The 55935-nt window shown below is 60.5% G+C and carries 56 protein-coding genes (2 of these 56 running past the window's edge); 30 read left to right on the top strand and 26 right to left on the bottom strand.

Annotation, left to right across the window (positions count from 1 at the left end; all coding sequences use genetic code 11):
• The 5 genes from tssI to ACB031_RS12705 all read left to right on the top strand — a co-directional run.
• Window positions 1–1043 carry part of the coding region annotated (tssI, locus tag ACB031_RS12725; protein ID WP_371139670.1) for a type VI secretion system tip protein TssI/VgrG on the top strand (this coding region is incomplete at its 5' end). 1220 nt of the annotated region lie to the left of the window's left edge, so 1043 of the 2263 annotated nt are shown.
• Window positions 1040–1840, top strand: a complete 801-nt coding sequence (locus ACB031_RS12720; protein WP_371139669.1) for a DUF4123 domain-containing protein — start codon at window positions 1040–1042, stop codon at window positions 1838–1840. The genes tssI and ACB031_RS12720, both read left to right, overlap by 4 nt.
• Window positions 1840–3792, top strand: coding sequence for a DUF2235 domain-containing protein (locus tag ACB031_RS12715; protein WP_268038144.1), 1953 nt, complete (start codon window positions 1840–1842; stop codon window positions 3790–3792). Before ACB031_RS12720 ends, ACB031_RS12715 begins: the two co-directional genes overlap by 1 nt.
• Window positions 3792–4490: a DUF2931 family protein gene (locus ACB031_RS12710; RefSeq protein WP_043171090.1), complete on the top strand. Its 699-nt coding sequence runs from the start codon at window positions 3792–3794 to the stop codon at window positions 4488–4490. Before ACB031_RS12715 ends, ACB031_RS12710 begins: the two co-directional genes overlap by 1 nt.
• A gap of 187 nt (window positions 4491–4677) precedes the next feature.
• On the top strand, window positions 4678–5379 hold the full coding sequence (locus ACB031_RS12705; protein ID WP_371139668.1) for a DUF2931 family protein: 702 nt from the start codon (window positions 4678–4680) through the stop codon (window positions 5377–5379).
• Window positions 5380–5507: 128 nt separating this feature from the next.
• On the opposite strand, the gene ACB031_RS12700 is transcribed toward ACB031_RS12705, so the two are convergent.
• Complete coding sequence (locus ACB031_RS12700) at window positions 5508–6392, bottom strand: LysR family transcriptional regulator (RefSeq protein WP_371139667.1); 885 nt, start codon at window positions 6390–6392, stop codon at window positions 5508–5510.
• 109 nt (window positions 6393–6501) lie between these two features.
• Here ACB031_RS12700 and budA point away from each other — a divergent pair, with 109 nt between their 5' ends.
• Window positions 6502–7281, top strand: coding sequence for an acetolactate decarboxylase (budA, locus tag ACB031_RS12695; protein WP_010634814.1), 780 nt, complete (start codon window positions 6502–6504; stop codon window positions 7279–7281).
• A gap of 27 nt (window positions 7282–7308) precedes the next feature.
• The gene (gene alsS, locus ACB031_RS12690) at window positions 7309–8979 is read left to right on the top strand and encodes an acetolactate synthase AlsS (protein ID WP_017764087.1); all 1671 of its coding nucleotides are present in this window, start codon (window positions 7309–7311) and stop codon (window positions 8977–8979) included.
• 100 nt (window positions 8980–9079) lie between these two features.
• Here the strand turns inward: alsS and ACB031_RS12685 are convergent, their stop codons facing one another.
• Window positions 9080–9655 carry a DJ-1 family glyoxalase III gene (locus tag ACB031_RS12685; RefSeq protein WP_371139666.1) on the bottom strand — a complete coding sequence of 192 codons (576 nt, stop codon included), beginning with the start codon at window positions 9653–9655 and terminating at the stop codon, window positions 9080–9082.
• Between the two features lie 32 nt (window positions 9656–9687).
• Window positions 9688–10635 (bottom strand): ketopantoate reductase family protein, encoded by a 948-nt coding sequence (locus tag ACB031_RS12680; RefSeq protein WP_371139665.1) that lies wholly within the window; start codon window positions 10633–10635, stop codon window positions 9688–9690.
• Window positions 10636–10992: 357 nt separating this feature from the next.
• Here ACB031_RS12680 and ACB031_RS12675 point away from each other — a divergent pair, with 357 nt between their 5' ends.
• A complete protein-coding gene (locus ACB031_RS12675; RefSeq protein WP_005303589.1) occupies window positions 10993–11475 on the top strand; it encodes a YajQ family cyclic di-GMP-binding protein in 483 nt (160 codons plus the stop codon).
• 102 nt (window positions 11476–11577) lie between these two features.
• On the opposite strand, the gene ACB031_RS12670 is transcribed toward ACB031_RS12675, so the two are convergent.
• From ACB031_RS12670 to ACB031_RS12645, 6 genes are all read right to left on the bottom strand, one after another.
• On the bottom strand, window positions 11578–12420 hold the full coding sequence (locus ACB031_RS12670; protein WP_005303585.1) for an outer membrane protein OmpK: 843 nt from the start codon (window positions 12418–12420) through the stop codon (window positions 11578–11580).
• A 156-nt stretch (window positions 12421–12576) separates the two neighbouring features.
• A complete protein-coding gene (locus tag ACB031_RS12665; protein WP_065018144.1) occupies window positions 12577–13956 on the bottom strand; it encodes an MFS transporter in 1380 nt (459 codons plus the stop codon).
• Window positions 13957–14043: 87 nt separating this feature from the next.
• Entirely contained in the window at window positions 14044–14373 is a 330-nt protein-coding gene (locus ACB031_RS12660; RefSeq protein ID WP_017764090.1) for a hypothetical protein, read from the bottom strand.
• Window positions 14374–14489: 116 nt separating this feature from the next.
• Window positions 14490–15041, bottom strand: coding sequence for a peptidylprolyl isomerase (locus ACB031_RS12655; RefSeq protein WP_005303575.1), 552 nt, complete (start codon window positions 15039–15041; stop codon window positions 14490–14492).
• 15 nt (window positions 15042–15056) lie between these two features.
• A complete protein-coding gene (locus tag ACB031_RS12650; protein ID WP_010634807.1) occupies window positions 15057–15629 on the bottom strand; it encodes a YajG family lipoprotein in 573 nt (190 codons plus the stop codon).
• A gap of 29 nt (window positions 15630–15658) precedes the next feature.
• Entirely contained in the window at window positions 15659–16801 is a 1143-nt protein-coding gene (locus tag ACB031_RS12645; RefSeq protein WP_371139664.1) for a methyltransferase, read from the bottom strand.
• 192 nt (window positions 16802–16993) lie between these two features.
• Between ACB031_RS12645 and ACB031_RS12640 the strand changes: the two genes are divergently transcribed.
• From ACB031_RS12640 to nqrM, 9 genes are all read left to right on the top strand, one after another.
• Complete coding sequence (locus ACB031_RS12640; RefSeq protein WP_005303561.1) at window positions 16994–17302, top strand: BolA family transcriptional regulator; 309 nt, start codon at window positions 16994–16996, stop codon at window positions 17300–17302.
• A 441-nt stretch (window positions 17303–17743) separates the two neighbouring features.
• Window positions 17744–19087 (top strand): Na(+)-translocating NADH-quinone reductase subunit A, encoded by a 1344-nt coding sequence (locus ACB031_RS12635; RefSeq protein WP_005303554.1) that lies wholly within the window; start codon window positions 17744–17746, stop codon window positions 19085–19087.
• A gap of 3 nt (window positions 19088–19090) precedes the next feature.
• Window positions 19091–20320: an NADH:ubiquinone reductase (Na(+)-transporting) subunit B gene (locus tag ACB031_RS12630; protein ID WP_005303550.1), complete on the top strand. Its 1230-nt coding sequence runs from the start codon at window positions 19091–19093 to the stop codon at window positions 20318–20320.
• On the top strand, window positions 20310–21098 hold the full coding sequence (locus ACB031_RS12625; protein WP_005303548.1) for a Na(+)-translocating NADH-quinone reductase subunit C: 789 nt from the start codon (window positions 20310–20312) through the stop codon (window positions 21096–21098). The genes ACB031_RS12630 and ACB031_RS12625 overlap by 11 nt, the downstream gene beginning before the upstream one ends.
• Complete coding sequence (locus ACB031_RS12620) at window positions 21091–21723, top strand: NADH:ubiquinone reductase (Na(+)-transporting) subunit D (RefSeq protein WP_005303545.1); 633 nt, start codon at window positions 21091–21093, stop codon at window positions 21721–21723. Before ACB031_RS12625 ends, ACB031_RS12620 begins: the two co-directional genes overlap by 8 nt.
• A gap of 3 nt (window positions 21724–21726) precedes the next feature.
• Window positions 21727–22323 (top strand): NADH:ubiquinone reductase (Na(+)-transporting) subunit E, encoded by a 597-nt coding sequence (nqrE, locus tag ACB031_RS12615; protein ID WP_017764094.1) that lies wholly within the window; start codon window positions 21727–21729, stop codon window positions 22321–22323.
• Window positions 22324–22340: 17 nt separating this feature from the next.
• Window positions 22341–23564 (top strand): NADH:ubiquinone reductase (Na(+)-transporting) subunit F, encoded by a 1224-nt coding sequence (nqrF, locus tag ACB031_RS12610; RefSeq protein ID WP_005303535.1) that lies wholly within the window; start codon window positions 22341–22343, stop codon window positions 23562–23564.
• 3 nt (window positions 23565–23567) lie between these two features.
• Window positions 23568–24608, top strand: a complete 1041-nt coding sequence (locus ACB031_RS12605; protein WP_005303533.1) for an FAD:protein FMN transferase ApbE — start codon at window positions 23568–23570, stop codon at window positions 24606–24608.
• 11 nt (window positions 24609–24619) lie between these two features.
• The gene (gene nqrM / locus ACB031_RS12600; protein WP_005303529.1) at window positions 24620–24844 is read left to right on the top strand and encodes a (Na+)-NQR maturation NqrM; all 225 of its coding nucleotides are present in this window, start codon (window positions 24620–24622) and stop codon (window positions 24842–24844) included.
• Between the two features lie 78 nt (window positions 24845–24922).
• Here nqrM and ACB031_RS12595 read toward each other — a convergent pair whose 3' ends face one another.
• A complete protein-coding gene (locus ACB031_RS12595; RefSeq protein ID WP_017779834.1) occupies window positions 24923–25144 on the bottom strand; it encodes a hypothetical protein in 222 nt (73 codons plus the stop codon).
• A 131-nt stretch (window positions 25145–25275) separates the two neighbouring features.
• Here ACB031_RS12595 and dinB point away from each other — a divergent pair, with 131 nt between their 5' ends.
• The 6 genes from dinB (at window position 25276) to rlmM (ending at window position 31877) form a co-directional block, all read left to right on the top strand.
• Window positions 25276–26328 (top strand): DNA polymerase IV, encoded by a 1053-nt coding sequence (dinB, locus tag ACB031_RS12590; RefSeq protein WP_371139663.1) that lies wholly within the window; start codon window positions 25276–25278, stop codon window positions 26326–26328.
• A gap of 68 nt (window positions 26329–26396) precedes the next feature.
• Window positions 26397–28538 carry a methyl-accepting chemotaxis protein gene (locus ACB031_RS12585; protein ID WP_126882376.1) on the top strand — a complete coding sequence of 714 codons (2142 nt, stop codon included), beginning with the start codon at window positions 26397–26399 and terminating at the stop codon, window positions 28536–28538.
• A gap of 283 nt (window positions 28539–28821) precedes the next feature.
• Window positions 28822–29742, top strand: coding sequence for a transcriptional regulator GcvA (locus ACB031_RS12580; RefSeq protein WP_005303519.1), 921 nt, complete (start codon window positions 28822–28824; stop codon window positions 29740–29742).
• Window positions 29735–30373 (top strand): alpha/beta fold hydrolase, encoded by a 639-nt coding sequence (locus ACB031_RS12575; RefSeq protein WP_043171104.1) that lies wholly within the window; start codon window positions 29735–29737, stop codon window positions 30371–30373. The genes ACB031_RS12580 and ACB031_RS12575 overlap by 8 nt, the downstream gene beginning before the upstream one ends.
• A gap of 30 nt (window positions 30374–30403) precedes the next feature.
• On the top strand, window positions 30404–30790 hold the full coding sequence (locus ACB031_RS12570) for a DUF423 domain-containing protein (protein ID WP_043171107.1): 387 nt from the start codon (window positions 30404–30406) through the stop codon (window positions 30788–30790).
• A complete protein-coding gene (rlmM, locus tag ACB031_RS12565) occupies window positions 30783–31877 on the top strand; it encodes a 23S rRNA (cytidine(2498)-2'-O)-methyltransferase RlmM (protein WP_005303513.1) in 1095 nt (364 codons plus the stop codon). The genes ACB031_RS12570 and rlmM overlap by 8 nt, the downstream gene beginning before the upstream one ends.
• Before the next feature lie 71 nt (window positions 31878–31948).
• On the opposite strand, the gene ACB031_RS12560 is transcribed toward rlmM, so the two are convergent.
• The 7 genes from ACB031_RS12560 to queF all read right to left on the bottom strand — a co-directional run bounded on the left by ACB031_RS12560 (window position 31949) and on the right by queF (window position 41058).
• Window positions 31949–32389, bottom strand: a complete 441-nt coding sequence (locus ACB031_RS12560; protein ID WP_017764099.1) for a hypothetical protein — start codon at window positions 32387–32389, stop codon at window positions 31949–31951.
• Window positions 32390–32510: 121 nt separating this feature from the next.
• Complete coding sequence (locus ACB031_RS12555) at window positions 32511–33518, bottom strand: isocitrate dehydrogenase (protein WP_005303508.1); 1008 nt, start codon at window positions 33516–33518, stop codon at window positions 32511–32513.
• Between the two features lie 146 nt (window positions 33519–33664).
• Window positions 33665–34468: a flap endonuclease Xni gene (gene xni, locus ACB031_RS12550; RefSeq protein ID WP_371139662.1), complete on the bottom strand. Its 804-nt coding sequence runs from the start codon at window positions 34466–34468 to the stop codon at window positions 33665–33667.
• Window positions 34469–34597: 129 nt separating this feature from the next.
• The gene (gene ppnN / locus ACB031_RS12545; RefSeq protein ID WP_005303505.1) at window positions 34598–35953 is read right to left on the bottom strand and encodes a nucleotide 5'-monophosphate nucleosidase PpnN; all 1356 of its coding nucleotides are present in this window, start codon (window positions 35951–35953) and stop codon (window positions 34598–34600) included.
• A 150-nt stretch (window positions 35954–36103) separates the two neighbouring features.
• Complete coding sequence (locus tag ACB031_RS12540) at window positions 36104–37711, bottom strand: diguanylate cyclase (RefSeq protein WP_017779839.1); 1608 nt, start codon at window positions 37709–37711, stop codon at window positions 36104–36106.
• A 90-nt stretch (window positions 37712–37801) separates the two neighbouring features.
• Window positions 37802–40072 carry a hypothetical protein gene (locus tag ACB031_RS12535; RefSeq protein WP_371139661.1) on the bottom strand — a complete coding sequence of 757 codons (2271 nt, stop codon included), beginning with the start codon at window positions 40070–40072 and terminating at the stop codon, window positions 37802–37804.
• A 137-nt stretch (window positions 40073–40209) separates the two neighbouring features.
• Window positions 40210–41058 carry an NADPH-dependent 7-cyano-7-deazaguanine reductase QueF gene (gene queF / locus ACB031_RS12530; RefSeq protein WP_026139024.1) on the bottom strand — a complete coding sequence of 283 codons (849 nt, stop codon included), beginning with the start codon at window positions 41056–41058 and terminating at the stop codon, window positions 40210–40212.
• A gap of 158 nt (window positions 41059–41216) precedes the next feature.
• On the opposite strand from queF, the gene syd reads away from it, so the two are divergent.
• The gene (gene syd / locus ACB031_RS12525; RefSeq protein ID WP_371139660.1) at window positions 41217–41765 is read left to right on the top strand and encodes a SecY-interacting protein; all 549 of its coding nucleotides are present in this window, start codon (window positions 41217–41219) and stop codon (window positions 41763–41765) included.
• A gap of 69 nt (window positions 41766–41834) precedes the next feature.
• Here syd and ACB031_RS12520 read toward each other — a convergent pair whose 3' ends face one another.
• The 5 genes from ACB031_RS12520 to ACB031_RS12500 all read right to left on the bottom strand — a co-directional run bounded on the left by ACB031_RS12520 (window position 41835) and on the right by ACB031_RS12500 (window position 44699).
• Window positions 41835–42620: a Zn-ribbon-containing protein gene (locus ACB031_RS12520; RefSeq protein ID WP_371139659.1), complete on the bottom strand. Its 786-nt coding sequence runs from the start codon at window positions 42618–42620 to the stop codon at window positions 41835–41837.
• 3 nt (window positions 42621–42623) lie between these two features.
• Complete coding sequence (locus tag ACB031_RS12515; RefSeq protein ID WP_005303492.1) at window positions 42624–42920, bottom strand: DNA-binding protein; 297 nt, start codon at window positions 42918–42920, stop codon at window positions 42624–42626.
• A gap of 88 nt (window positions 42921–43008) precedes the next feature.
• Window positions 43009–43245, bottom strand: a complete 237-nt coding sequence (locus ACB031_RS12510; protein WP_005303490.1) for a DUF2789 domain-containing protein — start codon at window positions 43243–43245, stop codon at window positions 43009–43011.
• Window positions 43246–43302: 57 nt separating this feature from the next.
• Window positions 43303–43602 carry a DUF3301 domain-containing protein gene (locus ACB031_RS12505; protein ID WP_211051643.1) on the bottom strand — a complete coding sequence of 100 codons (300 nt, stop codon included), beginning with the start codon at window positions 43600–43602 and terminating at the stop codon, window positions 43303–43305.
• Window positions 43603–43670: 68 nt separating this feature from the next.
• Complete coding sequence (locus ACB031_RS12500) at window positions 43671–44699, bottom strand: DUF3549 family protein (RefSeq protein ID WP_005303486.1); 1029 nt, start codon at window positions 44697–44699, stop codon at window positions 43671–43673.
• Between the two features lie 235 nt (window positions 44700–44934).
• Between ACB031_RS12500 and ACB031_RS12495 the strand changes: the two genes are divergently transcribed.
• The 6 genes from ACB031_RS12495 (at window position 44935) to ptsG (ending at window position 51323) form a co-directional block, all read left to right on the top strand.
• On the top strand, window positions 44935–45270 hold the full coding sequence (locus tag ACB031_RS12495) for a YqcC family protein (protein ID WP_005303485.1): 336 nt from the start codon (window positions 44935–44937) through the stop codon (window positions 45268–45270).
• Entirely contained in the window at window positions 45267–46094 is an 828-nt protein-coding gene (gene truC / locus ACB031_RS12490; RefSeq protein ID WP_268038160.1) for a tRNA pseudouridine(65) synthase TruC, read from the top strand. Before ACB031_RS12495 ends, truC begins: the two co-directional genes overlap by 4 nt.
• 70 nt (window positions 46095–46164) lie before the next feature.
• Window positions 46165–46605 carry a flavodoxin gene (locus ACB031_RS12485; protein ID WP_371139658.1) on the top strand — a complete coding sequence of 147 codons (441 nt, stop codon included), beginning with the start codon at window positions 46165–46167 and terminating at the stop codon, window positions 46603–46605.
• A 528-nt stretch (window positions 46606–47133) separates the two neighbouring features.
• The gene (locus ACB031_RS12480) at window positions 47134–48408 is read left to right on the top strand and encodes a maltoporin (protein WP_371139657.1); all 1275 of its coding nucleotides are present in this window, start codon (window positions 47134–47136) and stop codon (window positions 48406–48408) included.
• A 77-nt stretch (window positions 48409–48485) separates the two neighbouring features.
• On the top strand, window positions 48486–49460 hold the full coding sequence (locus tag ACB031_RS12475; RefSeq protein ID WP_005303478.1) for a MalM family protein: 975 nt from the start codon (window positions 48486–48488) through the stop codon (window positions 49458–49460).
• A gap of 432 nt (window positions 49461–49892) precedes the next feature.
• The gene (ptsG, locus tag ACB031_RS12470) at window positions 49893–51323 is read left to right on the top strand and encodes a PTS glucose transporter subunit IIBC (RefSeq protein WP_017779847.1); all 1431 of its coding nucleotides are present in this window, start codon (window positions 49893–49895) and stop codon (window positions 51321–51323) included.
• 162 nt (window positions 51324–51485) lie between these two features.
• Here ptsG and ACB031_RS12465 read toward each other — a convergent pair whose 3' ends face one another.
• The 4 genes from ACB031_RS12465 to map all read right to left on the bottom strand — a co-directional run.
• On the bottom strand, window positions 51486–51869 hold the full coding sequence (locus tag ACB031_RS12465) for a DUF3461 family protein (RefSeq protein WP_005303475.1): 384 nt from the start codon (window positions 51867–51869) through the stop codon (window positions 51486–51488).
• Between the two features lie 128 nt (window positions 51870–51997).
• A complete protein-coding gene (gene dapD, locus ACB031_RS12460) occupies window positions 51998–52825 on the bottom strand; it encodes a 2,3,4,5-tetrahydropyridine-2,6-dicarboxylate N-succinyltransferase (protein ID WP_005303473.1) in 828 nt (275 codons plus the stop codon).
• 184 nt (window positions 52826–53009) lie between these two features.
• Window positions 53010–55646, bottom strand: a complete 2637-nt coding sequence (glnD, locus tag ACB031_RS12455; protein WP_054544298.1) for a bifunctional uridylyltransferase/uridylyl-removing protein GlnD — start codon at window positions 55644–55646, stop codon at window positions 53010–53012.
• An 85-nt stretch (window positions 55647–55731) separates the two neighbouring features.
• Window positions 55732–55935: the final stretch of a type I methionyl aminopeptidase gene (gene map, locus ACB031_RS12450; RefSeq protein ID WP_005303471.1), read on the bottom strand. The gene runs 585 nt beyond the window's last position; the window shows 204 of its 789 coding nt (coding positions 586–789); its start codon lies off the right edge, out of view; it ends in the stop codon at window positions 55732–55734.

Here is a 55935-nt window from a genome sequence, read left to right as displayed (position 1 = left end):
ACAAGGCGGGCATGAAGATCGTGATGGAAGCGGGGGCAGAGCTGACCCTCAAGGTCGGCGGCAGCTTTGTGAAGCTCGATGCCGGCGGCGTTACCCTCAGTGGCGGCTCCATCAAGATGAATTCAGGCGGCAGTCCTGGTTCTGGTTCCGGCTGGGGTGGCAAGGCTCCCGTTCTACCAGGTAATGTCGAGGTGCCAACACCACCACCAGCAACGTTACCAGCCCCGGCCATCCACAAGAGCATGGAGTCCATGGCGCCGCTGGCCAAGCCTTGTCCAGCAGCCCCGCCACCTGTGCCCCCTCCGCCTGCCGGGGGGCCACCGGCTCCACCGCCCGCTCCACCCCAGTTTGCCGGAGGCCCAATGGTGCCACCGCCGCCGCCACCTGTTGCGGTCAAAGGGGAAGGCAAAAAGCCGGCAAAGAAGTGGGCGACGGTAGAGATATCCAAAGCGGATGAAGCACTCAGATACTATTCGGCGCAGGGGTACACATTGCTCAATAACTATTTGCGTGATCGCCCCTACAAGCAGCGAGAGGCCATCGATACCCTGCTTAGTCGCAGCTATTTGAATGATGAGCCGACATCTGCGGGTGAATTTGATAAGGCAATGAAGGCCTATGTTGCCGATGTGGAGGCTGGTCTGGCCAAATTGCCGGCCTCACCTGAGTTGTCTTTCGTCTACCGGGGGCTGGCGCTGGACAAGCCGGAGCTTGCAGCCCTGAAAGAGCAGTTCACCGGGGTGGGCAATATCGTTGTTGAGCCAGGATTCATGAGTACCTCACCGGACAAGGCCTGGGTCAACGATACCTTGTTGAAGATCCGCTTGCCTGCCGGTCATGGTGGCCGTCTGCTGGGAGACGCTGCGCACTTCAAGGGCGAAGCTGAGATGCTGTTTCCGACGCAGACCAGGCTAAGGGTCGATCGAGTAGTTTCCTCCACGAGCGGTGATTTCGATACCTTGCTCAATACGATCCCAACCTCTGACAATGCATCGGATAACCGCAGCAGGATCAAGCGACTGATTGAGGTTTCCGTATTATGACGTTATTGGATTGGCTCGCTGGCGAGCAAGCGGGTGAGAGGTATGCCGTCATCGATGGAGCCCAGGCAGAGTCAGCCGTGGCGGATTTCTATATCTATGATGGAGAGAATGCCAATCCACTTTTTGCCGGTACCGCTTTCGATGAGCACTCTGCGTTGGGGCCTTGGTTGCTGCCTGCCCCTTCCACTGAGTTCATGATGGCCAATCCCGCTCTGAGCGGCTTCTACCTGATCAGCGACCAATCAGTGGAGCTGATCCGCCGCCATTGGCAGAGTCTGATAGAAGCGATACGCGAGGGAGAAGCAGTCTGGTTTCGTTTCTCTGACCCACGCATTTTCCTGCCCATGCTCAGTGCCATGACCCCTGATGAACGCGATAGTGTGCTGGGGCCCTGTTCCGGGCTCTGGATCCATGGCAAGGCCTTCTCTCGCACGCCTCATGCCCGGTTCCAACCCGCATTGCAAACCCCCTGGTTTCATATCCGGCCTCATCATCTGGTTGGACTCTACGACGAGAACCGTCATGCCTACATCTTGCGGCGGCGGTTCTGGCAGACCATGACGGCTATGATGGAGCGCCATCCTGACCCGGCCGGGACCATTTTACCCACACTCAAACTGGCCAATCAGGATGGGCTGCAAGAGGATGTGCTCGATGGTGTGGTGGCTGGCGTCTTGGCCTTGCAAGTCAATTTGCCTCTTGAAGAAATACGGGGGCCTTTGATGCTGACCGACGATGAGCTGGTTCAGGTAGCCAACTGGCTGAACAAACATCACGAATTGACAGGAGCATCCTGATGGCGGCAGATCCCCACTGTATCCCTTGCGAACGTTATGATAACTGGGTAGAGGTAGACATTCGCGATGAGCACAACCGTTCGTTCAAGGGGCTCAAGGCCACTTTGACTGACGAAACTGGCAAGTCAGAGACGGTCACCCTGCAGGATGGACCCACCCTGGTGCGAGGTTTTGCAGTTGGTCCGGTGACAGTAAAAATCGAGACGCCAGCCTGGCTCAAGGCGGCGCAGTCCCGTGAGGCCCTCAAGGAGGGTGAGACCACACAGGTACCCGCCTATACAGACAAGTTATTCGGGCACTGCGACGTCAAACGAGAGCATATCAAGGTGACCACCGGTGACCTTTGTCTCACCGAGCCAGAACAGCCACTGCCGAAAGGGCATCAGTCAGGACAAGCCCAGCCTCCCCGTTTTTTCACCAAGCACTCCTACGTGATTGAGGTGAAGGGATATCGGCTGAATATCCTGCGTATCGGAGTGTTCTTTGATGGCACGGCCAACAACACCTTCAAGCACAGGGAAGGGAAAAGTGCATTGGAGACAGCCTTGGCGCAATGCAGCCCGGAAGAGCAACAAGTATTGCTGGAACAGTGTTTTGAAGGGGCGTTACCTGATGGCTTGAATAACAGCGAGAAAAACGACGTCACCAATGTTGGCAAAGCTCATGACTTGTATCTTCCCCCAAGCAAACGCTCTCCTATCGTGAAGGTTTATGTTGAGGGGATAGGCACGACCCAAGGTGAGGATGATACCAGCTTGGGTCTTGGTGCGGATAAAGGTAATACCTCCAGCGCCTCACGTGTCGAACAGGCTTGTCGTACTCAGATTGTTGCGGAGATAAAAGAACAACTTGAAAGCATATTGCCCACTATTGAGTGCATTCATAAGGTCGAGTTCGATGTGTTTGGCTTTAGCCGGGGCGCCTCTGCCGCTCGCCAGTTTGTAAACCGTATCGATAAGAAAGGGGACCACCCACTGGTGGAGGCCATGGCTGCTGACCCCGATATTCCCTTGAAGGCGGGCTTTGACTGGGCCAGTCGCGATGATGTGCGTATTCAGTTTGTCGGGTTGTTTGATACCGTGGTCAGTTCCTATCTGTGGGGTAAACGTAATGTGACGCTGGCCCCTGACTGTGCCGAGCGGGTGGTGCATATCGTGGCGGCTGATGAGTGGCGTTATCACTTTGACTTGACCCGTATCACTGACGATGCAGCAGGCACCGCGATTGCGGACGGTTTTACCGAGGTCATTATTCCTGGCGCTCACTCCGATATTGGTGGAGGCTATTACAGCCGCTGGAGCCTGCGTGATCCTAATGCGGTATCCCCGTTAATTACAGAAAAGTGTGTGATCGCAACTTTCAATTCCGATGCGATGCCATACGTCAATCCAACCGATGCCCAATCATATCGAGATGCCCTTGCCTATGCCAAAATGCGGGCTGGACAAGGCTGGGGCAAAGGCGTTGTGTCCCTAGCTAGCCATCGTGATACAACTCAACTTGGCTATTTGAATGTGCGTCCTAGGCCACTGGGGCCGATCACGGGCAGTCAATCAGGGGGCCATAGGAACATCTGCGTCGATGTGGTGCTGCACCGGGTGGTGGAGGGGGAATATTCACGTATACCGCTGCACATGATGGTAGAAGCGGCGCGGGATGCAGGTGTGCCTTTTAAGACGTGGATATCACAAGGTGACAATGCCTACCGTTTGGATAGCGCACTTTCGTATCCCACAGTGAACTTGGCCAAACTCGATGAGCTATGGGTTGATGTGGCCAAACGGCGCGGAGAGGTGATCAACTTGGCTCGTAGTTTACCTGGCGAGCTGTACCAAAAGTTGCGGCTAAGTTATTTGCACTACAGCGCTGACACTGGACTGGTAAACACACCCAACAGGGTTGGTGACAAAGAAATCCGTAAGCTGACTGGCAATGATAAGGGAGGTTATTAATGCGCTGGATACTCTTACTGCTGCTGTTGCCATTAGTCGCAGCCTGTCAAGCAGCTCCCACAGGCCCCAAACAACTGGACTGGCGCCATATGGTAGGATCCAATGCTGATGAAATATGGGTGACGGAGGTGCTTTTTTATCGTCAGGGACAATTGGTAGATGCCTCAACCAACGGATCGTCGAGTCGCGTTGATGCAGAATCACTTCGTGCAAGGGACTATCGCTGGTTGATAACTGCCGGTCGCCGAGATATTCACCCCGCCCCCGATCGGGTAGAAGTGGAGTGGATTTCATTCCACGATAAAAAGCGCTATCGCATTAGCCTGGCCTTGCCAGCAGAGCTGGAACGCATGATTGCGCAACCTTATCGCATCAAAGTGAGGGATGAGTCGCGTGAAGTACGCCGAGATAACATTGGCTTAGGTATGGCCACCGGTGGTTATGTGGAGGCGTTTTTAACCAACGCCAAAGTGAAGCCTGACATCTTGCTGGCCAGGGGGATTGCTAACGAAATTCAAACCTCGCAAGACAAGGAAAATCCTGTCACCAAAGTATACAAAGAGTGGTTTGACGATTTTGATAAAGCATACGGTGATGCCTATCAACAGTATCCTACCCCCAGTGGTATGGACTGGGCACCTATCATGGATGCCTATCGTACCGCCCAACCCAAGACGGATACCGACCCAGTAAGGTAATACCATGGAGGTTGACAGTGCCGGCTAAGGGTACCAAGCCAACATCACCAGATATCTTCCCGCGACAGCTCACGCCAGAGGAGATTGAAGCGCTTCGCCAAGACATGCGCCGCCGATATATTGACAATATGAAGGTGCTCGAGAGCATGAGTCTCTTCCATCTAGAGCAGGAAGTACCAACAAAAAGATGAAATATATCGTTGTATTGTTGTGGTTCTGCCTGTCATTGATGACCAATGCGGCGCCACAACCTTTGCCTAAATTTGCTTGGGATTATGGTACAGGCAGCAATATAGATCTTACTAAGAACACCAAGACAGAGTTCTATCTTGGAGGGAAGCAAGTTTATGCCGACCGTTTGGCAGGTGGCGGAGCTGGAGGTCTACTTGCCGATCGAATCAAGGCGCAACGTTACTATTGGGCGGGCGGTAGTGGCCTGCCTACCGACGATGTTCCCATCCCCGATAAAGCGGTGATTGAAATGGTTTCCTTCCATGATCGCAAGCGCTACCGCATAAAGGTGGACTTGCCTGCCAATCTGGAGCAGCAGATGCGCCAGGTCTACTCTGTTGAGGGTCGTTATGACCGCCGTAGCTGGCTCTATTTTGGCCTAGCGCCAGGCGGCTATTTTGAGGTGTTACTTAAGGGAGATAGGCTAAATGTTAAGCCAGATATTCTACTTACTCGTGGTATTGCCGAAGTTGTGACCGATGATTGGTATGACCAGAAAGTACCGATAGCGCGCCAATATGGTATGGATGATTTCGACAAGAAATATGGTGGGCTATTTAAGCAATACCCAGTTCCTAATGGAATGGATTGGGCTCCCATCATGGATGCCTACCGTGCTGCCCAACCCGTCACCGATGTGAATCCTGTGGCTGAATAACGATTCTGCTTCATCTTGGCCAGCGATAAAGGTGAGTTGAATTAATCGGTTGGCCAATATTTGTTCGTGAAATAATACGGTGCCAAAACCCCCATCCGCTTGTGCCGATGGGGGTTTTTGTTTGTCTTTCAATGGTGGCCGGGGATCAGCCCAATCAGATGCTGCAGGCTTTTTTGGCGGGGATGGCGGCGGGTGGCGAGGCTGATGCGGGTGGTGAGCGGCTCGGTGGCGATGGGGTGATAGCTGACGCCGTGGGGGTGCAGCTCGCTCACAGATCGCGGGATGATGGCGACCCCGAAACCGGCCTGCACCATGCCGACGGTGGAGATCACCTGCGGGCTCTGACTGCCGAGGCGGGGGCTGAAGCCGGCCCGCTGGCAGCGCTGGGTGATGGCGTCGTGCAGCCCGGGTCCGAGCTCGCGAGGGAACAGGATGAAGGGATCCTGCGCCAGCGCCTCGATGGGGATGGCACCACTGCCGGCCAGCGGATGGTGCGGGGGCAGGGCGATCAGCATCTCCTCCTCATCGATCGGGTGGTGGGCCAGCGCCGAGCTGCTGCTGCAGGGCAGACGCAAGATGGCGGCATCCAGCTCCTCGCTCACCAGATCACGCACCAGATTGGGCATGCTGTTCTCGATGGGGTGCAGGCTGACCTCCGGCCAGGCCTGGCGAAAGTCGTGGATGAGCTGCAGCACGCTTGGGTGCAACACGGTGGAGCCGGCAAAGCCGAGGCGCAGCGAACCCAGCTGGCCGCGGGCGATGCGCCTGGCCTTTTGCATGGCCTGCTCGGTCTGCGCCAGTATCCCCTTGGCATCCTGATAGAGGCTCAGCCCCGCCTCGGTCAGCTCCACACTGCGTGTCAGCCGGTGAAACAGCGGCGTGCCCACCTCCTGTTCGAATTTGCGGATCTGCTGGCTGAGCGGCGGCTGGGCCATGCCCAGCGCCTCGGCAGCGCGGGTGAAGCTCTGTTTGTCTGCCACGGCCACCAGGTAGCGCAGGTAACGGAATTCCATATCTGGTACGTCTCGAAGCTGATGGGTTTGGATATTGGTATCAAACTGTGATCTTGGTCACTATTGAATCCTGATTTGCCAACCTAACAGGATTGGAGGTGAAATCCAAATGGAAACCAATTCATCATGTGACTGCGCCATCGAGATCAGCCAGCAGTTTGCTCGCTGGCAGGCTCGCCAGGGGGGCGGCGAGGTCTACCAGAGTTCCCTGATGAGTGCCCTGCTAGCGGGGGTTTACGAGGGGGAGACCACCATGGCCGACCTGTTGCGCCACGGTGACTTCGGCCTCGGGACCTTCAACCGGCTCGACGGCGAGCTGATTGCGTTCGAGCGCCAGATCCACCAGCTCAAGGCTGACGGCTCGGCACGTCCGGCCCGCGCGGAGCAGAAGACCCCGTTTGCGGTGATGACCCACTTTCGCCCCTGCCTGCAGCGCCGCTTCGATCATCCCCTGAGTCGCGAGGAGATCCATCAGTGGGTGGATCGGTTGGTGGGCACCGACAACGTCTTCGTCGCCTTTCGACTCGACGGCCTGTTCGAGCAGGCGCAGGTGCGCACCGTGCCCTGCCAGCATCCCCCCTACAAGCCCATGCTGGAGGCCATCGAGGCCCAGCCACTGTTCTCGTTCAGCCAGCGGCGCGGCACCCTGGTGGGCTTTCGTTGCCCGCCCTTCGTGCAGGGGATCAACGTGGCGGGCTATCACGAGCACTTCATCACCGAGGATCGTCGGGGCGGCGGCCATATCCTCGACTACGCCATGGGCCACGGTCAGCTGCAGCTGTCGGTGGTGCAACATCTCAATATCGAGCTGCCTCGCAATCCGGCCTTTCAACAGGCCGACCTCAATCCCGCCGATCTGGACCGCGCTATTCGCGCCGCCGAAGGCTGAGCCCTTCGCTTAACAAGGAGTGACATCATGGAAAATCAACACTGGGCCTGTGGGGCCGAACTGGTGGTGCGCCATCTGGAGGCGCAGGGGGTCAAGCAGGTGTTCGGCATTCCCGGGGCCAAGATAGACAGGGTATTCGATGCGCTGGAGGACTCCCCCATCGAGACCATAGTGGTGCGTCACGAAGCGAATGCCGCCTTCATGGCCGCCGCGGTCGGCCGGCTGACCGGCAAGGCCGGAGTGGCGCTGGTGACTTCGGGGCCGGGTTGCGCCAACCTCATCACGGGGCTTGCCACCGCCACCTCGGAAGGGGATGCCATGGTGGCGCTGGGCGGTGCCGTGCGGCGGGCCGACGGCCTCAAGCTGACCCACCAGAGCCTGGATACCGTCAGCCTGTGCCGGCCGGTCACCAAGTTCAGCGCCCAGGTGGGCACCGGCTCCGCCCTCTCCGAAGTGATGGCCAACGCCTTTCGCAGTGCCGAGCTGGGGCGGCCCGGAGCGGCCTTCGTCAGCCTGCCGATGGACATCATCAACGAGCCGACCGACGGCGCCATTCTGGTGCCGAGCGCCATCCCGGAGCCGGGGGCAGCCGACGAGAGCGGCATCGATCGGGCGCTGAGCCTGCTGGCGCGGGCTCGCAAGCCGGTGGTATTGCTCGGTCTGCTGGCCAGCCGGCCGGAGAACTCCCTCGCGGTGCGCGCCTTCCTCGACAAGAGCCGGTTGCCGGTGACCGGCACCTATCAGGCAGCCGGAGTGGTGGATACCCACCATTTCGATGACTTCGCCGGACGGGTGGGGCTGTTCAACAACCAGCCGGGGGACAAGCTGCTGCAGGATGCGGATCTGGTGATCTGTATCGGTTACAGCCCCATCGAATACGATCCCGTGTTGTGGAACGGCACCGGCGAGCGCCAGCTGCTGCACATCGATGCGCTGCCGGCGGAGATCGACAGCAGCTACTGCCCGGCGGTGGAGCTGGTGGGCTCCATCAGCGCCAACCTGGCGCGGCTGACCCGGATGCTGCATCAGCCGCTGGCGCGAGATCCGGCCATTACTGCCCTGCTCGGCGAGATCCGCGCCCAGCGCCATCAACTCGCCGAACATGCCGGCCGGCTGGGGGGCACCCCCATCCATCCGCTGCGCATCGTCAAGGAGCTGCAGGACATCATCGGGCAGGACATGACCCTGTGCGTGGACATGGGCAGCTTCCACATCTGGATTGCCCGCTACCTCTACAGCTTCCGGGCCCGCCAGGTGCTCATCTCCAACGGTCAGCAGACCATGGGGGTGGCGCTGCCCTGGGCCATCGGGGCTGCCATGGTGCGCCCGGGGGAGAAGATCATCTCGGTGTCTGGCGATGGCAGCTTCATGCAGTCGAGCATGGAGCTGGAGACCGCGGTGCGGCTCAAGTCCAACATAGTGCACATCATCTGGGTCGATAACGGCTACAACATGGTGGCGATGCAGGAGGAGAAAAAGTACAGCCGCAGCTCAGGGGTGAGTTTCGGCCCCATCAACTTCAAGGCCTATGCCGAGTCGTTCGGGGCGGCCGGCTTTGCCGTCACCTGTGCCGAGGATCTGCGGGCGACCCTGCGCGCCGCCATGGCGGTGAGCGGGCCGGCGGTGGTGGCCATCCCGGTGGATTACAGCGACAACCACCTGCTGATGGAGCAGCTCAGGCCCGAAATGCTCAGTTGAGGCGGAGCTGAACCGGCTGACTGCTTGCAGTTCGCCTCAAAGCAGAGCGCCCCTTGCCAATTGGCAAGGGGCGCTCTGTCATTGCGAGAGGGCTATTTATTCAGGGCATGAGCGAGGGGGGCAACACCATGGGGCCGGCCACCGCGCGGGCGGCCTCGTCACCGCGCAGCACCCGCACCAGCTCGAGGGCGAACTCGATGGCGGTGCCCGGCCCCTGGCTGGTGATGAGGTGATGAGCCTCATCGGTTACCACCCGCGCCGTACTGAGCTGCGCCGCGGGCAGGCGAGCCTGAAAACCGGGATGGCAGGTGGCACTGGCATCCCCCAGCAGAGCATGGTGTTGCAGCACCACGGTGGGGGCGGCGCAGATGGCTGCCCGCCAGCGCTGCGCTGCCGCCTGCGCCTTGAGCAGGGCAATGGCGCGCGGCGTATCGCGGATAACTTCGCTGCCGGGCAGGCCACCTGGCACCACAATGGCCTCGAACTCCTGAGCCGCCAGCTCGTCGAGGTGGCAATCCGCCACCAGTTGTACCCCGCGGGAGGCGCGGATCTGGCGCTGCCCTGCCGGGCAGCAGGAGGCGAGCACCACCTCTATAGCCCCGCGCACCAGGGTATCGACGATGGCGACCGTCTCTATCTCTTCCGACCCGGGGGCCACCAGTACCAGTACGCTCATCCTTTGCTCCTTGCGTTGGCGAGCCCTCGGGCTCACTGCTTCTCTTTGATGGCCTGATAGAGACCCTGATTGACCGGTACCGCAATGCCGTGGCAGGCGGCCCGGGCCAGCAGGAAGCCGGTGATGGCCTCAATCTCGGTCTCGCGCCCCTGCTCCATGTCCTGATACATGGAAGAGTAATTGTCGGCGGTGAGCTCCACCACCGTCATGACCCGGCGCAGCAGCTCGTCGCTGCCGGTGGGCTGGCCTTCGGCATGCATCACGTCCGCCACTTCCACGCAGATCTGCTGCAGGGCATCGGCAAAGCGCGGACCGGCCAGCTCGCCATTCTTGAGCTTGTGGAGCGCGGTGAGCGGGTTGATGGCACAGTTGACCGCCAGCTTCTGCCACTGGCGCGCCTGGATCTGCTCATCCCAGCCGGCCTGGCCGAGGGCGGCCGCCAGCTCGTCCGCCAGGGCGGCATGGGCTCTGGCCGCCTCGTTGACCGGGCCGAGCCAGGTTTCGCCCTTGCCGGTGTGGCGGAACACGAAGTGGCCGCTCTGCATGGCGCCGTGGCTGGTGACGCCGGCGATGACCGGATTATGGGGGAACAGCGCGACCACCTGCTCGGCGATCCCCATGCCGTTGTGCAGCAGCACGATGGGCACGTCGGTTGCCAGCTGGCCCACCAGCGGGGTCAGCGCCTCGATGACCTGGCCGGCCTTGGTCATCACCAGCAACCGCTGGACCTGACCCGGCTGGTCGACGAAGCCGCGCTCGATGTTGATGAGCTGGGTGTTGCCCTCCAGCGAGGTGAAGTCGATGCCGGGGTGCAGGGTGGCGCGGTGGCGCTCGCGCAGCAAGACGCGGGTGGACTGGCCGCTTTGAGTCAACAGGGAGGCAAACACACCGCCCAGGGCGCCGCAACCCAGCAGGGTCCATTGGGGGGAGGGGGTGTGTCGACTGTGTGTCAGGTTGTAATCGCGTGATCCGCTTGGCATGGAGAGACTCAATCAAGGTAGGGGCTGCATTCCAGTCAACCACCTGCCGGGGATAAGTGAAGATGTCGCCTGGCGGACACCTGGAACGGGTTCATGATCTTGCTGCGAGGTCGTGCTCAAGGCTTGTACGAGGCTTGTGCATGTGAAGCCGGAAGCCCATGTATTCATATACAAGCGGGCTCCTGCGCAGCGATTTACCTTGCGGACGACCTCTCGCGACAGATACTGAACAGGTTCTAACGGGTCTCGCCATTCCTGTGCGAAGGGGATTCTAGCAGAGCAGTCCCATCGAAATCAGCAAATTTGCCGTAATTCTGGTAGATTTGCCCCCTTATAGCGCAACATGAGGAGCCCACTATGCCGTCATTCGATATTGTCTCTGAAGTCAAAATGAACGAGGTGTTGAACGCCGTCGACAACGCCAATCGTGAACTGGCGACCCGTTTCGATTTTCGTGGTGTTGAAGCCAGCTTCGAGTTGAACAAGGAAGAGGTCAAACTGGAGGCCGATGCCGATTTCCAGCTCAAGCAGATGGTCGAGATCCTGCGCGGTGCCCTGCTCAAGCGCAACATCGAGAACAGCTCCATGGACGTGGGTGACAGCGTTCACTCCGGCAAGCGCTTCCACCTGACCGTGAAGTTCAAGCAGGGGATCGACAAGGAAGTTGCCAAGAAGCTGGTGAAGCTGATCAAGGATTCCAAGATCAAGGTGCAGGCCGCCATTCAGGGCGACGAGGTGCGGGTCACCGGCAAGAAGCGCGACGATCTGCAGGAGACCATGGCCCTGGTGCGTGGCGCCGAGCTGGGTCAGCCGATGCAGTTCCAGAATTTCCGCGACTGATGGATGGCTGGGGAGGGCACGGCTCTCCCTGTTCGCTACCATCTGGCCATAAAAAAACCGGAGCAGCTGCTCCGGTTTTTTGTATCCCTGATGCCCGTTCGATTAGAACTTGTAGGTAACGGAGAAGTAGTGGCTGAAGCCAGAGCTCTTCCACGGGGTACCGTCGTAGGCGGTGGAACCGTCTTTGGTGCCGTAGGCATCCATGAAGTACTTCAGGCCGTAACCGACGGCGTAGCGATCGGAGTGCCAGTAGATACCGTGGAAGGTAGCCAGGTTGTCGCTGGTACGGTCAGCACGGTTGTGGGTGTCCAGATCGAAGGCGTAGTCCAGGTAGCCCTGATAGGAGACGAAGCTGCCGTTGCTGAAGGTGTAGAAAGGCTTGAACCAGTTCATGGCGAACCAGTAACCGTTCCACTCACCCTCTTCTTCGGTGAAGAACTGGTTTTCGGTGGCGTGACGAGCGTACAGGTTCATGCCCACTTTGCCGAACCAAGGCACTTGTACATCAGCACCCAGACCGATCATGTTTTCCATCTGGTTGTCGCCGATGTTGTTCAGAGAGGCGATGTAAACCTCTTGCACCGGACCGAAGGAGAGATCTTTACCAGTCAGCGCATCCAGAGACATACGCGGCGCAAACTTCATGAACAGGTTCTGACCCTTGTGCTTGTCGCTGTGACGGGAGTCGAAGATATCGAAGACGTCGACGTAACCGTACAGGTCAAACAGGCCGGAGCGACCACCGAATTCCATTTCGAAGTAGGTGTCGTTGTAATCTTCAGCACCTGCAGTGAAAGGACGTTGGTCGATGGTGTGCATGACGTTGAACTGCATCCACTTGTAGTCGTTCTTGTGGATGTCACCGCTGTAGTCAGCAGCGAAAGCCGGGGTAGCGGCGGCAGCCAGCAGACCGGCACCGATCAGAGTCTTGGTAAATTTGGCCATTTTATTGGTCTCTTGTGCGTTAGTTGAGGTTTTCCGTAGCCTGCCCACAAGGAGCGGAAGGGATTCTAGCCAAATAAATTCACCGGATAAACCAGCACCAGGGAACTTTATTCGGAAGTGTGAATCTAATCACCCCCAATTTTACGCAAACGCTTGCTATTTGTCCGATTGCGGTAACAAGGCACTTCCTCGTTTGGCAACCAACACGATCAGGATCAGCACCGGAATGCCGAGCAGGCTGGTGCTGATGAAGAAGCTGCTGTAGCCGAACTGCTCGACGAAGCGGCCGGAAAAGCCCGCCAGCAGCTTGGGCAGCAGCAGCATCACCGAGCTGAACAGGGCGTACTGGGTGGCGGAGAAGGCCACGTTGGTCAGGCTCGACAAAAAGGTGACGAAGGCAGCCGTGGCGATGCCGGCGCTGAGGTTGTCCAGCGAGATGATCAGGGTCAGCAGCTCGAGGTTGTGGCCCACTTCATTGAGCAGGGCAAACAGCAGGTTGGTGCTGGCGGTGAGCAGGGCGCCGAGGAACAGAATGCGCAGGGTGCCAAAACGCATCACCAGCACGCCGCCGAGGGCGGCCCCCACCAGCGTCATGATGACCCCGTACACCTTGGTGATGGTGGCCACCTCGGTCTTGCTGAACTGCATGTCCACATAGAAGCTGTTGGACATCACCCCCATCACCACGTCCGAGATGCGATAGCAGGCGATGAGCCCGAGGATCAGCAGGGCGGAGCCGCCGTAACGGCGAAAGAAATCGGCGAACGGACACCAGATGGCCTCGTAGCTCCAAGCGCCGAGACCGGCCAGCCCCGCCGGCCAGCCGCGGGCGAGCAGCAGGCTTTTGCGGGCCGCCTGTTGTTCATTCTGGGCGGCGAGATCGATGACGGGTTCGTGGCAGAACAGGGTGGTGATGACGCCGAGGGACATCAGCCCCGCCATCAGCAGATAGGTGAGCTGCCAGCCGCGATAGTCGTAGCCGTCGTTGCTGCCGAGCCAGGCGGCCAGCGCCAGTGCGCCGGCCCCGGCCATGATCATCGCCAGCCGGTAACCAGTCATGTAGGAGGCCGCCATGGCCGCCTGCAGCCGCTCGGGGGCCGACTCGATGCGATAGGCATCGATGACGATGTCCTGGGTGGCGGAGGCGAAGGCCACCAGCAGGGCAAACAGGGCCAGCTGGGCGAGCTGGGTCTTGGGATCGCAGAAGGCCATGCCCACCAGCGAGGCGGCGATCAGCAACTGGGAGAAGAGCATCCAGCTGCGGCGCCGGCCCAGCCAGCGGGAGAGCAGTGGCAGCGGGAGCCGATCCACCAGCGGTGACCACAACCATTTGAAGCCATAGGCCAGCGCTACCCAGCTCATGTAGCCGATGTCGGTCAGGCTGACATCCGCTTCGCGCAGCCAGAACGAGAGGGTGCCGAACACCAGCAGCAGCGGCAGGCCGGAAGAGAACCCCATGGCAAACAGGATGAGAACCCGAGTCTCAAGGTAGACGGCGAGCGAGTCTCGCCAGCTCGGTGTACGGACAGTGTTCAAATACCTGACTCCTCTGGGAAAATTGCGCCATTTTGTCAGGTTCGGGTTGGATAGCCAAGGCAAGCCGGGCAGGGGAGGGCACTATATTCAGGGGCGCAGGCCGATGCAGTGGCGCGGCAGCGGCCCGTCCGTGGTCAGGAAATTGGCGCACTCCATCAGCTGCAGGCGCAGCCAGACGTCGGCGATGATTTGCTGTTCATCCCACTGATGCAGGCTGTGCAGCAGGTGCCAGAACACCCCCTCCTGCTCGGAGGCCGGGGTCTTGTCGGCGGGGACATGGGGCAGATCCTGCCAGTGGGACAACAGCTGCCAGCTCAGATCTTCCAGCTGCTGATAAGGGATCTCTCGTGCCAGAAAGTGACGAACCGTCTGGGCCAGCGGGATGGCGTGCTGGGCGATGTAGTCGTTGCAAGTCACCGGAACCTCCTTCTCCTCTCGTGGGCCTGGCCCCGCATATCGGGGCAAGGCCAGAGTATAGAAAGGGGCGCCGGCGACCCGGACCGCGGGGATGACGGATTGTGATCCGCTCCGCGTTATTTGTCCGCCAGCAGGACCACCTTCTTCAGGATGATGGGGCTGGTGGGCACGTCGTTGGCACGCAGGATGGGGCTGTAACCGGTCTGCACCTGGGCCAGCTTGTCCAGTACCTCCATGCCCTGCACCACCTGGCCGAACACGGTGTAACCGGCGCCGGCATTGGCGTTGAGGTTGTTGTTGTCGACCAGGTTGAAGTAGAACTGGCGAGTGGCGCTGTCGACCGCCTGGGTGCGGGCCATGGCGATGCTGCCGCGCTTGTTGGGCAGGCCGCCCTTGGACTCGTTGACCACGGGGTCGAAGGTGGGCAGTTGCTGGAACTGCTGGTTGTAGCCGCCCCCCTGCACCACGAAGTCCTGGATCACCCGGTGGAAGATGCTGCCGTCATAGCTGCCATCGGCCACGTAGCGCAGGAAGTTCTTCACCGTCTGCGGCGCCTGCTTGGAGGCCAGCTCCACCACTATGTTGCCGTGGTTGGTCTCCATCCTGACCTTGGGGCCGGCGAACGCCAGCGGGGCGATCAGCATGGCCAGTAACCAGAGTTTTTTCATCTATTCGCTCCTTGTTCAGCTCGGCTGACCCTTGAGATAACCGCGCAGGGCGGTGTCAGCCATGATCTGCTGCAGTACGCTGCCTAGCTGCTGGTTCAGGGTGGACTCCAGTTCGGCCATGCTCGGCTCGCCCGGGCCTTCCTTGCTGGAGGACATGTTGAACTGCTTGGTCAGCTTGCTGCCCTGGAAGTCGGCGATCACCTGCAGGCTGACGCGGGACTTGGTGACATAGGTGAAGGTCTTCTCTTCTACCGTGACCGCGGCAGTGGAGATGGCCAGAGTCAGGTTGGTGGTGCCGCTGTTGCCTACTTCCAGGCCCTGGCTGCGCAGCCCTTCGGCGAGCTTCTCCGCCAGCAGGCTGTTGAGGGGCTGGCTGCTGTTGACCAGTACCGCAGCCTTCTCTTTTTTCTTGATGGAGAAGACGTAGGCGGCTTCACGCTTGTCCACCCCTTCCAAGGTGATGCGGTTGCCCGAGTAGTACTGCTGGTTGGAGGGGATCACCTGCGGATTGAGCAGGGCGCTCTCCGGCCAGTGAGTCGCACAACCACCCAGCATCAGGGCGGCCAGCAGCAAGAGTGACTTTTTCATCATGGGTTTCCTTTCGCGTTTGATGGCGTTTAACGTTTGATGGCTTTCAAAATAACGAATTTGCTGTTCGACGCAACGACTTGTGCGTTGGCGAACAGGCGCTTGAGCTTGTTGTGATAGTCCAGATGACGGTTGCCCACTATCCAGAGTTCCCCCCCTTTGGGCAACACCCGGTGGGCGTCGCTGAACATCTGCCAGGCGATGTGGTCTGTGATGGCCTGCAACTGATGGAACGGCGGGTTGCAGAGGATCCGATCCGCCGAACCGGCAGGCACGCCGTCGAGACAGTTGTTGACCATAAAGTGGGCGCGGGGCAGGGCCGCCGGCAGATTGTGCTCGACGTTGAGCCGGGCCGAGGCGACCGCCATGCGGGACTCGTCGACGAAGGTGACCTCCACCTCGCTGTCACGCGCCAGCAGGGAGAGCCCCAGCACGCCGTTGCCGCAACCCAGATCGATCACCTTGCGGGCACTGTGGATGGGCAGATTGTCCAGCATGAAGCGGGCGCCGATATCCAGGCTGGTGCGCGAGAACACGTTGGCATGGTTGTGGATGAGCATGTCGGTGCCCTCCAGTGGCCAGACCGTGGGGAAGGGGTTGGCCAGCGCGGGACGCTCGGCGGACGCTGCGGCCGGAGTGCAGTGAATGAGGCGCGCCTTCTTCCAGGCGAGTGACGTGCGGGTCGGCCCCAGGTATTTCTCAAACAGCGCCAGGGTGGAGGTGTGGATGTCCTTGGCCTTGCCGGCGGCGATGACGCGGGTGGCAGGGGTAACGACCCCGCGCAGGGTCAGCAGTTGCTGCTCCAGCAGCGCCTGATACTTGGAGACCTTGATCACCACCAGTGCGGGGGCATCGGGCAGGGGAGCCAGCGCATCCTGCAGGCGGATGGCCGCGGGATCCAGGCCGTTCTCTGCCAGGTTGGCCAGGGTAGCCCGCTCGCTGATGTGGGAGTCGGTGACGCAGACAGGAGCATGAGGGTGCAGACAGGCGGCCAGCGCCCCGAAGCCGTCGTTCATGATGATGACGGGGCCATCCTGCTCGAGGGGCTCCTCGGCCAGGGTGTTGATCAGATACTCGTCGGCGGCATCCCAGGCCTGCAAGGGATCCTGCTGCTGACGTGGATAGCGATACAGGGTCAGGCGACAGTGGGCCGTGTCGAGAAGGGTGTGCATAGGCGAATTGTCCAGCTGAGTCATGTAACGGGCCCCGGTGGGGCGCAAAGTGGCGCTATTCTAGCGGGGGCGGAGAATTTCACCAGCCCGGCAGGGCTGCAAGCGGGATTTTCCCGCACCGCCCGATTTCGTCATCCGACCAACCCTGGCTACAATGGCCGGACATCCATTTTGGGAGTTTTGCTCGTGACCATGCAACAACAGATCGAGGCCAAGCTGGCCGCCGCCTTGTCCCCCAGCCACCTGGAAGTGATCAACGAGAGCTACATGCACAGGGTGGCGCCGGGCTCGGAGAGCCACTTCAAGGTGGTGGTGGTGAGCCAGGCGTTTGAAGGACAGCGGCTGCTGGGCCGTCATCGTCAGGTCAATGCGGTGCTGGCCGACGAGCTGGCGGGGGCCATTCACGCATTGGCGCTGCATACCTATACCGAGCAGGAGTGGCAACAACGGGAGCAGGCACCGAGCACCCCCAGCTGCGTCAGCAAAAACGGACTCTCTTAAGACTATTGACGAATTGATTACTTAATCTTCGACCAGTTAACAATTTCAAAACCTGTTTCGGCGACGTTTCGTACTCATGAGGGGAGCGTCGCCCTCCCACCGCGCCATCAAGATTTCTAATCCTTTTTCGAACATAAAAATTATTACCCATTTTGGGGTAATGGTGGCTAACTCGAGGCCGCGCCTGAGGTTTCACGAGAAAAAGCGACGCGATTAAATTGCGATGATTTTGTGATAGAGCGGGGATTTTCCCCATTTTGCATGGCAGGAAACTTGCCATAGGTGGTAAACTCAGGCGCTTTTGAATGACTCTGTATGTTGCTGATTTGTTTATTTCTTCGACATCTTGCCGCAACATCAACGGGCTCATTCAACAACTCGTCGTGATGTATTTCTCGGCGCTAACCAACCTGTCTTCCCTTAACGGTAGTGCAAGTGAGTATGATTACAATTAAAAGAGGACTGGACATCCCCGTGCTGGGTGCTCCGGAGCAAGTAATCTACGATGGCCCGGCCATCACCCGTGTTGCTACACTCGGCGAAGAGTTCGTGGGGATGCGTCCTACTATGTTTGTCAAAGTAGGTGATCGCGTCATTAAAGGTCAGGAGCTCTTCGAAGATAAGAAGAATCCCGGCGTTAAATTCACGGCCCCCGCCACCGGTGTGGTTTCAGAGATCAACCGTGGTGCCAAGCGCATTCTGCAATCCGTTGTCATCGATATCGATGGGTCCGACGAGCAGGTGACCTTCGAGCATTTTGCCTGTGCCGAGCTGCCTAAGCTCGAACGCAGCAAGGTGCAGGAGATCCTGGTCGCGTCCGGCCAATGGACTGCGTTGCGTACCCGCCCGTTCAGCAAGGTGCCGGCCGTGGGTTCCACCCCGCGTGCCATCTTTGTCACCGCCATGGACACCAACCCGCTGGCCGCCGACGCGGAGCTGATCATCAAGGAACAGTCCCAGGCGTTCCTCGACGGTCTGGCCGTGCTGACCCGCCTGACCGATGGTTCCGTATATGTCTGCAAGGGCGAAGGCAGCCTGCCGCACGCTTCCCTGGCGCAAGTCAAGGAAGAGGTGTTCGTCGGTCCGCACCCTGCCGGCCTGCCCGGTACCCACATCCACTTCCTGGACCCTGTCGGTGCCAAGAAAGTGCAGTGGCACATCAACTATCAGGACGTGATCGCCTACGGCAAGCTGTTCACCACCGGTCAGATCCATACTGACAAGGTGATCGCCCTGGCCGGCCCGAACGTCATCAAGCCGCGTCTGCTGCGTACTCGCATGGGTGCCTGCATCAGCCAGCTCACCAACAACGAGCTGCGTGCGGACGAGAATCGCGTCATTTCCGGTTCCCTGCTGAGCGGTGCCAAGGCTGAAGGGGTCCATGACTACCTGGGTCGCTACCACAATCAGGTCAGCGTACTGGGTGAAGGTCGCGAGAAAGAGTTCCTGGGTTGGGTCAATCCCAGCGCCAGCAAGTTCTCCATCACCCGTACCACCCTCTCTCACCTGGTGAAGGGCAAGCTCATCAACTTCACTACCACCACCAACGGTAGTGACCGCTCCATGGTGCCTATCGGCAACTATGAGCGCGTGATGCCGCTCGACATCCTGCCGACCCTGCTGCTGCGGGATCTGGTCTCCGGCGATACCGACAATGCGCAAGCGCTCGGCTGCCTGGAGCTGGATGAGGAAGATCTGGCGCTCTGTACCTTCGTCTGCCCCGGCAAGACCGAGTACGGCCCGATCTTGCGTGAGTGCCTGACCAAGATTGAACTGGAAGGTTAAGCGATGAGTTTCAAGCAACTTCTTGAAAATATGGAACATCACTTCGAGCCGGGTGGCAAGTACGCCAAGTACTATGCCCTGTTCGAAGCGGCGTACACCCTGTTTTATACCCCGGGTTCCGTGACCCGCAATGCCGCCCACGTCCGTGATGCGATCGATCTGAAGCGCATGATGATCATGGTGTGGCTGGCCGTGTTCCCGGCCATGTTCTGGGGCATGTACAACGTCGGCAACCAGTCCATCGCCGCCATCGCCCACTTGGGCACGGCCGCCGGTGCCGGCAGCTGGCAATATGCCCTGGCTACCCTGCTGGGTGCCTCCCTGGATCCGGCGGTGGCCGGCGTCGGCAGCAAGATGCTGATCGGTGCGGCCCACTTCTTCCCGATCTACATCACCGTCTTCATCGTCGGTGGTTTCTGGGAAGTGCTGTTCGCCATGGTGCGCAAGCACGAGATCAACGAAGGCTTCTTCGTGACCTCCATCCTGTTCGCGCTGATCGTGCCGCCCGAGCTGCCCCTGTGGCAAGCTGCCCTGGGTATCACCTTCGGTGTGGTGCTGGCCAAGGAAGTGTTCGGTGGTACCGGCAAGAACTTCCTGAACCCGGCGCTGGCGGGTCGTGCTTTCCTGTTCTTCGCCTACCCTGGTCAAATCTCCGGTGATGCGGTCTGGGTTGCCGTCGACGGCTACTCGGGCGCAACCGCGCTGAGCCAGTGGGCCCAGGGCGGCCAGATGGCGCTGATCAACGGTGCCACCGGCCAGAGCATCAGCTGGATGGACGCTTTCCTTGGCAACCTGCCCGGTTCCATCGGTGAAGTTTCCACCCTGATGATCCTGCTGGGTGCGGCCATGATCGTCTACATGCGCATCGCCTCCTGGCGCATCATCGCCGGCGTGATGATCGGCATGGTAGCTACCTCCCTGCTGTTCAACGTCATCGGTTCCGACACCAACCCCATGTTCAACATGCCGTGGCACTGGCACCTGGTGCTGGGTGGTTTCGCCTTCGGTATGGCCTTCATGGCGACCGACCCCGTCTCTGCTGCCTTTACCAACAAGGGCAAGTGGTGGTACGGCGCCCTGATCGGCGTGATGGTGGTGCTGATCCGGGTCGTGAACCCCGCCTTCCCGGAAGGCATGATGCTGGCCATTCTGTTTGCCAACCTGTTTGCCCCCTTGTTTGACCATTTCGTGGCACAGGCGAACATCAAGCGGAGGATCGCTCGTGGCGTTTAATAAAGACTCTACTACCGGCACTCTCGCCGTAGTGACCGGTCTGTGTCTGGTCTGCTCCATCGTGGTCTCCGTGGCTGCCGTGGGTCTGCGTCCGGCCCAGCTGGAAAACAAGGCGCTGGACAAGCAAAGCAACATCCTGTCCGTCGCCGGCGTCGACATCAGCGCCGTGGCCAAGCGTGACCTGGCCAAGCTGTATGGCGACAAGATTGAAGCGCGTCTGGTGGATCTGGCCACCGGTGAATTCGTTGACGGCGATGCCGACAACTTCGACACCAAGGTCGCCGCCAAGGATCCTGCCCAGAACATTCGCCTGGCTCCGGCCGACGACAAGGCCGGTCTGCGTCAGATCTCCAAGCTGGTCCCGGTGTTCTTCGCCAAAGATGCCGAAGGCAAGGTCGACAACATCATCCTGCCGATCTACGGCCAGGGTCTGTGGTCTACCATGTATGCGTTCGTAGCGGTCGCGGCCGATGGCCAGACCATCAAGGGCATCACCTACTACGACCACGGTGAAACCCCGGGTCTGGGTGGCGAAGTCGAGAACCCGGCCTGGCGCGAGCTGTTCGTCGGCAAGAAGCTGTTCGACCAGAACGGTCAGCCTGCGCTGCGGGTGATCAAGGGTCATGCTCCGGCTGGTTCCGAGCATGAGATCGACGGCCTGTCCGGCGCGACCCTGACCGGTAACGGCGTACAGCATACCTTCGACTTCTGGATGGGTCCCAAGGGTTTCGGTCCTTTCCTGGCCAAGGTTCGTGCAGGAGAAATCAACAATGGCTGACAAGAGCGAAATGAAAAAGTTGCTGTTGACGCCTGTGCTCGGCAACAACCCCATCGCACTGCAGGTGCTGGGTGTCTGTTCCGCGCTGGCCGTTACCAGCCAGATGAAGACTGCGTTCGTGATGACGCTGGCCGTTACCGCGGTCACCGCCTTCTCCAACCTGTTCATCTCCCTGATCCGCAACCAGATCCCGAACAGCGTGCGGATCATCGCCCAGATGGCGGTGATTGCCTCGCTGGTTATCGTGGTTGACCAGGTGCTCAAGGCGTATGCCTACGACATCTCCAAGCAGCTGTCGGTGTTCGTCGGCCTCATCATCACTAACTGTATCGTGATGGGTCGTGCCGAAGCCTACGCCATGAAGAGTGCCCCGCTGCCCTCCTTCCTGGACGGTATCGGCAACGGTCTGGGTTATGGCGCCGTGCTGCTGACCGTGGCCACCGTGCGTGAAATCCTGGGCTCCGGCACCTGGTTCGGCATCGAACTGCTGCCGCTGGTGAACAATGGTGGCTGGTATGTGCCGAACGGCCTGCTGCTGCTGCCGCCGAGTGCGTTCTTCATCATTGGTCTGATCATCTGGGGCGTACGCACCAAGGATCCCAAGCAGGTGGAGGCGAAGGATTAAGGTATGGAACACTATATCAGTCTGTTGATTCGCTCGATCTTCATCGAGAACCTGGCGCTCTCCTTCTTCCTGGGGATGTGTACCTTCCTGGCGGTGTCCAAGAAGGTCAAGACCGCCATGGGCCTGGGTGTCGCCGTTATCGTGGTTCAGACCGTGGCCGTACCGGCCAACAACCTGATCTACAACTACGTGCTCAAAGACGGTGCCCTGGTGTCCGGTCTGGATCTCAGCTTCCTGAGCTTCATCACCTTCATCGGGGTGATCGCGGCCCTGGTGCAGATCCTGGAGATGGCGCTGGACAAGTACTTCCCGGCCCTCTACAACGCGCTCGGTATCTTCCTGCCACTCATCACAGTGAACTGCGCCATCTTCGGTGGCGTCTCCTTCATGGTGCAGCGTGACTACAACTTCGTTGAGTCCGTGGTGTATGGCGTGGGTTCTGGAGCCGGCTGGATGCTTGCCATCGTGGCGATGGCGGGGATCCGCGAGAAGATGAAGTACTCCGATGTTCCGGAAGGCCTGCGTGGCCTCGGCATCACCTTCATCACCGCGGGTCTGATGGCGCTGGGCTTCATGTCCTTCTCTGGTATTTCCCTGTAATCGGAAAGGAAATATAGATGGAAATTATTCTGGGTGTGGTCATGTTCACCGTGATCCTGCTGGCCTTGGTGGCAGTCATTCTGTTCGCCAAGTCCAAGCTGGTAACCGCCGGTGACGTGACAATCAGCATCAACGGCGACCCGGCCAAGGCTGTGACCAGCCCGGCGGGTGGCAAGCTGCTCGGCGTGCTGGCCGGCAGCGGTATCTTCGTCTCCTCTGCCTGCGGCGGCGGTGGCTCCTGTGGTCAGTGCAAGGTACGGGTGAAATCCGGCGGCGGCGACATCCTGCCGACCGAGCTGGATCACATCAGCAAGGGCGAAGCCCGTCATGGCGAGCGTCTGGCCTGTCAGGTCACCGTCCGTTCCGACATGGACATCGAGCTTCCGGAAGAGATCTTCGGCGTGAAGAAGTGGGAATGTACCGTCATCTCCAATGACAACAAGGCCACCTTCATCAAGGAGCTCAAGCTGCAGATCCCCGATGGCGAGAGCGTGCCGTTCCGCGCCGGTGGTTATATCCAGATCGAAGCGCCTGCCCACCACGTGCAGTACAAGAACTTCGATATTCCTACCGAATATCGCGGTGACTGGGATCGCTTCAAGATCTTCGAGCTGGAGTCCAAGGTCAACGAGCCGATCATTCGTGCCTACTCCATGGCCAACTATCCGGAAGAGTTCGGCATCATCATGCTGAACGTGCGGATCGCGACCCCGCCGCCCAGCAACTGGACTGCCCCTCCCGGCCAGATGTCCTCCTACATCTTCAGCCTGAAGGCGGGCGACAAGGTGACCATCTCCGGTCCGTTCGGCGAGTTCTTCGCCAAGGACACCGACGCGGAAATGGTGTTCATCGGTGGTGGTGCCGGTATGGCGCCGATGCGTTCCCACATCTTCGATCAGCTGCGCCGTCTGAAGACCAAGCGCAAGATGAGCTTCTGGTACGGTGCCCGTTCCAAGCGCGAGATGTTCTATGTCGAAGACTTCGACATGCTGCAGGCCGAGAACGACAACTTCCAGTGGCACGTCGCCCTGTCCGATCCGCAACCGGAAGACAACTGGGACGGCTACACCGGCTTCATCCACAACGTGCTGTTCGAGAACTATCTCAAGAACCACGAGGCGCCGGAAGATTGCGAGTTCTACATGTGCGGTCCTCCCGTGATGAACGCTGCCGTCATCAACATGCTGAAAAACCTCGGCGTTGAAGACGAGAACATCCTGCTGGATGACTTTGGTGGTTAATCAATGCACAGTGTTGTAAAGACCTGGCTAGCCTTCGGGCTAGCCTTTTTCTTGACTGGGTGCGGTCAGGAACAAACGGTCCAATCGAAGCCGGAAATTCACATCACCGGCAGCACCATGGGTACCTACTATTCCATCAAGGTGGCGGACAACGTCATCACGGATCCCGCCAAGTTCCAGGCCGAAGTCGATGTACTGCTGGAGCGGGTGAACGATCAGATGTCGACCTACCGGCCGGACTCCGAGCTGTCGCGCTTCAACCAGCACCGCAGCTCGACGCCCGTGGTGGTCTCCCGCGATACCGCGCGGGTGGTGACCGAGGCCATTCACATTGGCCGTGAGAGCCGCGGGGCGCTGGACGTCACTGTCGGCCCCTTGGTCAATCTGTGGGGCTTCGGACCCGATGCGCGCCCGACCAAGACGCCGTCTGACGAGCTGATCACCCAGACCCGCCAGAAGACCGGGCTCGGCAATCTGCACGTGATCACCTCCGTCGATGCCGATACCCTGCAAAAGGACATCCCGGATCTCTACGTGGATCTTTCCGCCATTGCCAAGGGCTTTGGCGTCGACAAGGTGGCCGAGTATCTGGAGTCCCTGGGTTCGCGCAACTATCTGGTTGAGATCGGCGGTGAATTGCGGATCAATGGCGTCAACGGCAAGGGTCACCCCTGGCGCGTCGCCATCGAGAAACCGACTGCCAACGCCGGCTCGGTGCAGGAGGTGATAGTGGCGGGCGACAACGGGGTGGCTACCTCGGGCGAGTACCGCAACTATTACGAGCTGGACGGCAAGCGCTTCTCCCACACCATCGATCCCATGACCGGCAAGCCTATCCAGCACCGGATGGTGTCGGTGACCGTGATCCACCCCTCCTGCATGACTGCAGACGGGCTGGCGACCGTGTTCATGGTGCTCGGACCCGAGAAGAGCCTGGCCTACGCCAAGGAGCGGGGGCTGGCCATTTTCGTGATCACCAAGACGGATGAGGGTTTCGAGGAGTCTTACTCCGATGCCTTCAAACAGTATCTGGTTAGAAAATAAGGGGCGGTAACATGCAGATTTTTTTGATCACCTTCGGGGTGTTTCTGGTGGTGGTGGTGGCCATGGCCATCGGCTACATATTCCAGAAGAAGACCATCTCCGGCTCCTGTGGCGGACTTGGCAGCATAGGTATCGAAAAAGAGTGTGATTGCCCGGAACCCTGCGACAACCGCAAGAAGAAGATGGCCAAGGAAGAAGCCCGTCGCAAGATGCTGGCCGAGAACCGGATCATCTGAGCGGGCAGGGGCTCTCGCACCCATGTCGAAAGCAAAACGGGCTGACCCTTGGGTCAGCCCGTTTTTTATGGCGAGCGCTCAGTAGTCGTAGCGCTGGCACTCCTTCTTGTTGAATTCGGCCCGCCAGCGTGCCAGCTCCTCCTGCGTACCCAGCTCGTCCCCCTGTTTGATGGCCTTCTCCAGCGCCTCGATGCGCTCGTGCAACCAGCTGCACTCGGCGGTCGGATTGTCCTTGCCATTGCTCTGCTGCGGCAGCAGCAGGCAGAGCCCTAGGGTCAACCCCGGCCAGACTCCCTTCATCTCATTCTCCTTGTGCGATGGATTATAAATGGTGCCTTAAGAGTCTATGTCGGCCCGTCATTTCATGCCGATGGCAGAAATGGCAGGGCTGGGTTAGCATAGGCAGGTTACCTGTTTATTCGTACAGTGGTATGCGCAAGATCATTCACATCGACATGGACTGCTTCTATGCCGCGGTAGAGATGCGGGACAACCCGGCCCTGCGCGAGGTACCGCTGGCCATCGGCGGCTCGGCGGACAGGCGCGGTGTCATCTCGACCTGCAACTATGTGGCGCGCCGCTTCGGGGTGCGCTCCGCCATGCCGAGCGCCTTGGCACGCAAGCTCTGCCCGCCGCTGGTGCTCATTCCCGGCCGGATGGCGGTCTACAAGGAGGTCTCCCGCCAGCTGCGGGCCATCTTTCTGCGCTACACCGAGCAGGTGGAGCCGCTCTCCCTCGATGAGGCCTATCTTGACGTGACGATGAGCCCCTGCTGTGGCGGCAGTGCCACCCTGATGGCCCGCGAGATCCGCGCTGCGATCAACGCCGAGCTGGGGCTGACCGCCTCGGCGGGGGTTGCGCCGAACAAGTTTCTGGCCAAGCTCGCCTCCGAGCAGCGCAAGCCGGACGGCCTGTTCGTGATCCGCCCGCAGGAGGTGGATGAGTTCGTGCGCCAGCTGCCGCTTGGCAAGTTGCCCGGCATCGGTCGCAAGACTGCGGATCGGCTGGAGTCGCTCGGCCTTTACTCCTGCGAAGATGCCCGCCAGCTCGGCAACGAGGAGCTGATCGCCCGTTTCGGCAAGCTCGGGGAGATGCTGGCCGGGCGGATCTGGGGCCACGACGAGCAGCCGGTGCAGGCCCAGCGGGTGCGCAAGACCATAGGGGTGGAGACGACGCTCGCCAGCGACGTGCTGGATGAGGCCGCCTGCTGGCAGGTGCTCAGCCAGCTCATCCCCGAGCTGGAGCAGCGTTTCTCGGTCAGCCACGGTAAGGAGCAGTTGATGGGGCAGGGGATCAAGCTCAAGTTTGCCGATTTCCAGCAGACCACCGTCTACCGGCGCGGGGGTTACCAGCCGGAGCGGTTTCACGATCTGTTGCACGAAGGTTTGCTGCGGGCACAGGGCAAACCCATTCGGCTACTGGGATTGGTGGTCGGCCTGCCCGCGGCCGGCGAAGTGAACCAACTTGCCCTGGATTTAGCGTGATAAGGTTAAGTTTTTGTTTCTAAAACCGATACACTGATCACATCAGTATGAAGCTAGGAAATGGTGGCATGAGTTCTCTTTCTGTTCAGGGGCGGATCACCCTGATCGCCGGTTGTTGTTTGTTGGCCAGTGCCGGTGCCCTGGTGGCCTCTTCTCTCTTCAGTGCTGCCAACATGCAGGATCAGGTGCTGACTTCTACCACGGCGGAAGCCCAGAGTGCGGCCGAAAACTGGATGAAGGCGATGGGCTCGGAGCAGGCGGCCAAGGTGACCAGTTATCTGGACGAGGCCTACTTCCGGGCAACCCTGCTGGGCCAGGGGATCCTGTTCCAGCGCAAGAATGCGGCCGACAATTTCGGCTCCTCCGAATCACTGCGTACCGCCGTCAACCAGCAACTGCATGATGCGGCAGCCTCCTCCGATCACCTGCTCGGCGTCTATGCTGTGTTCGAGCCGGACCAGCTCGACGGCGAAGACAGCAACTACCACGGCTCCAGCGCGCTGGGCTCCAACGATCAGGGGCGTTTCTCCACCTACTGGGCGCGGGTCGACGGCAAGATTGAACCCGAGGTGCAGGACGAATCCGTGCTGGCGGACGAGAGCCCGACCGCGGCCGGCGGGGTGGAGAACGAGTGGTATCGCTGCAGCATTCGCAGCAAGGCCCTCTGTCTGCTGGAGCCTTATCTGGACGATGTGGGGTCGCAGAAGGTATTGATGACCTCGGTGACCGTGCCTCTGCTGGAGCAAGACAAGCTGCTCGGCATGGTCGGGGTCGATATCTCGCTGACCGCGCTGCAGAGCCTGGTCAAGGAGATGGATCAGGAACTCTATGAGGGGCAGGGCAAGGTGCTGCTGGTGAGCAGCCAGGGCCGTGTCGCCGGGGTGGACGGTTTCGACGTCACCTTGGGCAGTCCGCTCGGTCAGCAGTATCAGACCCTGACGGCCGCCTTGCAGGGCTGGCTGGGCCAGGGGCAGGTGGCCAGTCGCTGGAGTCCGGACGGCAACCTGCTGCAGACCTTCGTACCGGTCAAGATGCGCGGTACGGAACAGAAATGGGGCATCTACATCGAGCTGCCGCGCAGCGTGGTGCTCGCCTCAGCCCTTCAACTGCAGGAGGATCTCTCCGGCCAGGCCAGCCGCAGCGTGATGACCCAGCTGCTCATCGGTGGCCTCATCTCGGCGGTGGCGCTGATCTGCATCTGGCTGATGGCCCATCAGATAGTGGCCCCCATCCGCGCCGTGGTGGCCCGTCTCAAGGACATTGCCAGCGGCGAGGGGGATCTCACCCAGCGCATCGAGCTGCGCCGTGACGACGAGATTGGCGAGCTGGCCAAGTGGTTCAACAGCTTCTTGAACAAGCTGCAGAGTACCATCAGCCAGGTCATAGATACCGTTGCCGGCACCCGGGCCAGCGCGGAGCAGGCGGCCAGCGTCGCCGAGCGCACTAGTGCCGGCATGCAGGCTCAGTATCAGGAGGTGGACCTGGTGGCGACCGCGTTCGAGGAGTTGAGCGCTACCGCCCTGCAGGTGGCCAGCAACGCCAACTCGGCGGTGGCCGCTGCCAACGAGGCCGACACGGCGGCGCAGGAGGGCAAGTACGTGGTGGCCGACACCCAGGAGGCGATGCGCAAGCTGATGGCTGTGATCAGCGATGCCAAGCCGGTGGTGGAGCACCTGTCAGCCAACAGCGAGAACATCAACGACATCCTGGTGGTGATCCAGGGGATCGCCGAGCAGACCAACCTGCTGGCGCTCAACGCCGCCATCGAGGCGGCGCGGGCCGGCGAGCAGGGGCGCGGTTTTGCGGTGGTGGCGGACGAGGTGCGCAATCTGGCGGGCCGCACCCAGAACGCCATCGTCGAGATCCAGACCCTCATCGGCCAGCTGCAGTCCGGCACCGAGGCGGTGGTGAAGGCGATCATGACAGGCCACGGCCAGGCGGATCTGACGCTGACCAAGGTCGATCTGTCGGTCAGCGTGCTGGAGCAGATCATCCACGCGGTCGGCACCATACATCAGATGAACGAGCAGATCGCGAGGGCGGCGCAGGAGCAGAGCGGGGTGGCGGACGAGATCAATCGCAACGTCAGCAACATTCGCGATGTGAGCCACACCATCCGGGCCGAGGCGGCCAGCTCCGCCGAAAATGGTCGCGAGCTGTCGGCGCTGGCCGACAAGCAGCAGCAACTGGTGGGGCAGTTCAAGGTATAGGGATAAGAAAAAAGGCGCCTTCCAACCGGAGGCGCCAAACACATTCAGATGACAGACTGGGTTAAATCGGTCCGATTTAAGCCCCTCTTCCCGCAGAGGAAGAAACACAACACCACAATCGCACTCCAGAGACTCACAAAAATCACATGTAAACCAACATGGAAGAGAAAAAGTGAGCCATATGGCAACGGATTGCGAAGCGAATTATGTTTATTCACTGGTCGACCCGCAACCGACAAATTATAATGCGGCCCATTAGAAAAACTCATCGTCGGCTGGTCTCATGTCTCGTCGTTTACCCCCGCTCAACGCACTGAAAGCGTTTGAAGCCGCGGCTCGTCATTTAAGCTTCACCCGCGCTGCGGAGGAGCTGTTCGTGACCCAGGCCGCCATCAGTCACCAGATCAAGGCGCTGGAAGAGTACCTCGGTATCAAGCTGTTTCGCCGCAAGAACCGTTCTCTGTTGCTGACCGAGGAGGGGCAGGGCTACTTCCTCGATATCAAGGACATCTTCACCTCCATCTCGGAGGCAACCGACAAGTTGCTGGCCCGCAGCGCCAAGGGCGCGCTCACCGTTTCTCTGCAGCCGAGCTTCGCCATCCAGTGGCTGGTGCCGCGGCTGGTCAAGTTCAGCGAACGTCATCCCGACATCGACGTGCGGATCAAGGCGGTGGACATGGATGAGGGCTCGCTCACCGACGACGTGGACGTGGCCATCTACTACGGACGCGGCAACTGGCCCGGCCTGCGGGCCGACAAGCTGCACACCGAGTATCTGATCCCGGTCTGTTCACCGCTGCTGCTGACTGGTCCCAAGCCGCTGCGCACCCCGGACGATCTGACCCGCCACACCCTGCTGCACGACACCTCGCGTCGCGACTGGAAGGCCTGGTTTCGCCAGCTCGACATCGATGCCCCCAACGTCAACCAGGGGCCCATCTTCAGCCACTCCACCATGGTGATCCAGGCTGCCATTCACGGCCAGGGGGTGGCCCTTGGTCACAGCGTGCTGGCCCAGCCAGAGATAGAGGCAGGCCGCCTCATCTGTCCGTTCGAGCAGGTGCTGGTGAGCAAGAACGCCTTCTATCTGGTGTGCCAGGAGCAGCAGTCCGATCAGGGCAAGATAGTCGCCTTCCGCGACTGGATGCTGGAACTGGTGGAGCAGGAGGAGGCCCGTCGCCGGGCCCGGCTGGCCGATGCATGAGGTGATCCGGGAGGGGGCTGTTGATGCCCCCGTTCGCATTCTGTTGGCACACGGTGCCGGGGCGGGCATGGAGCACGCCTTTCTGGCCGAGCTGTCGCGGCTGCTGGCCGGGCCCGAGATCGAGGTGGTGCGTTTCAACTTTCCCTACATGAGCAAGCGCGCCCTGGATGGCAAGCGTCGTCCGCCGGACCGGCAGCCCGCCCTGCTCGACCATTGGCGCCAGATGATCAAGGCGTTTGCTCATCCCAGACTGTTTCTGGCGGGCAAATCCATGGGCGGGCGGATGGCGGCTGAACTCTATCAGGAGAGTGAGGACGAGATGAATGCTGCAGGATTGCTCATTCTCGGGTATCCTTTCCACCCCCCGGCCAACCCCGACCGCTGGCGGGGCGAGGTGCTCAAGCAGATCAAGACGCCAACCCTGCTGTTGCAAGGGGAGCGCGATACCTTCGGCACCCGTGCCGAACTGGCTGATTTCCCCTTCTCATCCGCCGTATCGGTCCACTGGCTGACCGATGGTGATCATGGCTTCAAACCGCGCAAGAGCAGCGGTGCGAGCGAGCAGGGCAACCTGCGCCAGGCGGCCGAACGGATCAAGGATTTCATTGCGACCATCCCGGCGCGGGGTTGAGGCTGGCGCGGGACAACAAGGAGGCAAGGGATGCAATTTCATCGACATTGGCTGGTGCTGGCGGGCTTTTTCGGCCTGACGGCGACCATGCTGGGCGCCTATGGTGCCCACGGTCTGGCGGCCACCGGCATCGATCCTTCGCGTCTGGCGGCGTTCAATACCGCCGTGCAGTATCAGTTTTTTCACGCCCTGGCCCTGCTGGTGCTGGGGTGGTGCGGTGTGCGCAGCAAGGTGATCAACCTGGCTGGTTCCGCCTTTGTGCTGGGGATCCTGGGATTCTCCGGCAGTATTTACGCCATGGTGCTGCTTGGCAGCAAGGGCTTGGGGCTCATCACCCCGGCCGGTGGCCTCTGTTTTATGTTGGGATGGGCGGCCCTGATGTGGGCTGGCTGTCGTCTTGGAGGAAAGAATGAATAATCTGCTGCTTTATTGCCGCCCCGGTTTTGAGAAAGAGGCGGCGGCAGAGATCACCGAACGAGCCACTAACATGCAGTGTTATGGCTTTGCCCGGGTCAAGGACGACAGCGGCTACATCATCTTCGAATGCTACGGTGAGGAAGAGGCCGATCTGCTGGCGCGCAAGCTGCCGTTCAAGGAGCTCATTTTCATCCGCCAGATGCTGGTGGTGACCTGCGAGCTCAAGGAGCTGGATCTGGCGGATCGGATCACCCCGATCATCGAGGCGACCCGCGACTACGCCATCTGCGGCGATCTGCGAGTGGAGACGGCCGACACCAACGAGGCGAAGGAGCTCTCCGCCTTCTGCCGCAAATTCACCGTGCCGCTGCGCCAGGCGCTGCGCAGCAACGAGATCCTGACCAAGAAGGAGACCCCAAACCGTCCGGTGTTCCACGCCTTCTTCCTGGCCAACGACCATGTGTTGCTGGGTTACTCCTACTCCTTCAACAACTCCGCCTTCCACATGGGGATCCCGCGTCTGCGCTTCCCTGCCGATGCGCCGAGCCGCTCCAGCCTCAAGCTGGAAGAGGCTTTCTACGTGTTCGTACCGCGGGAAGAGTGGGACGTGCGGCTGCGCTCCGGCATGAAGGCGGTGGATCTCGGTGCTTGCCCGGGCGGCTGGACCTATCAGCTGGTGCGTCGCGACATGATGGTGACCGCGGTGGACAACGGCATGATGGCGCAATCCCTGATGGATACCGGCCAGGTCAAGCATATCCGCGATGATGGCTTTGTCTGGCGTCCCAGCAAGAAGAACATCTACTGGCTGGTGTGTGACATGGTCGACAAGCCGGCGCGGGTGACCCACATGATCGCCGACTGGTTCCGCGAGGGCGATTGCCAGGAAGCCATGTTCAACCTCAAGCTGCCGATGAAGAAGCGCTACGCCGAGGCGGTGCACAACATCCAGGTGTTGCGTGAACTGCTGGCGGAGATCGACGGCGGCTTCATCATTCAGGCCAAGCAGCTCTACCACGATCGCGAAGAGATCACAGTGCACGTCTTCAACAAGTACTGGGTCTCCAAGCTCTCCCCCCAGGAGTGAAGGCTGGCTGACATGGGCTGACAAAAAGGCCGACAACCCCAAGGTTGTCGGCCTTTTTATTCGGCTTGCGTTCAGAAGCGATAGTCAAAACGCAGCGAGGATTCGCCATCGGTAAGCTTGAGCTCGATGTCGAGCGGTATGGTGCGATCGGTCGGGCTGAACTCCAGCTTGACGCCGTTGCTGCGCAGCTTGAGAGAGGTGTTCATGCCGGCGGTCTTGAACTTGATCCTGGGCTTGTGCTGCTCAAAGGAGAGGCTGACGCTCTTCTCGGCGGTCAGGTTGAGCTTCTGATAGGGAGTGACCTGACTGTTGCCATTGCTGTCGGTGACGACATCCATCCCGAAGGAGAGGGGCTTGGGGGCCTTGAGCAGGTCATTGGTATCCAGGGTGGATTGCCAGACCTGGCTGGCCGGCTGGGTGGATGGCGGCAGCTGGGGCCAGGCATTCTCGACCGGTCTGTCTATTGCCATGGCGTTGCTGCTGATGAGCAACAGGGTAACGATAGCGCGCATAATGGATCTCCTTATCCCTTATCTATTGAACATAGTAGCCAATCGACAAAGGGGGGAGCGCGCGGTGAGATAAAACAAAGGGAGCCGAAGCTCCCTTTTTAAATCAACAAGTTGGCACCAATTACAAACGTTCTATGATGGATTGGGTGAACTCGCTGGTGGAGGCGCTGCCCCCCAGATCCCGGGTCACCCGGTCGCCGGATTCGATGGTGGCGCGCACCGCTTCGCGAATGCGCTCGGCCTTGTCCTGCATGCCCAGATACTCCAGCATCTGGATGGAGGCGAGGATCACCGAGGTGGGGTTGGCGATGTTCTTGCCGGCGATGTCCGGGGCAGAGCCGTGCACCGCTTCGAAGATGGCGGCGCCATCACCGATGTTGGCGCCCGGCGCCATGCCGAGGCCGCCGACCAGGCCGGCACACAGATCCGAGAGGATGTCGCCGAACAGGTTGGTGGTGACCATGACGTCGAAGCGCTCCGGGTACATCACCAGGTTCATGCAGGCGGCATCGACGATCATCTCTTCGCTCTGGATGTCCGGGTAGCGGCTGGCCACCTCACGGGCCACTTCCAGGAACAGACCGGAGGTGGACTTGAGGATGTTGGCCTTGTGGATGATGGTGACCTTTCTGCGTCCTTCCTGACGGGCCAGCTCGAAGGCGAACTTGACGATGCGCTCGGCCCCTTCGCGGGTGATGATGCTCATCGCCTCCGCGCTCTGGTTGTCATCGCTGCGCTTCTGACCGGCACCCGAGTACATGCCTTCGGTGTTTTCACGCACCGTGATGATGTCGATGTTGTCGTAACGGCTGCGGGTGCCCTTGAAGGAGAGCACGGGACGCACGTTGGCGTAGAGGTTGAACTTTTTGCGCAGGGAGACGTTGATGGAGGTGAAACCGCCACCGACCGGGGTGGTTAGGGGGCCCTTCAGGGTGACCTTGTTCTTCTCAATCAGGTCGAGTGTGGCCTGGGGCAGCAGCTCGCCGTGTTTCTCCAGCGCCACCAGACCGGCGTCCGCGTATTCGTATTCGAAGTCACAACCGGCGTGGGTCAGGATCTGGATGGCGGATTCGATGATGCTGGGGCCGATGCCGTCGCCCGGGATGACGGTAATTTTTCTTTTTGACATGAGACGTATCCACTTCTAGGGAACAGAGGGGGAGGATTCGGCGGTTTTATACCATTTCTCCACCTAACCCTCCATGTTTCTTTACATTCTATCTGTTTTTGTCAACAGCGAGAGTGAGTCTGGTCATGCTTGGCGAGATAGCGTCATCAGGCATCCAGGGCGGGCGGATAACGGATCTCCCGCAGGTTGAAGCCAAGGGGGATGTCCCGCTGCAGCCGTACCAGTCGCTGGGCCAGCAGGGCCTCATCCTGGTGCTGGCGCAGCTTGAGCAAAGGCTTGGCGGCGTCCTCCTGCTGGCAGGCGGTCAGCATGGCAGACAGATCGCCGTATTGCTGCAGCAACTGGGTGGCAGTCTTGGGGCCGATGCCGGGCACCCCCTTGATGTTGGAGCCACCGATGCCGGTCAGTGCCCAAAAGTCCACCAGCTGGGCCGGGGCTACGCCGTATTGCTGATCGACGAAGGCGGCATCCAGCCAGCGCTTGTTGAAGTAGTCGCGGATCCGGATCTGCGGGCAGATGAGCTGGCAGAAGCCCTTGTCGGTGGAGATGATGGTGGCGCTGGCACCGTGCTGGGCAATGCCGCTGGCCAGGGTGGCGATGAGATCGTCCGCCTCGTCGGTCTGGGAGAGCAGGGCATCGACACCGCACTCCCAGAAGGCATCCTGCAGCTCGTTCAGCCCTTCGCGCAGCTCGGCCGGCATGGGGGTTCGTCCCTCCTTGTAGGCGGGATAGACCTCCTTGCGCCAGCTGTGCACCTCGCCATCGAATACCGCGATGACGTGGGTTGGCTCGCTGCCGGCCAGCAGCTTGCGGCAGGTATTGATGAGGTTGGCACGGGTGGCGATCAACGCCTGGGCCGGAGTCAGCGCCTGCTGAGCCTGCACCGCGTGCAGCCGGCGGATGAGGTTGAGGGCATCGATGATGAGCAGGTGTGGCCTTGGGTTTGACATGGGGCACTCTTGGCAGTCGGAACGCCCCATTGTAACAAACCAGCGGGCTCAATGGGGGATTGATGGCCGAAGGGGAGGCCGCGACAAAAAAGGGGCGCCATGCGCCCCTCGTTTCATCTGTGCTGCCCGTCAGCGCACGATTTCGTAGCAGGGCACATACTGGCTGCCCGGCAGCTTCATGCGCTGCTGTTTGACGAAGCTCTCCAGCAGCTTGTCCATCAGGTGCATCAGCTCCTTGTCGCCATGGATCTTGAACGGACCCTTCTTCTCGATGGCGCGGATGCCCCCTTCCTTGACGTTGCCGGCGACGATGCCGGAGAAGGCACGGCGCAGGTTGGCTGCCAGCAGCTGGGGCGGCTGGTTGCGGTGCAGATCCAGGCTGGCCATGTTGGCGTGATCCGGCTCGAACGGCAGCTGGAACTCCGGCTCGATCTTGAGGGACCAGTTGAAGGAGTAGGCATCCCCTACCGATTTGCGGTATTCGCGGATCTTCGGCATCGCCTCCTTCATCACCCGGGCCACCTCGGGGGCATCGCCGATGATGATGCGGTAGAGGCTGGTGGCCGCCTCCCCCAGGGTCGCCTTGACGAAGTCATCGATGGCGCGGAAGTAGTCGGCACTCTCTTTCGGGCCGGTCAGCACGATGGGCATGGGTTGCCGCTCGTTGGCCGGGTGCATCATGATGCCGAGCAGGTAGAGCAGCTCCTCGGCGGTGCCGACCCCGCCCGGGAAGATGATGATGCCGTGGCCGAGGCGCACGAAGGCCTCCAGCCGCTTCTCGATGTCCGGCAGGATCACCAGCTCGTTGACGATGGGGTTGGGCGGCTCGGCGGCGATGATGGAAGGCTCGGTGAGGCCGATGTAACGGCCGTTGCGCACCCGCTGCTTGGCGTGGCCGACGGCGGCCCCCTTCATCGGGCCCTCCATGGCGCCCGGGCCACAGCCGGTACAGATGTTGAGCTCGCGCAGGCCAAGCTCGCTGCCCACCGCACGGGTGTACTGATACTCGATCTCGTTGATGGAGTGACCGCCCCAGCAGACCACCAGGTTGGGGTCGGCGCCGGGCAGGATCGCCTTGGCGTTGCGCAGGATGGCGAACACTACGTTGGAGATGTGGGTGGAGCTGGTGAGGTTGACCAGCCGGTTCGACTCCAACTGGGTCGACACATAGAGGATGTCGCGCAGCACGGAGAAGAGGTGTTCCTGAATGCCGCGGATGATCTCGCCATCGACGAAGGCGTGCTCGGGGGCGTTGAACAGCTCGAGCTTGACCCCGCGCTCACGCCGGATCACATGAATATCAAAGGATTTGAAGCGCTCCAGTATCTCTTTGGAGCTGTCGGTATGGCTGCCGGAGTTGAGTACCGCCAGCGAGCAGTTGCGAAACAGTTGATAGATATCGCTGGAGGCGGTTTGCTTGAGGCGGTCCACCTCGAGCTGGGACAGCAAGTCCATGCTGCCGACTGGATTGATGTGCGTAATCATATGTTCCCCTTTCACTCGCTTGTTATCGTTGTGCTTTTCCCTGGGGAGAAAACGGGATGCCCTGTGGCATCCCTTGAATTTGATAGTAGTTGCAAGCGGTGGGGCAGGGGAATAGGGGGAAAGTGCGTTTGCTGCTTTTTTAGGCGCTCGTCAAGCCAGATTCACCTGATCCCGACCCGAGTGCTTGGAGCTGTAAAGCGCCTTGTCGGCCCGCTCGAACGCATCCGTGGTGTGGTCTCCCTCCCTGAACAGGGTGGCGCCGATGGAGATGGTGATCTCGACCCTGGCATCCCGAAAGCGGAACGGAATGCTCTTGATGGTCTGGCGCAAGGTTTCCAGTGGTTTCTGGTACTTGTCCGGATTGATGTTCGGCAGCAACACCACGAACTCCTCGCCGCCGAAGCGGGCGATGAAGTCGGTGTCGCGCAGGGCCCCCTGCAGCGCCTTGGCCACTACCTTCAACGCCTTGTCACCGGCCATGTGGCCGTAGTTGTCGTTGATGTTCTTGAAGTGGTCGATGTCGATGATGGCCAGGCACAGCGGGGTGCCGTAGCGCAGCCAGCGCTTGTATTCGAGCTCGAGCCGCTCATCGAGTGCCGCCCGGTTGTGCACCTGGGTCAGGCTGTCGAGGAACAGCTTGTGTTTCTGGATGGTGAGCCGCTTCTTGTACTCGGCGGTCTCCTCCTTCATCAGCCGCAGCTTGGCCTCCATGGTGGAGAGCCGGGTCAGCAGGTGGCGTTCGCGGGCGGCCATGGCCTCCCTGTCTTGCAGCAGCAGGCTGATGGCGCCCATGTGGCCTGAGATGGCCTCCTTGAGGTCGCCCAGGGTGTCATGGCTGGCCAGGGTATGGTCGATGGCTTTGAGCTCCTGGTCGATGGCCTTGCGGGTATCCAGGGTGGCACTTTGCAGGGCCCGCCCCTCGTCGAGGGATTCGGTGAAGCTGAAGTGGACGGCCGAGAGGCTCTCGTTGAGGGTGCTGAGAAACGCCTGGGAGGCTTTGCGCTCCTCGCGGGTGCCCTCGATGATGAGCTCGATCACCTGCAGGCAAATCTCGGCCAGCAGGGGAGGGGTGATGCCATTGAGCAGCTGGCGGCGAATGTCCGCCAGGCTCTCGCCCACCGCACCGGCAAAGTCGAGCTCGGTGATGAGCCGCTGCAGCTCGTCGGCGATGTGGGCGTGGATCTTGACGTCAAAGGGGGCATCCGGCTCAGGGGCGGCCAGATCGGTGACCACCTCAGGCTGACTGCTCTGGGCCAGCAGGGGCTGGCTGGGCAGCAGCTGGATCTTGATGGCCTGCTGGTAGAACTCCAGCAGCCGGATCACCTTCTTCTGGTGATCGCCGATGCCATAGCCATCCGGGCTCGCCAGAAACTCCTTGAGGGATTTGCGGGTATCTTCCGGGAAGCCCTTGATGGCCTTGAGTTGCTTGGAGCCGAGTTCGATGGCGGACTTGGTCAGGGAGATGGACTCTTCCAGCGCGTTGCCGTGCTGCTGCAGCAGCTTCTCGATGATGGCGAGATCGGCGTCGAGGGAGGAGAGCGGCGGGTTGCCGTCGAGTTTTTGCTTGAGCTTGGCGAGCTTGTTGTCCAGCTCCCGGTCGTGACCGCGGCAGGCCTGCATCAGCTTGGCGATGAACTGGATGCTGCGGGCGCGCTCGGTATCGGAGAAGGAGACAATGCCGTCCAGCTCCAGCTGTTTTTGCTGAAGGGATTCCCTGAGTCTGGCCAGTTGTCCGGCTACGGCAGCGATATCATTCATTATTCAGGTCGCCCTGTTGTCATTATCGTTGTTGTGTTGGATAGCAACAGCGGTCGAACCCAGTTCCAGACCCAGTTGATTATCTATTCGTCACTGATCAACCGGCACTCTCTTCCGTGAAAGTTGAAGCCAATTAACCCATTGCTTTTCATGAGAAGAATTTACTTTTACCAGTCCCTTGTCAATTGCCATCAAGCAGCATTGCCACACATCCCCATTAAAAAATGCGGCCTGCTGGCAATCGATGGCAGCCAGCTCCAACCAGACGCTTTGCTGGGATTTTTCACTGAGCTGAATGGCTCCTGCCAGCGCCAGATAGCAGAGGTCGAACAGCCCGTGATGATCGAGGGCGGTGGCCGCCTTGGGCAGGAAGGGGTGGCTGACGATGCCAAGGCTGATGTGGCGATCGAGCGGATGCTGGCAAGGGAACTCGGCCAGTGCGGCGAGCAGCTCGCGGGCCAGCCGGTGCAGATCCTCCACATGACGCTGGGGCACCACATAGAGCAGATGACCCTCGCGCAGGTCGTAGATGCGGCCATCCTGCGGGGTGAGGCCGTTGACGTAGGCACCGAAGGCCTGCTCTATCTCGCGGCTCACCTGGTAGCCGTGCTGCTCCAGGCTGTTGACCAGGAAGGGGACCCGAAACAGCAGGTAGTGCAGCTTGTCGTCAAATTCGCTGCTGGGCAGCTCGCTCAGATACCAGCGCTCGGAGCGCTGCTGGCGCTTGGCCATCTCCCGCGGCCAGCGGCTCATCAGTCGCTGCCAGTTGGCCAGCCCGGTGCGCGGCTCGAGCAGCAGCGCCTCGCCCAGCTGCTTGCCCTGCAGGCGGGCGACCCGCAACTTGAGCCAGAGGGTGAAGAAGAGGTAGATGAACAGGGTCAGCAGCAGGCCGGTTATCACGCTCGACCAGAGGTAGCGATCCTGTTGATGCTTGCTGGTGCTGAGTTGCTGCTCCAGCTCCTTGATCTGCTGTTCACGCTCTACCTGGGCGTAGTTGTCGCGGATCGCCTCCTGCTCCAGATCGACCTGCTGCTGGCGGACCTGCTCGCTGCGCTGGTGGAAATTCTTGTAGCTCTCCAGCGCCTGCTGCAGATAGCCCTTCTGCTCGTAGGCGGCCGAGAGCAGGCGGAAGATCTCGAACTGGCGCTGGGTGTCGCCGATCTGGTTGGCCAGCGCCAGCGCGTTCTCCAGCTGCAGGATGGCGATGCCCGCCTCCTTCTGCTTGAGGTGCAGCTCGCCCAGCAGCAGCAAGGTGTCGATCAGCGGCTCCTTGTCATCCCCCAGCTCGTGGGACTGGCGGGCCGCGGTGAGGTAGTTGCGGGCCAGGGTCAGGTTGCCGGTTTCCAGATAGGTTTTGCCGATTTCGTACTTGAGGTTGGCGATGCGGGTACGGTTGTTGCCCTCGTCCAGCAAATCCAGGGCGTTGAAGAAGTAGACCAGCGCCATGTTCATCTCGCCCTGCTCCCGGTTGAGGCGGGCCAGCACGATGAGGGCGTCGCTCAGCAGGGAGGGGTTGCCGAGGGCGTGGAAGTAGTTGGCTGCCTCATTGGCATATTGCAGCGCCTTCTGCGGCTCCTGCTCCTCTTCATAGAGGTTCACTATCTGGTTCGACAGCAGGCCGAGGAAGAGGGGATCCTGCAGGCCCCTGGCCTGCTGCTGGGCGTCGATGTAGTCGCCCAGCGAGAGCTGCGGCTGCTTGAGGGCGTGGTAGAGATCACCGCTCACCGCGCTGACCCAGGCGCTGGCCAGCGGGTTCTTGGTCTGATCCGCCCAGCGGCGGGCTTCGGCCAGCTGGCGTTTGGCCTCGTCGAACTGGTGCGCCTCTATGCTGGCATTGGTGCGCAGCAGCCGGCTGTAAACCTGCAGCTGGCTCTCTTTCAGGCTGGGGGTGCTGAGCAGGGTCTCCAGCTGGTCGAGCAGGCCGCTGCTGGCACCGTGGGAGCGTTCCAGCAGGTTCTGGCTGCGGATCTTGAGGTAGAGGCCGTGGGCCTGCAGCTCCAGCTGCTGCTCCTTGGCCGCCATGGCTATGCCCTGATCGAGGGACTTCTGGGCGGCCTGGAACTGGCCCAACTGCAGCAGGCACTCCCCCTTGAGCAGGTGGGCACCGGTGGCATGGGCGGCGGTGCCATAGCTCAACAGCGGCTCACGGTAGCCGTACTCCTGGCGATTGCTGATGATTTGCTTGGGATTATTGGCCGTGCGCGCAAGGAAGGCGGAGGTGATCTGCACGCATCTGGCAGGATCGGTCAGCACCAGGGTCTGGGCCTGTTGCAGATCGATGGACAACTGCTCCTTGGCCAGATCCAGATCAGGAGCGGACAGGGAGGACATCATCATTGCCAGAAAAAACAGTTGATTCATTGGATTAAGGGCAGCACGGGAGTGAGGGCATGTTATCCAAGCCCGCCCCCGTGCGTCCAGAGTTTACTGACAGATTGCGCGCCAGCCCCGTTATCCGGGCGCTGGCGGCGCAGAGCGGCGGGGGCAGGGCCTGCGGATTATTGCCGGATCAGGCGCAGGTTGGCCGGCACCACTTCCCAGTCGCTGCGAAACGGGTTGATGTCCAGGCCGCCGCGGCGGGTGTAGCGGGCGTAGACGGTCAGCTGGCTCGGTGCGCAGAAGTGCTTGAGATCGGTGAAGATCCGCTCGATGCACTGCTCGTGGAACTCGTTGTGCTGGCGAAACGAGATGAGGTAGCGCAGCAGTTTTTCCCGGTCCAGCTGCGGGCCGCGATAGTGGATCACCACGGAGCCCCAGTCCGGCTGGCTGGTCACCAGGCAGTTGGACTTGAGCAGGTGGCTGTGCAGGGTCTCCTCCACCTCCAGGCTGCCGGCCGCGCCTTGCAGCAGGTCGGCATCGAACTCGTAGCGGTCCACCTCGATATCCTGCTCGTCGATGCACTCGCCCGGCAGGGCGGCAATGTGGTGTGGTGCCTGGGCCAGCGGAAACAGGGTGACGCTCACATCGCTGCCGGCACAGGCGCTCAAATCCTTGACCAGCATGGCCTGCACCGCTTCCAGCGAGTCGCAGCGGGTCTGGTTGAAGGAGTTGAGATAGAGCTTGAACGACTTGGATTCGATGAGGTTCGCGCTGGTGGCAGGCACCGAGACTTCGCCGACGGCGACCATGGGCTTGCCTTTGGCATTGAGCCAGGAGAGCTCGTACAGGGTCCAGACGTCGCAGCCCTGGAACGGCAGCTCGCCGCCAAGACCAAGGTCGTCGCGGTTCAGACTGCGGGGCACCGGCTGCAGCAGGGCCGGGGTGTACTGGCTGATGTAGGCCGATTGCTGGCCCAGGCTCAGCCCCTGCAGGGCGCTGGCGCCGGCGTATCTATCTTGTTTGCTCATCTGTGTGACTCGAACGTTGAATGGGCGATGGCAGAGGCATGGGCCCCGCTTGGGGTGGCAAGGCGGGGAGTGCCGGCTGGCGATCCGCGCTTCACCTTGTCTGCTCATGGCTTTGATGGTGCAATAGCGGACTTTGGCAGCAATTGTGGGGAATTTCGATGTCGGATCAAGTCTTGTCTGCCCTGGAACACTTTTTTTTGCGCTGGCAGCGCGACGGCGAGGCGAGGCGAGGGCTGCCCCTGTGCGAGTGGGAGGCGGACTGGCGCTCCCCCTGCGAGCTGGATGAACCCAAAGAAGGTCGGGTCGCCTGGCGCCCGCATCGGCGCACCGAGCCCGCCGATTTCACGGCGATGAACGAGGCGCTCGAGCTGACCCTGCACCCGGCCGCGCAGGCCCTGTTTGGTGGCTGGTTCAGCCGCCCTGTGCCCTGCCTCTACAAGGGGCTGCGGCTCGAGTTTGTGCTGCCTTGGAACGAGGCGGATCTCGACCTGCTCAAGGAGAACCTTATCGGCCACCTGCTGATGCTGCGCAAGTTGAAGCGCAGCCCCTCCCTGTTCATCGCCACCACCCGCAACGAGATGACGCTGGTATCGCTCGACAACGAGAGTGGTCAGGTGTGGCTGGAGTGGCTCGACTCGGGCCGCCGGTTGGTGCTGGCGCCTTCATTGCCGGTGTTTCTCGAGCGGCTGGAGACCCTGCCGCAATAAGTGGCGTCAGCCACAATGAAAAACGCCTTGCCAACCGGCAAGGCGTTTTTGTTTGGTTCACCGCCGGACTCAGTCCTTGAAATCCCAGGAGAGGTTGGCGACCAGCCGGCAGGGATCGCACTTGAAGTCGAAGATCTCGTGCAAGGGCTCGGCCAGCGCCCATTCGCCGCCACAGCCCGGACAGGGGCGAGTCTTCTCCTCGGCCGCACTGCGGCCGCCCACCCGGTAGAGGTAGTAGTAGGTGGGGATGCCGGTCAGGGCTTCCAGCCGCTTGCCGAGATCGCTGCCACGGCGATGGAGCCGGCTGCCCACCTCACCGATTTCGTGCAGCGCCGCATGTTCGGCGATGGAGCCGTTCATCTGCAGCTGATCGCACGCCTCCCAATCCTCCTGCCACTTGATGATCTGCTTGTGGTCGCCGTTGGCGACGGCCGGCAGCCGATAGAGCGGGATGGGGGCGAAGTGATCGCCGCAGCGCAGCGGCGAGCAGGTGTGCAGGAAGCTGGTATAGAGCAGCATCCAGCTGGGGCGCTTGCCATCATGGCCGCAGGGGTCGGTGCTGTCAGAGAGCAAGTCTGCCCCCTGCAGGTGGAGTTTGGGGGCGAGCAGCCCGGCCCGGTGCAGGCCCTGTTCCGCCAGCTTGACCTGCTCGCTCTGATTGTCGGGGTGCAGGCTGTCCTGCTCCGGGCAGACCACCCGGCTGACGAAGTAGCCGTCGTGCATGCTGGTGGGGAACTCCCGGCCGAGGATCTGGCCCTGATAGCGCAGCATGTCGAGGTAGTTGACGATGGCTCGCTCGGCCTCGCCCAGCGAGGTGTCACGATAGCACTCAAAGCAGAGTTCGAGGATGTACATGGTTCACGACTTCCCCTGCTGGAGCAGCAGTTCGGTCAGCCGATCCACTTTGCGTTCGAGACGTTCGAGCCGTTCGGCAAGCTGCAGCAGGGTAGGCTCGGCGGCGGGAGCGGGGGCTTCCTGCGCCGGGCTGGCGACTTCCGGGGCGGCTGCGGGTTGCTGCTTCCACTGGCTCAGCACTTTGAGCAGCTCGGCCATGGGAACGGGCTGGCCGAGGCGGGCCTTGACCATGGCGGTGGTGGGGGCGATGCCCTTGGCCGCCAGTTCATTGGCGATGCGGATGATCTCTTGGGCTGACATGAGTGCTCCTGCACGGCATGGGGATATTGGGGCTGGACGGGGCACAGAGCTTAACCAAAGCGCGGGAGACTGAAAAGCGGGAAGCGGGTCAATCGTGCCGGCGCAGCAGTACGTCCAGCTCGTCGATGGTTTCCGACCAGTCCGAATCGTTCCACAGGGCATCGCGCAGAAAATTGGCCTGGGCACTGGTCCAGAAGGGGGCTTCCGGCAGCAGGGTCTGGTTGTCGAGGCGGTGCTCGTGAATGAAGCGGTGCAGGCTCAGCTCGTCGTTGGCCAGCCCCAGCTGGGCAAACAGGGCGGCCAGATCGTGGGTCAGGAACTCCATCTCATCTCTCCGAAAAGACATTCCAGAACAGTATAGGCTCGCCCCGTGGCGGGAGATTTACAGGCTGGGTACCCGATGTGGCGGGAGGTCAACGCCGACCACCTGCAGCCCCTGCATGCGCAGTTGCCCCAGGTAGTGGCTCTCGCCATCGCTGGAGAATTCGAACTCGTAATAGGTGAGCAGGCGCAGCGGTCGGTGGGCCAGCGTCCGGTGGCTGCGCGCCAGCGACAGCAGTTGCAGGTCGTGATGCTGACAGTAGCGGCGCATGTATTGCCAGGCGAGTTCGGCCTGGCGTCGCTGGTGCCAGAAGGCACCTGCACCCAGGGTCAGCAGCAAGATGGCGAGCACTTCACCCATCGCGGGCTCCTTTTGCGGTGTGTCCGTGTCGGGCGGCGCCCCGCCAGGGTGGCGGGGCGCCGCTATCCTCAGGCCGAGGCGAACAGGCGGCCGATAGCCTGGCCCAGGGCGTCGCTGCGCTCGGGGTCGCGCAGTCTGGCCAGCATATCATTGCGCAGGGCCGGCAGGGTCACCAGTTCGGCAAATACCTGATTGAAGAACTGGGTCGGCTGCAGGGCCAGCTGCTCCAGGAACAGGCTGAGCAGGGCGGCATCCTTCAGATCGGGCCAGAGCCGACCGGCGATGGCCAGCAGCAGGGCCGGGCTCGGCTGGGTTTGCAGCAGGGTCAGCAGCTTGTTGGTGCGCATGCTGCTGCCGTTGCAGGAGGCCAGCGCCCGACACAGGTATGCCAGGGTCTCGGCGTTGGGCTCGGCGCACTCCTGCTCCTTGCCGATGCGCTCGAACAGGGCGCCCTGTACGGCCGGCGGCAGCGGGGCGTTTTCCAGGCTCTGGCAGAGGGCGTAGAGCGGCTCTTGCGGCAGCTTCGGCAGCGCCTTGCACACCAGCGCCAGGTTGCGCTCATCCTGCAGCCGCTCCGCCAGATCGGCAAAGCCCTGCACGCCGAGGGTCTGCCACCCCTCGGGAGAGGGAGCGGACAGGTAGTGGCAGAGCCCTTCGAAGTAGGCGGACGGGGCCTGCTCCAGCTGGCGGGCCAGCTTGGCGTGCAGGCTGGCCATCTTGGCTTCGGCCGGGCGGAAGGTGTAGGGATTCTCGGCCAGCCGCTGGGCCTTCTCCTCATCGAGCTCGCCGGTCAGCTTGTAACCCAGGGTCTCCACCACCTGATCCATGAAGTGCTTGGGGCCGCTCGAGATGAGCAGACCGCGCTCGTCGAGGGCAAACTTGAGGAACCAGAGGTAGTGGCGCGATTCGGCCGGCTGGAAGAAGTGGACGCCGAGCCAGGCGTGCTGCTGCAGGGGCCAGGGGTAGGGCTCCTGCTGCTGCTCGATGCGCACGAAGGTGTCGCTCGCCAGCGGCCGCACCTGGCGGCCCATGTCGAACAGCTGAAACTGGGTATCGGCCTGGGTCAGAAAGTCAGTCAGAGTATTGATGGTGGACATGAGGTGATCCGGCTAAGGGTGATGCGGGCCGATTATAAGGCGCTGGCACAAGATAGCCAGCAGGGAGGCGTGTTGCGGCCCGTACGGATGGCCGTTGGGGTTACCTGTTGCCCGGCCGCCGGGGGCATGGCAGAGAGCGGGGGGGAGGGTGTATAGTAGCGCCCTTTTTTGCAAAGCCCGGTTTGCTGTTGACTGAACCGCGAACCGGGGACGTGGTGATGAGGAAGAGAGCGCAATGAATCAATATCTGCTGGTAGCCGGCCTGCTGGGCGAACTGACCGCCGAACTGCAACGTCTGGAACGTTGGCAAGCGACCCATCCGGGGGAAGAGGCCCTGGCCAGCGAGCTGCCGTTTTGCGTCGATACCCTGAGCTTCGATCAGTGGCTGCAGTTCGTGCTGATCCCGCGCATGGAGCAGTTGGTGCTGCTGCAGGCGCCGCTGCCCAGCAGCGTCTCTCTCTATCCCATGGCCAGCGAAGTCTACAAGGAAGAGCTGGCCGAGGTCGAAGCCCTGCTGCGCCTGATTGCCCGCTTCGATCTGCTGCTCTCCGGCAAAGTGGTCGAACAATGATGAGCGAGCAGACCCTGGGTCATCAGAAGAAAACGCAGACGGGTGGCGGTTCCGATGCTTGCACCACTCAAGACGACGGCGAGATGAAGCTGACCCTGCTCTACCAGGATGACTGGCTGGTGGCGGTCAACAAGCCCTCCGGTCTGCTGGTGCATCGCAGCTGGCTCGACAAGGCCGAAACCCGTTTTGCCATGCAGATGACCCGGGATCTCATCGGTGGTCGTCACGTCTACCCGGTACATCGGCTGGACAGACCCACCTCGGGGGTGCTGCTGTTTGCCCTCGATCCTGCCGTGGCCCGTACCCTGACCGAGGCCTTTGCCGCCCGTCAGGTCCACAAGGAGTATCTGGCGCTGGTGCGTGGCTGGGCTCCGGAGCAGGGGGTGATCGACTACCCCCTCAAGGAGCAGCTGGACAAGATCGCCGATGCCATGAGCGATCCGGATCGTCCGGCCCAGGAGGCGGTGACCGCGTTTCGTCGCCTGCATCAGGTCGAGCTGCCCCATGCTGTCTCCAAGAAACACCCTACCAGTCGCTACAGCCTGGTTCGGCTGTTCCCCAAGACGGGTCGCAAGCATCAGCTGCGCCGTCACCTCGATCATCTGTTCCACCCTATCGTCGGTGACACCACCCACGGCGATGGCCGCCACAACCGCTTCTTTCGCGAGCACTATGGTTGCGATCGCCTGCTGCTGGTGGCTCGCACCCTCAGCTTTCAGCACCCGGTGCTCAAGGTGCCTATGCGCATCCAGGCGCCACTGGGGGCGCACGTGCTGCAGCTGTTTGCCGCACTGGGCTGGCCTGCCAGCGAGAGCGACTACTGAGGCGTTCGGGGTGTTGCCTGACTCCGCGCTGTGGCATGCTGGGCATCCATGTTGGTCAAAGGGGGTCGTGATGGCGCAGATAGATATAGTGGTGGGAACCGTGTACGGCGCGGCAATGCTGGTGGCCGAGACGCTGGCGGTGCGGCTGGAACAGGCGGGGCACGGCTGCCGGGTGTTCGAGGAGGCCGAGCTGGAAGATCTGGATGCGAGTCGATTCTTGCTGGTCATCACCGCCACCACCGGCCAGGGCGACATTCCGCCCAATCTGCAACCACTGGCTACTGCCCTGACTGATCGGGCTCCCTACATGAAAGGGTGGCGATATGCCCTCATAGCCATGGGTGACAGCAGCTATGAGCACTTCTGCGGTGCCGGTCGCCACCTCGATGGACTGCTGCAGGAGCTTGGCGCCAGCCCTCTGCTGCCCCGCCTGGAAATAGATGCCACCGTCGACGATGAACCGGAAAAAGTGGCGCTGGCCTGGCTCGATGACTGGCTAAATAAACTCTAGCGACCACTCTTTTTCATCACTTATAGATCCCCGTTCAGTCCGTCTGGCGGGGATATTTATTTTGTGGGGCAGGCCAGTCTCAACTGACCATATTTGCCCGCTATTTCTCAGGTTATTTTTCAAGCCGTTCCTTGTTTGCTCAGTGATTTATTTCGGCGCCAGCTGACATGCCGCAAATTTAAAAGTTCCCCATTGAAAGCGATTTCAGTCATGTTTTTGTCATCAATTTGAATATTTATCACTTAATCTTCGAAGCGAATTAATTGTTGGTAGCGGTTTCATGGTGGATCTTTTTGCATTTCAACCATAATGAATAGTGAGTTATTGCATAAATTTACAGTTATCCATCCCATAAAACCCTCTGCGGACAATGCTGGGCGATTTGTCGCCATTTTGTGAATCAGCTCATGTTTGTCCCGAAATTGGCTACCTATAATCGGCCTCGGTTATCACCCAAACGTTTTTACGGTGATAAGAACTTGGATATTCAGGATCACACTCCTCACAGCGGGAATAAGGAAAATGAAAATGAAAGCAAAGTGGCTCCCGATCGCTGCAGCAGTAACCGCAGCCCTGGCTTCCCAAGCCGCCTTCGCCGTTGATTTCCACGGCTACATGCGTTCCGGTGTCGGTACTTCCGATAACGGCAGCCTGCAAACCTATTCCAAGGCGAAAGTCGGTCGTCTGGGCAACGAAGCCGAGACCTACGGCGAAGTTCAGCTGGGTCAAGAGGCTTACAACAAGGACGGCAAGTCCTTCTACGTAGACTCCATGTTTGCAATGGTGGCAGGTCAGCAGGGTCGTGACTGGGAAAGCACCAGCGGCAGCGATGCCGACTTTGCTCTGCGCCAATTCAACGTCCAGGCCAAGGGCGTGCTGGGCTTCGCGCCGGAAGCTACCCTGTGGGCCGGTAAGCGTTACTATCAACGTCACGACATCCACATCTCCGACTTCTACTACTGGGATGTGTCTGGTGCCGGTGCTGGTGTAGAAAACATCCAGGCTGGTCCGGGCAAGCTCTCATTTGCATGGCTGCGTAACGACCCGTGGGAAGATTACGACAAGTTTGTAGGTGGTGTTGGTGTCGACAAGCGTGTTGATACCGACGTACTGGACCTGCGTTATGCTGGTATTCCGCTGTGGCAAGACGGCTCCCTGGAGCTGGGCTATGACTACGCCCGCGGCAACCTGACCGATGAGCAGAAAGCGGCTCTGGGCAGCAAGGATTACGAGAAAAACGGCCACATGCTGACCGCCGAGTTGACCCAATCCATGCTGGGTGGCTTCAACAAGACCGTGGTTCAGTATTTCGCCGACGGTTATGCCTCTCAGGCTGTTGACTACGGTAGCGGTTCTGGCAGCGGCCTGAGCCAATCTGCCGCCAAGGGCGATGGCTGGCGCTTCATCAACTGGGGCGTGCTGCCGGTTGGCGACAAGGTCGAGTTTGGTCACCAGCTGGTTTACGGTACTGCCAGTGACCTCGAGAATGACAGCGTTGACAAGGACACCTTCTCCGTTGTCGTTCGCCCGATGTACAAGTGGAATGACACCATGAAGACCATCGCCGAGCTTGGCTATCACCATGACAGCTACAAGCCGAACAATGGCACCGAAACCAGCACCATCGGCAAGAAATACACCCTGGCTCAGGCCTGGTCCGCTGGCTCCAGCTTCTGGGCCCGTCCGGAAATCCGTGTCTACGCTTCCTACTTGGATTCTGACGGCCAGTTCCGCCCGGATGCCAATGGCGTGAAACAGGACGATTCCTGGAACTTCGGTGTTCAAGCTGAAGCTTGGTGGTAATCTGTTGACGTCATGACTGCAAGTGCCCCCGCATGACGGGGGCTCTTTTTTTACAACACGTTTCTTAGGGTCACGCGATGAGATATTCCAGATTAGCCTTGACTGTATTCTGTTCTGTTGTGCTGGGTGGGTGCGCCACGTTGGAAACGACGGTAGCGCCGACTCAGGAGTTCAAGTCCATCATGGGAAATCGCGACGTTGCGATGAGCCAATTGGCTACGGTTGGCAGCTGCTGTCGCGATGTCTCCAGTCTGCCGTTTCAGGACATACAACCGGGCGCAACCAAGCTTATCCCCATTGATGGCAGCTCCCCCGTTTACGCTTTCAGCGAAGGGAAAAGCCACTTCGCCGCCTTCCGGTTGCCGGTCAACTCCGGTGACCTGCGCATCACGGTTGATGGCTTGATCGACAAATCGCTGTTCAACCCGACCGTCTTGATGCTTGATTCCAAATTCAATGTGACCCGCAAGTTGGGCAGCGACGTGTTCAAGTACGAGCCTGCACGCATGCTGCAGGGGGATCGCATGGAAGCCGTGTTTACCGTGGATCGCTCCTATGTCGGTAACCCCAATAACGAAAGTTACATGGTGATCTACACAGACCAGAGTGGTCTGGACAAAACAACCACCATTCTGAGCCCTTCCAAGCTGATGACCAAGTCGCTGGGGGTGGTTGATTATGGTGAAAAAGACCCCGTCATTCCGCACTCCCCCTGGGGCGTGGTCAGCCTCTCTGTGGAGGACTTGAGTGGCGTCAAAACCGAGAGCAACTATTACAAGCCCGTCTATCAGGATGTGATTGATGCCAACACCCCGGTAGTCAACACGGCACCAAACAAGCTTGTCGTGCCCCTGGCGACCGCCGGCGCAGTCAAGAGCAGTGCCCCCATGCTGAGCGAAACCGAGGCCTTCTATCAATCCCAGATCGAGAAAGCGGTGAAAGCCGGTGACATCGACAAGGCGATGAGATTGGTCAGCGAAGCGGAACGGGCAGGTTCGACCAAGGCGAAATCGGTCTTTGTGGATGCGGTCAAGCGTTCCCAGAAAGGCTGAATATCGTCCGGTCTTTAAAAGATAATATTTATTTGAGGCCTCCCTTGTTGGAGGCCTTTTTAATCGGTAGACTAAAATAGAAAAAACAGCAAATGGTTACATTAAGTTACATTGCGTTTCATGGTGTATTGTTTTGATTGGCTAAAATACAATGCGAAACAGCACTTTTCATATTTCTGGTTTAGCATGAAGATGCCGAAATATAGCTGTAATTAGCTGAAAATTCCCGCCGAAATTATCTTGTGATCTCCCCTCCAAATTTTTTATTCGCTTACCCCTGATGGAAGATATTTGCGATCTGCTGGGTTATATTCAGCTGGTCAAAATAAACAAACCCGCGTCGAATTCATGCCGATGAGAGATGATGTTCTTGGTCGTCTATAAATTGGACTGAAGCGTCTACGGTAAGACATTCCATTCAGGAGCGCACACATGTTAAAAAATGCTTTCTCTAATCTGCAAAAGGTCGGTAAGGCGCTGATGCTGCCAGTATCGGTCTTGCCCGTTGCAGGTATTCTGCTGGGGGTGGGTGCTGCCCACTTCAGCTGGTTGCCGGAAATTGTCTCCCAGCTGATGGAGCAGGCCGGTGGTTCCGTATTCGGTCAGATGGCCCTGCTGTTCGCCGTGGGCGTGGCACTCGGCTTTACCAATAACGACGGCGTATCCGGCCTGTCTGCCATCGTTGGCTACGGCATCATGGTTGCCACCCTGAAGGTGATGGCCCCCGTGATGGGCGTCGAGACCATCGAGACCGGCGTACTGGGCGGTATCCTCGCCGGTGGCGTGGCCGCCTGGGCGTTCAACCGCTTCTACAAGATCCAGCTGCCAGAGTACCTGGGCTTCTTCGCCGGCAAGCGCGCCGTGCCGATCATCACCGGTTTCGTCTCCATCGGTCTGGGCGTGATCCTGTCCGTGATTTGGCCGCCGGTAGGTGCCGCCATCGGTGCCTTCTCCGACTGGGCTGCCAACCAGAACCCGGTACTGGCCTTCGGTATCTACGGCGTGGTTGAACGCTCCCTGATCCCGTTCGGTCTGCACCACATCTGGAACGTGCCGTTCTTCTATCAGGCTGGTACCTGTGTCAACGCCGCTGGCGAAACCGTACACGGCATCATGACCTGCTTCCTGACTGCTGACGACGCCTCCCGCGCTGCCGGCAACGGCTTCGGTCAGCTGGCCGGTGGCTACCTGTTCAAGATGTTCGGTCTGCCTGCTGCCGCGTTTGCCATCGCGCACTCCGCCAAGCCGGAAAACCGCGCCAAGATCGTAGGTATCATGGCCTCTGCCGCCCTGACCTCTTTCCTGACCGGTATCACTGAGCCTATCGAGTTCTCCTTCCTGTTCATCGCCCCGGTACTGTACGCCATCCACGCCGTGCTGGCCGGTCTGGCCTACGTACTGACCAACTCTCTGGGCGTGGTACACGGCCACACCTTCTCCAACGGCTTCATCGACTTCGTGGTGCAATCCCCGCGTGCCGATCACATGCTGCTGCTGGTGGGTCTGGGTCTGGTTTATGCCGTCATCTACTACGTGGTCTTCACCGTGGTCATCCGTGCCATGAACCTGAAGACCCCGGGTCGTGAAGACGAAACTGCTGAAGAGAGCGTTGGTCAGAGCAAGGACGAGATGTCTGCCGCACTGGTCACTGCCTTCGGTGGCAAGGAGAACATCGCTTCTCTGGACGCTTGCATCACCCGTCTGCGTGTCGGCGTGAAGGATGTGGCCAAGGTTGACCAGGCTGGTCTGAAGAAACTGGGCGCCGCCGGTGTGGTGGTTGCAGGTTCTGGCGTACAAGCCATCTTCGGTACCAAGTCCGACAACCTGAAAACCGACATGGACATCTGGATGAAGAGCAACTAATCCCTGCTTTCATTCCGAGTTCCGAAAAGGGAGGCGCAAGCCTCCCTTTTTGCTGGGCCGCGTTTGGGCGGCGGGGCATGTGCGGGGCTGGCCTGATGACGCCTGCCTGATGTGACCCAATGAAAAAGGCGCCCGTGGGCGCCTTTGCTGCATCAGACCGGTTTAGAGCTTTTCCAGATCCCGCTCGATTTCGCTGATCTTGTTCTGCACCACTTTTTCCAGGTGACGCAGGTCGCGCAAGATCTTCTGCTTGATGTCCGGGTCGGCCTGCACGTGCACGCCCTGGGTCAGGTTGTCGAGCTCGTCCACCACGTATTTCAGATTGGCGTTGATCTCGGTGACATCCTTGTACTCATGGGTGCCCGAATCGACCAGCATGGTCTTGCGCTGGCGCGGGTATTTGAACTTGACGCTCTTGGCGAAAAACTCGCCCTTCTGCTTCTTGAAGTAGATCTTGAGGATGTCGTGGTTGGCCTCCTGGCGCAGGGTATAGCTGTCGACGGAGGCGGGATCCTGGATCCCCAGGCTCTTCAGATTCTCGTACATCAGGCTTCCTCGGTTTGAAACGATCCTGTCACGTCTATCTTAACCGAGCCGGTGTGGCTTGCCTGTGACAGGGGCGCCAAAATCAAAAGGGCGCCATCAGGCGCCCTTTTAAATCACAGCAAAACCGCTTACTCGTCGATGGAACGCAGCAGGGCGTTGATGCCGACCTTGGCGCGGGTCTTGGCATCCACCTTCTTGACGATGACGGCGGCGTAGAGGCTGTACTTGCCGCACTTGGAGGGCAGGGAGCCGGAGACGACCACCGAGCCAGCCGGCACGCGGCCGTAGTGGATCTCGCCGGTTTCACGGTCATAGATGCGAGTGGACTGGCCGATGAAGACGCCCATGGAGATGACGGAGCCTTCCTCCACGATCACCCCTTCCACCACTTCGGAGCGGGCACCGATGAAGCAGTTGTCCTCGATGATGGTCGGGTTGGCCTGCAGCGGCTCCAGCACGCCGCCGATGCCGACGCCGCCGGAGAGGTGCACGTTCTTGCCGATCTGGGCGCAGGAGCCCACGGTGGCCCAGGTGTCGACCATGGTGCCTTCATCGACGAAGGCGCCGATGTTGACGTAGGAGGGCATCAGCACGGTATTGGGCGCGATGAAGGAGCCTTTGCGGGCGGTAGCTGGCGGTACGACACGCACACCGGCGGCCTTGAACTGCTCGGCGCTGTAGTCGGAGAACTTGAGGGGAACCTTGTCGTAGTATTGGGCATCGTCGCCCTTGATGATGCCGTTGTCATTGATGCGGAAGTAGAGCAGCACCGCCTTCTTCAACCACTGGTGCACCACCCACTCGCCGGCAATCTTCTCGGCGACGCGGGCCTTGCCGGAATCCAGCAGGTCGATGGCTTGCAGAATGGCGGCCTTGGTGGCGGCATCGACGGAGCCGGGAGTGATGGAATCACGGCGCTCGAAGGCCGCTTCAATGATCTGTTGCAACTCGGTCATGACAGGTTTCCTTTAAAAAATTCCGTTTGTTGTATCACACTTTTCCAACTGTTTTTAAGGGCCCGGGCCGATTTCTTCACAAGAACGGCGATTTACTGTACTCCAGTGGCCCAACCACTTGTTCTGACTGAAAAATCAGGCTGATAAACGGGGTCTTGTGAGGCCGATCCGGGGTGCCATAGGCCTAACGTTCAGCGCTCTCCACAGGGTTGAGCTGATTGACCAGCCGCTCCTCCAGCGCCTGCTGTTCGGTCTGGGTCAGGGGTTCGCCAGCCAGGGTGGTGAGGCTGAAGAAGTCCTCCACCCGCTCGCCGATGGTGGTGATCTTGGCGGCGTGCAGCGACAGGCCGCACTGCTGGAACACGGCACCGATGCGGGCCAGCAGGCCCGGGGTGTCGAGCGCGGTCAGCTCCAGCAGGGTGTGGCGGTTTTCCCCCTTGTGGGGCAGAAACACCACCCGGGTCGGTACGCTGAACTGGCGGTGGCGGCGCGACAGGGGCTTGCTGCGCAGCACCAGCTTGCCCGGCTCCTGCAGCGCCTTCTCCAGCGCCTTCTTGATGGTGGCGGTGCGGTTGGGGCTGATGGGCTCGCCGTTGGGTTCGAGCACCACGAAGGTATCGAGCACGTAGTCGCTGCGCGAATTCATGATCTGGGCGTCGTGGATGTTGAGGTTCTTCTGATCCAGCGCAGAGGCCACGGTGGCGAACAGATTCGGGGTGTCGCGACAGTAGATGAACACCTCGCTGCCGCCGCGGGTCGGGTGCTTGCCGATGATCACCAGCGGCGCCGGGTTGTCGCCGTGCTCGATGATCTTGCGGCAGTGCCAGGCGATCTGTTCCGGGGTGTGGCGCAGGAAATAATCGGCCTTGAAATCGCTCCAGAGCTGGTTGATGGCCTCCTCCGGCACGTCGCGCTGGGCCAGGAACTGCTTGGCCTGGCGCTGGTTTTCACGGATCCGCAGCCGCATGTCAGGCGGGTTCTCCAGCCCCTGGCGCAGCGCCTTCTGGGTGGCGAAGTAGAGCTCGCGCAGCAGGGTGCCCTTCCAGTCGTTCCAGAGGGTGTCGTTGGTAGCGCAGATATCGGCCACTGTCAGGCAGTAGAGCAGGTCGAGGTGCTGCTCGTCGCGCACTTTCTGGGCAAAATCGGTGACCACGTCCGGGTCGTAGATGTCGCGGCGCTGGGCGGTGACCGACATCAGCAGGTGGTGGCGCACCAGCCAGGCGACCAGCCGGCTTTCGTAGCGATCCAGGCCGTGCAGCTGGCAGAACTCCAGCGCATCGACGGCGCCGAGCTCTGAGTGATCGCCGCGCCGCCCCTTGGCGATGTCGTGAAAGAGGGCGGCGATGCTGAGCAGCTCGGGCTTGCGCAGCCGGGTGAAGACCTCGTGGCAGAGCGGGTGAGTCTGGCGGCTGGCCGGGTTGGGAAATTGGTGGATGTTCTTGAGCAGCCGGTGGGTGTGTTCGTCCACCGTGTAGGCGTGGAACATGTCGAACTGCATCTGGCCGACGATAAGGTTCCACTGCGGCAGGTAGGCGGCCAGGATGCCGTATTTGTGCATCAGGCTGAGGGGTTGGCCGATGCCGTTGGGGTGGCGCAGCAGCGCCATGAACAGGCGGCGGCACTCCGGCAGGTCCTGCAGCCAGCAGTTGAGCTTGCGGCGCGCCTCGCGCAGCTGGCGCAGGGTGGCGGAGTGGATGCCGGCAATCTCCGGGTGCTGGGCAATCTGGTAGAAGAGGCGCAGGATGGCGGCGGGATCGCGGCCGAACAGCTCGCTATCCACCGCATCGATGAGGCGCCCGCGCAGCTGGAACTCGTCGGAGAGGCGGCGTACGTCCATGGCGGTGTTGCCGAGGATCGCCTCGTCAAACAGCTGCAGCAGCATCTCGTTGAGCTCGGAGACCCGTCGCACCGTCTGATAGAAGCGCTTCATCATCTGCTCGACTGGGGCGTTGCCTTCCCCCTCGAAACCCAGCATCTGGGCCACGGTGCGCTGGCGGTCAAACAGCAGCCGGTTGTCGCCCTTGTTGATGGCCATGTGCAGGGCGAAGCGCACCTTCCAGAGGAAATTCTGGCAGTCGAGCAGCTCGCGATACTCGGCCCGGTTGAGAAAGCCGTGGCTGGTCATCTCGAACAGGGTGGTGGCGCCGAAGTGGCGGCGAGCCACCCAGGCCAGGGTCTGGATGTCGCGCAGTCCCCCCGGATTGCACTTGAGATCCGGTTCGAGCTTGTAGGCGGTACCGAGAAACTGCTGGTGGCGCTGGGCCTGCTCTTCGCGCTTGGCCTTGAAGAACTGCTCGCTCGGCCAGAAGTGCTGGGGGCCGGTGGCCTCCTTGAGCTGCTGGAAGCCCGCCTCGCGGCCGGTGATGTAGCGCGCCTCGATGAGGTTGGTGGCGACCGTGATGTCGCCGCGCCCCTGCTCGATGCACTCGCGCACGTTGCGCACCGCCTGGCCCACCTCCAGCTTGAGATCCCACAACAGGGTGATGAACTCGCCGATGCGCAGCCCCAGCACCTCGTCCAGCTCGTCCCCTTCGTAGAGGATCAGCAGGTCGATGTCGGAGTGGGGGTGCAGCTCGCCGCGGCCATAGCCTCCTACCGCGATCAGGGTGAGCTCCGTCTTGTCGAAGCCGAATTTCTGCCACAGCCGGGTCAGCAGCTGGTCCATGTATTCGGAGCGGGTGGCCACCAGTTCGATGATGTTGTCACCGGCGTCGAAGCGGGCGTGCAGCCAGCCGAGAAAACGGCTCAGGTACTCCTTGCAGTTCTCGCGGGTGAGCTGATCGTCGGGCAGCAGATGGGGGGAAAGCAGGCTGGCGTCCATGGCGTCTCACACTCTTGTCGCAGGCCGAAGTGCGGGGCCTGCGGCTGATAAAAACAAAACCCCGGCGAGGGGCCGGGGTTTGATGTTAACCGTGTTTGATGAGACGGTCGATAGTGTCGTCCGGGCGCAGGGTCAGCACCTCGCAGCCATCCTCGGTCACCAGCAGGGTGTGCTCCCACTGGGCGGAGTCGCCGCCATCCTTGGTGGTCACGGTCCAGCCATCCTTCGGGTTGACCTTGCAGTGGTACTTCTTGCTGTTGACCATGGGCTCGATGGTGAAGCACATGCC

Origin of the sequence: Aeromonas sp. S8(2024) (assembly GCF_041403085.1) — a bacterium.
In the GTDB taxonomy this organism is placed as follows: Bacteria; Pseudomonadota; Gammaproteobacteria; order Enterobacterales; family Aeromonadaceae; genus Aeromonas; species Aeromonas dhakensis.
Note: the sequence above shows the minus strand (reverse complement) of the source record. Positions and strands in the feature narration are given on the sequence as shown.

Coding starts and splice junctions, on each gene's coding strand:
- alsS (WP_017764087.1), top strand. CDS start 7,309: ATGGAAAATCAACACTGGGCCTGTGGGGCCGAACTGGTGGTGCGCCAT.
- ACB031_RS12495 (WP_005303485.1), top strand. CDS start 44,935: ATGAATCAATATCTGCTGGTAGCCGGCCTGCTGGGCGAACTGACCGCC.
- ACB031_RS12605 (WP_005303533.1), top strand. CDS start 23,568: ATGCACAGTGTTGTAAAGACCTGGCTAGCCTTCGGGCTAGCCTTTTTC.
- ACB031_RS12575 (WP_043171104.1), top strand. CDS start 29,735: ATGCATGAGGTGATCCGGGAGGGGGCTGTTGATGCCCCCGTTCGCATT.
- ACB031_RS12650 (WP_010634807.1), bottom strand. CDS start 15,629: ATGAAAAAGTCACTCTTGCTGCTGGCCGCCCTGATGCTGGGTGGTTGT.
- rlmM (WP_005303513.1), top strand. CDS start 30,783: ATGAATAATCTGCTGCTTTATTGCCGCCCCGGTTTTGAGAAAGAGGCG.
- ACB031_RS12620 (WP_005303545.1), top strand. CDS start 21,091: ATGGCTGACAAGAGCGAAATGAAAAAGTTGCTGTTGACGCCTGTGCTC.
- ACB031_RS12535 (WP_371139661.1), bottom strand. CDS start 40,072: ATGAATCAACTGTTTTTTCTGGCAATGATGATGTCCTCCCTGTCCGCT.
- ACB031_RS12595 (WP_017779834.1), bottom strand. CDS start 25,144: ATGAAGGGAGTCTGGCCGGGGTTGACCCTAGGGCTCTGCCTGCTGCTG.
- ACB031_RS12570 (WP_043171107.1), top strand. CDS start 30,404: ATGCAATTTCATCGACATTGGCTGGTGCTGGCGGGCTTTTTCGGCCTG.
- xni (WP_371139662.1), bottom strand. CDS start 34,468: ATGTCAAACCCAAGGCCACACCTGCTCATCATCGATGCCCTCAACCTC.
- ACB031_RS12560 (WP_017764099.1), bottom strand. CDS start 32,389: ATGCGCGCTATCGTTACCCTGTTGCTCATCAGCAGCAACGCCATGGCA.
- glnD (WP_054544298.1), bottom strand. CDS start 55,646: ATGGACGCCAGCCTGCTTTCCCCCCATCTGCTGCCCGACGATCAGCTC.
- ACB031_RS12485 (WP_371139658.1), top strand. CDS start 46,165: ATGGCGCAGATAGATATAGTGGTGGGAACCGTGTACGGCGCGGCAATG.
- ACB031_RS12515 (WP_005303492.1), bottom strand. CDS start 42,920: ATGTCAGCCCAAGAGATCATCCGCATCGCCAATGAACTGGCGGCCAAG.
- ACB031_RS12680 (WP_371139665.1), bottom strand. CDS start 10,635: ATGCCAAGCGGATCACGCGATTACAACCTGACACACAGTCGACACACC.
- ACB031_RS12635 (WP_005303554.1), top strand. CDS start 17,744: ATGATTACAATTAAAAGAGGACTGGACATCCCCGTGCTGGGTGCTCCG.
- ACB031_RS12510 (WP_005303490.1), bottom strand. CDS start 43,245: ATGGAGTTCCTGACCCACGATCTGGCCGCCCTGTTTGCCCAGCTGGGG.
- ACB031_RS12700 (WP_371139667.1), bottom strand. CDS start 6,392: ATGGAATTCCGTTACCTGCGCTACCTGGTGGCCGTGGCAGACAAACAG.
- nqrF (WP_005303535.1), top strand. CDS start 22,341: ATGGAAATTATTCTGGGTGTGGTCATGTTCACCGTGATCCTGCTGGCC.
- ACB031_RS12540 (WP_017779839.1), bottom strand. CDS start 37,711: ATGAATGATATCGCTGCCGTAGCCGGACAACTGGCCAGACTCAGGGAA.
- ACB031_RS12675 (WP_005303589.1), top strand. CDS start 10,993: ATGCCGTCATTCGATATTGTCTCTGAAGTCAAAATGAACGAGGTGTTG.
- nqrM (WP_005303529.1), top strand. CDS start 24,620: ATGCAGATTTTTTTGATCACCTTCGGGGTGTTTCTGGTGGTGGTGGTG.
- dinB (WP_371139663.1), top strand. CDS start 25,276: ATGCGCAAGATCATTCACATCGACATGGACTGCTTCTATGCCGCGGTA.
- queF (WP_026139024.1), bottom strand. CDS start 41,058: ATGAGCAAACAAGATAGATACGCCGGCGCCAGCGCCCTGCAGGGGCTG.
- dapD (WP_005303473.1), bottom strand. CDS start 52,825: ATGACCGAGTTGCAACAGATCATTGAAGCGGCCTTCGAGCGCCGTGAT.
- ptsG (WP_017779847.1), top strand. CDS start 49,893: ATGTTAAAAAATGCTTTCTCTAATCTGCAAAAGGTCGGTAAGGCGCTG.
- budA (WP_010634814.1), top strand. CDS start 6,502: ATGGAAACCAATTCATCATGTGACTGCGCCATCGAGATCAGCCAGCAG.
- ACB031_RS12715 (WP_268038144.1), top strand. CDS start 1,840: ATGGCGGCAGATCCCCACTGTATCCCTTGCGAACGTTATGATAACTGG.
- ACB031_RS12585 (WP_126882376.1), top strand. CDS start 26,397: ATGAGTTCTCTTTCTGTTCAGGGGCGGATCACCCTGATCGCCGGTTGT.
- ACB031_RS12480 (WP_371139657.1), top strand. CDS start 47,134: ATGAAAGCAAAGTGGCTCCCGATCGCTGCAGCAGTAACCGCAGCCCTG.
- ACB031_RS12500 (WP_005303486.1), bottom strand. CDS start 44,699: ATGTCCACCATCAATACTCTGACTGACTTTCTGACCCAGGCCGATACC.
- truC (WP_268038160.1), top strand. CDS start 45,267: ATGATGAGCGAGCAGACCCTGGGTCATCAGAAGAAAACGCAGACGGGT.
- ACB031_RS12705 (WP_371139668.1), top strand. CDS start 4,678: ATGAAATATATCGTTGTATTGTTGTGGTTCTGCCTGTCATTGATGACC.
- ACB031_RS12670 (WP_005303585.1), bottom strand. CDS start 12,420: ATGGCCAAATTTACCAAGACTCTGATCGGTGCCGGTCTGCTGGCTGCC.
- ACB031_RS12710 (WP_043171090.1), top strand. CDS start 3,792: ATGCGCTGGATACTCTTACTGCTGCTGTTGCCATTAGTCGCAGCCTGT.
- nqrE (WP_017764094.1), top strand. CDS start 21,727: ATGGAACACTATATCAGTCTGTTGATTCGCTCGATCTTCATCGAGAAC.
- ACB031_RS12580 (WP_005303519.1), top strand. CDS start 28,822: ATGTCTCGTCGTTTACCCCCGCTCAACGCACTGAAAGCGTTTGAAGCC.
- ACB031_RS12465 (WP_005303475.1), bottom strand. CDS start 51,869: ATGTACGAGAATCTGAAGAGCCTGGGGATCCAGGATCCCGCCTCCGTC.
- ACB031_RS12520 (WP_371139659.1), bottom strand. CDS start 42,620: ATGTACATCCTCGAACTCTGCTTTGAGTGCTATCGTGACACCTCGCTG.
- ACB031_RS12645 (WP_371139664.1), bottom strand. CDS start 16,801: ATGCACACCCTTCTCGACACGGCCCACTGTCGCCTGACCCTGTATCGC.
- ACB031_RS12505 (WP_211051643.1), bottom strand. CDS start 43,602: ATGGGTGAAGTGCTCGCCATCTTGCTGCTGACCCTGGGTGCAGGTGCC.
- ACB031_RS12720 (WP_371139669.1), top strand. CDS start 1,040: ATGACGTTATTGGATTGGCTCGCTGGCGAGCAAGCGGGTGAGAGGTAT.
- ACB031_RS12475 (WP_005303478.1), top strand. CDS start 48,486: ATGAGATATTCCAGATTAGCCTTGACTGTATTCTGTTCTGTTGTGCTG.
- syd (WP_371139660.1), top strand. CDS start 41,217: ATGTCGGATCAAGTCTTGTCTGCCCTGGAACACTTTTTTTTGCGCTGG.
- ACB031_RS12630 (WP_005303550.1), top strand. CDS start 19,091: ATGAGTTTCAAGCAACTTCTTGAAAATATGGAACATCACTTCGAGCCG.
- ACB031_RS12555 (WP_005303508.1), bottom strand. CDS start 33,518: ATGTCAAAAAGAAAAATTACCGTCATCCCGGGCGACGGCATCGGCCCC.
- ACB031_RS12640 (WP_005303561.1), top strand. CDS start 16,994: ATGCAACAACAGATCGAGGCCAAGCTGGCCGCCGCCTTGTCCCCCAGC.
- ACB031_RS12685 (WP_371139666.1), bottom strand. CDS start 9,655: ATGAGCGTACTGGTACTGGTGGCCCCCGGGTCGGAAGAGATAGAGACG.
- ACB031_RS12655 (WP_005303575.1), bottom strand. CDS start 15,041: ATGAAAAAACTCTGGTTACTGGCCATGCTGATCGCCCCGCTGGCGTTC.
- ppnN (WP_005303505.1), bottom strand. CDS start 35,953: ATGATTACGCACATCAATCCAGTCGGCAGCATGGACTTGCTGTCCCAG.